Here is a 56399-nt window from a genome sequence, read left to right on the forward strand (position 1 = left end):
CGACGCCCGCCGCGTAGATCGTGCCCTCCGGGGCGAGCTGTCCGATGCGCTCGATGACCTGCTGCGGGGACAGCGAGCCGTCCTCGGGCTGGTCGTAGCCGAGCGGGTAGGTCTCGCGCCAGCGGCTGAGGTCGCTCCACCAGGCGGTGTAGTCGCCCTTGTGGCCCTCGCTGTGCTCCTTCTGCACCGCCTGGACCAGGTCGGCGATGACCTCGCGGGCGTCCCCGACGATCGGCACGTCCGCGGCGCGGTTCTTGCCGATCTCCGCCGGGTCGATGTCGGCGTGGACGATCTTGGCGTACGGGGCGAAGCTGTCCAGCTTGCCGGTGACGCGGTCGTCGAAGCGGGCGCCGAGGGCGACGATCAGGTCGGCCTTCTGCAGCGCGGTGACGGCGGCGACCGCACCGTGCATGCCCGGCATTCCCACGTGCAGCGGGTGGCTGTCGGGGAACGCGCCGAGCGCCATCAGGGTGGTGGTGACCGGCGCTCCGGTGAGTTCGGCGAGGACCTTCAGCTCGGCGGTGGCGTGCGCCTTGATGACGCCGCCGCCGACGTAGAGGACGGGCCGCCTGGCGGAGGTGATCAGCTTGGCCGCCTCGCGGATCTGCTTGGCGTGCGGCTTGGTCACCGGGCGGTAGCCGGGCAGGTCCATGGTGGGCGGCCAGGAGAAGGTGGTCTTCGCCTGGAGGGCGTCCTTGGAGATGTCGACCAGGACGGGGCCCGGGCGGCCGGTGGAGGCGATGTGGAACGCCTGCGCGATGATCCGCGGGATGTCCTCGGCCTTGGTGACCAGGAAGTTGTGCTTGGTGATCGGCATGGTGATGCCGACGATGTCCGCTTCCTGGAAGGCGTCGGTGCCGATCGCCTTGGAGGCGACCTGGCCGGTGATCGCGACCAGCGGGACGGAGTCCATGTGCGCATCGGCGATGGGCGTGACCAGGTTGGTGGCACCGGGACCGGACGTCGCCATGCAGACGCCGACCTTGCCGGTGGCCTGCGCGTAGCCGGTGGCAGCGTGGCCGGCGCCCTGCTCGTGGCGGACCAGCACATGACGGACCCGGGTGGAGTCCATCAGGGGGTCGTACGCCGGAAGGATCGCACCGCCGGGAATGCCGAATACCGTGTCCGCGCCGACCTCCTCGAGGGAGCGGATGAGGGACTGCGCACCCGTGACGTGCTCGACGGGGGCGGACTGCTGTCCTCCGGATCGGGGCCGCGGCTGCGGATGGGCCCCGGTGGCCTGCTCGGTCATCGGCATTCTCTTCTCGATGCTGAGGGTTTTTGCGAGGTTTGTACGGAGTTCAAGCGCTGCACGAGCGGCACTCGTGCAACAAAAAACCCCTCGTGCCGCAAGGCAAGCGAGGGGAGCGCGCCGGTGAGGTCGCTGGGCATTCCGGATCGTCCTCCGGTGGGTCCCAGCTCAGCCGACGCGCTGTCCAAGTACGAGAATTCGGGTGCGCATGGCACTGACCCTCCCCCCGGCACACACCACGTGTCAAGTGGGTGGGACGGGCGTCTCATTATGTGAGCGACGGGCACTGCCACCTCCCAAGACGGCGGGCACACTCCCTGTGTACACCCGCCGCGCCCTTCTGCGTGGCTCGTTCACCCACGGGGCGCGCCGCTCGGTGTCGAGGCCACGACCGTGCTGAGCCCGTCGGGCCTGCGCGCGGCCGCTCCCTCGGCCCCGACACGCGCCTGCGGCTCGCGCACGCCGCCCGCGAACGCCGGTTCGGCCGGTGCGTGGGGCACCGGATAGTGCCCGGATCCGAGCGCCCGGCGCAGCCGGTACTCGTCCAGCGGCCCCGCGAACGCCATGCCCTGCCCGTGCGTACAGCCCATCGCCCGGAGTGCCACGACCTGCTCCGGCAGGTCCACGCCCTCGGCCACGGACTGCAGCCCGAGATCGCCGGCGATCCGCAGCAGACCGCTGGTGATCTTGTGCAGCCGCGGGGACTCCACGACCCCCTCGACCAGACTGCGGTCGAGTTTCAGCACGTCCACCGGGAGCCTTCTGAGCGCCGTGATGGCGGCATGGCCACTGCCGAAGCCGTCCAGTGCGATCCGCACCCCGAGCCGGCTGAGCGCGGTCAGCCTGCGCTCCAGCTCGTCCAGGGAGATACGCGGATCGGTGTCGGTCAGCTCCAGCACCAGCGCGCCGGGCGGCAGGCCGTGCCGGGTCAGCAGCCCCTCCACCGTCCCGACCGGCATCGAGCGGTCCAGCAGCCGCCGGGCGCTCATCCGGACGGCCACCGGTACGACGAGCCCGGTCGCGGCCCGCTCGGCGGCCTGCTCGACGGCCTGCTGCAGCACCCAGCGGTCCAGCTCGGCGGTCTTGTCGCCGTCCTCGGCCACCCGCAGGAACTCGGCCGGGGTGAACAGCACCCCCTGCGAGGAGCGCCAGCGCGCCTGCGTCGAGACGGCAGTGATCCGCCCGCTCTCCAGGCACACCACCGGCTGGTGCAGCAGCGTGAACTCGCCGTCGTGCAACGCGGCACGCAGCCGGGTGGCCAGCTCCGCCTTGCGTACGACGTCCTGCTGCATCTGCGGCTTGTACAGCTCGACCCGGCCCTTGCCGGCCGCTTTCGCGCGGTACATCGCGAGGTCGGCGTTGCGCAGCAGCTCGCCCGCGCCGAGGCCCGGTTCGGCGAAGGCGACGCCGATGGAGGCGTTGACCCGCACGTCCTGGCCGTCGATCGCGTACGGCTGGGAGAGGGTCACCCTGAGACGGTCGGCGAGTTCCAGGATGTTCCGCTCCCGGGCGGCGCGGTCACGGGTGCCGTCGCCGACGATCAGGGCGGCGAACTCGTCGCCGCCCAGCCGGGACGCGGTGTCCCCGTGCCGGACCGCGTCCTGGAGCCGGCGGGCGGCCTGGACGAGCAGCTCGTCCCCGGCCTGGTGCCCGATCGTGTCGTTGACGGCCTTGAAGCCGTCCAGGTCGATGAAGAGCACCGCCGTGTTGCGCAGGGCGGTGCCCCGGTCGGTGGCCCGGCGGCCGGACAGGGCCTGCTGCACGCGCCGGGTGAACAGCGCGCGGTTGGGCAGGTCGGTCAGCGGGTCGTGCTCGGCGTTGTGCTGCAACTGCGCCTGTAGCCGTACTCTTTCGGTCACGTCCCGGCTGTTGAAGATCAGTCCGCCGTGGTGGCGGTTGACCGTCGACTCCACATTGAGCCAGCCGCCGTCGCCGGACCGGAAGCGGCACTCGATGCGGGTGGTGGGCTCCTCCAACGGGCTCGCGGCGAGGAAGCGGCGCACCTCGTGCACCACGCAGCCCAGGTCCTCCGGGTGGATGAGACCGGCCAGCTCGCTGCCCACCAGTTCCTCCGCGGGCCGGCCGTAGACACCGGCGGCGGCCGGGGAGACGTACCGCAGGATGCCGTTGGGCGCGGCGATCATGATGACGTCGCTGGAGCCCTGCACCAGGGAACGGAAGTGGTTCTCCTTCTGGGCCAGCTCCTGGGTGAGGGTGATGTTGTCCAGCAGCATGATGCCCTGCCGGATGACGAGCGCGAGCACGACGGCGCCCGCGGTGATCAGCACGACGTGGTCGGGTCGGCGGCCGTTGAGGACGTTGTACAGGATGCCCAGGGTGCACACGGCGGCGGCCAGGTACGGGGTGAGGGCGGCGATGGAGCCGGTCAGCGGGCGGCCGGCCGGATACCGGCTGTGTTCACCTCCCGGGGCGGGCACGGGCACGGCGTGGTGGACCGTGCCGCGCTGTCCGGGCACGTGCTCGTGGATCACACGTGTGTGCCCGTCCGGTACGTGCGCCTCCTGCGCGCCCTTGCGGCCGGGCGCGGCCCAGGGGGCGTAGGCGAGCAGCAGCGAACCGGCGAACCAGCCAGCGTCCAGCAGCTGTCCGGAGCGGTAACTGCTGTGCAGCAGCGGCGAGGTGAACAGCGCGTCGCACATCACGGTCACCGCGAGCGCGCCGATCGCCGTGTTCACGGCGGTGCGGTTGCCCGGGGTGCGGCGGAAGTGCAGCGCGAGCACCATGCTGACGAGCGCGATGTCGAGCAGCGGGTACGCCAGTGACAGCGCGGTGTGCGCCACGCTCGGTCCGTCGAACCGGGCCGCCTGGGCGAGCGCGAGGCTCCACGACAGCGTGAGCAGCGAGCCGCCGATCAGCCAGGCGTCCAGCGCCAGACAGATCCAGCCGGCCTTGGTCACGGGCCGTTTGGCGAGCACCAGCAGGCCCACGATGGCGGGCGGCGCGAAGCACAGGAAGAACAGGTCGGCGTAGCTGGGGCTGGGCACGGGCTGCCCGAGGACGACCTCGTACCACCCCCACACCGCGTTGCCGAGGGCCGCCATGGCCGAGGAGAGCGAGAACAGCAGCCAGGCCGAACGGAAGCGGACGCGCGGACTGCGGGCGTACAGGAAGCACGAGACGGCGGCGGCGCCGGCCGCCGCGCTCAGCCCGAAGTCGCCCATGATCAGTGCGACTTCGTCCGCGCCCCAGTCGAACGCGGCCCCGACGGCGTAGGCCGCGCAGACCAGGGCCAGGACGAGCTGCTGCATCGCGCGCGTGCCCTCGCCGGCGGCCGACCGGCGCGGCGGCGCCTGCTGCGGGCGGGGGGCACGCACCGCTGCGTCCAGGGCGGTCGTCACGGAGGGCGGCGCACTCACCGGGGCCTCCCGGTCTGCGCCGCTCCCGCGTCCCGACGGTCCCGCTGCGCTGGGTGCGCATGCCTCCGGCGCCCGTTGTGCCTGCGCTGGTGATGGCTGTGGTGGCTGGTGTGGTGGCCGCGTCTGCGCGTGGCCGTGCGCCAGGGTCGCCGTCGGCGGCTCCGCCGCGTCGGATCGTTCGTCCATAGGCCGTGCATCGCCCGTCGCCCCCCTCACGAATCTGAAATGTCCATCCCCGGCGCCGAACGGTCTGCGGCGCAGCCCCTGTCGGGACGATACACCAGGATCGTCACTCAGGGACATAGCTTCTCTACGCTCCGTGACGACCAGCGAGGATGCCGGTACGCGTCGCGTCCGAGGGGTTGCGGAGGGTGCCGGGAGCGGTGCTACGACCCCGTCGTAAGGATCACGTTCCGCAGGGGCTCGTGGTTCACGAACCGGGTCAGCTGGTCGGCGAGCAGCCGCTTCGCGCGGGGCAGGAAGGCCGAGGAGGGCCCGCCCACATGCGGGCTGATGAGCACGCCGGGGGCCTGCCAGAGCGGGTGCCCGGGCGGCAGCGGCTCGGGATCGGTGACGTCCAGGGCGGCGGTGATACGGCCGCTCTCCAGTTCCGCGAGCAGCGCCTTGGTGTCGACGACGGGGCCCCGCGCGACGTTCACGAGCAGCGCCCCGTCCTTCATCTTCGCCAGGAATTCGGCGTCGACCAGCCCTCGTGTCTCCTCGGTCAAGGGCGTGGAGAGGATCACGACATCGGCGTGTGGGAGCAGTTTCGGCAATTCGGTGAGCGGGTGCACCGGACCGCGCGCCGTGGTGCGCGGGGAGCGCGCCACGCGCGCCACCCGCGCGAGCTCGAAGGGCGCGAGCCGGTCCTCGATGGCGGTGCCGATGGCGCCGTATCCGACGATGAGGACGGATTTGTCCGCGAGCGAGGGACGGAACCCGGTCTCCCAGCGCTCCCGTTGCTGGGCGCGGACGAAGCCGGGGATGCCGCGCAGGGAGGCGAGGGTCAGGGTGAGCGCGAGCTCGGCGGTGCTCGCCTCGTGCACGCCGCGCGCGTTGCACAGCCGCACGCCCGGCCGGATGACCGACAACCGCGCGGTGACGTCGTCGACGCCGGCCGTCAGCGTCTGGATGACCTGCACGCCGGTCAGCAGCTCCAGCGGGCGCACCTTGACCGACCACCGCTTCATGTACGGCACCACGTACAGGATGCAGTCCGCCGGGTCGCCGGGAAAGGGCTGGTCACCGTCCTCGCCCCCGTCCCAGAACAGGTACCGGGGCCCCTCGGGAAGCCCCTCGATCTCCTCCGGCGCCATGGGAAGCCACACGTCAGCAGTCATGGCAGGAGGCTATGTCAGGTACGCGTGCGTGCAGAGGTTAGGTTGGGGGCCTGGCAGAGGGAGGTTCGCGAGCAGGTGGAGCGCAGGACGATCGGCGCGGGGGCGCTCGGGGTGGGGGCCGTCGGACTCGGGTGCATGCCGATGAGCTGGGCGTACAGCGGGTCGCGGCAGCGGGGCGACGAGTCGCTCAGAACCGTGCACCGGGCGCTGGACCTGGGCTCGAACCTCCTCGACACAGCCGACATGTACGGCCCGTTCACCAATGAGCTGCTGCTGGGCCGGGTGCTCAAGGAGCGGCGCGCGGACGCCTTCGTGTCCACGAAGGTGGGGCTCCTGGTGGGCGAGCAGCACATTGTGGCCAACGGCCGTCCCGGGTACGTGAGGCGGGCCTGCGACGCCTCGCTGCGGCGGCTGCAGACGGACGTGATCGACCTCTACCAGCTGCACCGTGCCGACCCCGAGGTCCCCGTCGAGGAGACCTGGGGGGCGATGGCGGACCTCGTGCGGGCGGGCAAGGTGAGGGCGCTGGGCCTGTGCGCGGTGGGGGCGCGCGGTGGCCGCCGCTCGGGGGCCGGGCTGTACGACGGGACGCTGCGCCAGCTGCAGCGGGTGCAGCAGGTGTTCCCGGTGGCCGCGGTGGAGGCGGAGCTGTCGGTGTGGTCGCCGGAGGCGCTGCAGGCGCTGCTGCCGTGGTGCGAAGCCCGGGGTGTGGGTTTCCTCGCGGCGATGCCGCTGGGCAACGGCTACCTGACCGGCACGCTGAGGCCGGGCGAGGGCTTCGAACCGGACGACCTGCGCGCTCGGCATCCCCGTTTCACGGCGGAGATGATGGCGGCCAACCAGCCGATCGTCGCGGGCCTGCGCCGCATCGCCCGCCGCCACGGCGAGCACGTCACCCCGGCCCAGGTCGCCCTGGCCTGGGTCCTGGCCCAGGGCCGCCATGTGATCGCCCTCCCGGGCACGAAACAGGAATGCTGGGCCACGCAGAACGCGGCGTCCGCCGACCTGCACCTGACCGAGCAGGACCTGTCGGAGATGTCCGGCCTGCCGGCGGCACGGGGGTCGTGGGACTGAGGGTCTGAGCGCCTGAGGGAAGCTGGGCGGTGTATGAGAGACAGCACCTGCTGTGGGACCACCGCCTCGAAGGGACCATGATCGTGCAACGTCGAGCTGTGCCGGCCGTGTTGGCCGTGACCGCCCTCCTGCTGACGGCCGGCTGCTCCTCCGACGGAGGGGGCTCACCGGGCGGCGCCGGACGGACGACACCGACGGGTACGGCATCGGGCACGCTCCCCTCCGGCCGAGCCACCGAGTCGGCCCCGCCGGCCAAGGGCTCGGTGAAGGTGCTGCGCACCGTGGCCGAGGGCCTGAAGACACCGTGGGGGCTGGCCCCGTTGCCCGACGGCGGTCTGCTGGTCTCCTCCCGCGACGACGGGACGCTCACCCGCATCGACGAGAAGACGGGCCGCAGGACCGAGCTGGGCAAGGTCTCCGGTGTCTCCCCGGCCGGCGAGGGCGGCCTGCTCGGCATCGCCCTGTCCCCCGACTACGCCTCGGACCACATGATCTACGCCTACTTCACCTCCGCCTCGGACAACCGCATCGTCCGCATGCTGTACGACGAGCGAAAGCCGGCCGGTGAGCAACTGGGCGCCCCGGACACGGTGTTCAAGGGCATTCCCAAGGGATTCATCCACAACGGCGGGCGGATCGCCTTCGGCCCGGACGGCATGCTGTACGCCGGCACCGGTGAGAGCGGCGAGCGGGGTCTGGCCCAGGACGAGAAGTCCCTGGGCGGCAAGATCCTGCGCCTGACCCCGGAGGGCGAACCGGCTCCGGGCAACCCCTTCCCCGACTCGCCGGTGTACTCGTACGGCCACCGCAACGTCCAGGGCCTGGCCTGGGACGACAAACAGCGCCTGTTCGCCTCGGAGTTCGGCCAGGACACCTGGGACGAGCTGAACGCGATCAAGCCGGGCGGGAACTACGGCTGGCCGAAGGCCGAGGGCAGGTCCTCCGATGCCGCCTTCCAGAACCCGATCGCCCAGTGGCACACCGACGACGCCTCCCCCAGCGGCATCGCGTATGTGAAGGGCGTGATCTGGATGGCCGCACTGAAGGGTCAGCGTCTGTGGCGCATCCCGCTGCGGGGCACGGAGGCCTCGGCGGCACCGCAGGCGTTCCTCACCGGGACGTACGGCCGGCTGCGGACGGTGGTCGCGGCGGGCGGCGACAAGGTGTGGCTGGTGACGAGCAACACGGACGGCCGCGGGCGGCCGAGGAAGGGGGACGACCGAGTGCTGGAGGTGGAGGTGGGCTAGCGCTCGGCACTCGCTGCACCGCTCACGCCTCTTCTTCAGGTCCTCCTTCCGGCCTCCCCTCCGGCTCCGCCGCGGCCGGCGGCGGTTCCGGGAGTCGTATGACGGCCTTCCCGGACGACAGGTCGATGGGGCCTCGGCCGGGATCGTTGTCGCCGACGTCCTCGCGGGTCAGCTCCAGCCGGTTCTGTTCGTCCCGGGTGTGTTTGCGGCCGGGTGCGAACAGTTCCTCGAAGGCGTTGAACACGGCTTCTCCCCCCGTTTTTCTCCCGCCACGGCTTTCTCCAGCGTAGGTCTCAGCCCGTCGGTCCGGCAGCGAGCGTCTCGGCCGGGAACAGGCCCAGCCGATGCGCCACCGCGGCCGCCTCCCCCCGGCCCGAGACGCCGAGCTTGCTCAGGATGTTGGAGACGTGGACGCTCGCGGTCTTCGGGGAGATGAACAGTTCCTCGGCGATCTGACGGTTGGTGCGGCCGGCCGAGACCAGGCGAAGGACGTCCCGCTCCCGGCTGGTGAGTCCGAGGGCCTCGGCCGGGTCGGCGGGGCCGAGGGCCTGCCGTGGGGCGCGGGTCAGGACGAGGCGGGCGCGCTGGGCGAGCCGGGTGACGGCGTCGGCGAGGGACCGGGCGTCGAGGTGGGCGGCGACCGCCCCGGCCAGCCGGAGCAGTTCGGCCGCGCGGTCGCGTTCGTCGTCGCCGCCGTCGGCCAGGAGGGCTCCGGCGAGGCGGTGGCGGACCCGGGCGAGTTCGTAGGGACGGTCCAGGCACTCGAAGGCGGTGACCACCGGGGACCAGTCGTCGGGGGTGTCGGCGCCCTGGGCGCGGCGGATTTCGGCGCGGGTCCACTGCTCGTAGGCCTGCCAGAGCGGGGCGTCGGTGGTGAGTGTGCGTACGGCCTCGCGGAGGCGGTCGAGGATCTCGGCACGGCGCGGCTGGGCGGCGGGCAGGGCGCGGGCCTCGGCCTCCACGGTGGCGGCGGCCCGCAGCAGCGGCCAGCCGTGGCGGTGGGTTCCGGGCGGGAAACCGTCGTCCAGGGCGCGGAGCAGTTCGGCTCGGGCGTCGTCGATGCGGCCCTCCTCGGCGGCGATGTCGAGGGCGACCTGGGCCAGGGGCAGGGAGTGCTGGGGTATGGAGTCGTGGGCACCGAAGTGGGCGCGGGCGGCGGCGAGGTGCCGGCCGGCCTCGGGCAAGTCGCCGCGGGCCAGGGCGAGGTGGGCCAGGCGCAGGGCGCCTGCGCCGGGGGGGTTGGCGCTGCGGCGGACCTCAGTCGCGTGGGTGGCGGCTTCGGCGGCCTCCGTCCAATGGCCGAGCGCATGGAGGGACGCGGACAGGTTGCCCTGCATATAGGCCTCGGAGTCCGACAGCCCGTGGGCGCGGGCGAAGGCGATGCCCTCGCGCAGGAGGGCGGCTGCCTCCCGGTCCCGGCCGATGCCCTGCAGCTTGGAGGGCAGGTTCACATAGGCACGGCCCGCGACGTCGTGCACGCCCTCCGCGAGGGTGTCCCGCAGTACCTGCCGCATCTCCGCCAGGCCGGCCTCGGGATCGCCCGCATCCGCCTTGAGGCCGCCGAGGGTGAGGCGGGCGTGCAGTTCGATGTCGCGGGAGCCGACCATGCGCGCGTACTCCACGGCCCGCTCGGCGGCGGCGAAGGCTTCGGGGCCGGGCCGGTGCAGCATGGACCAGTTGGCGGCGAGGGCCAGCACCTCGGCGTGCACCTCGGACGGAGGCAGGCCGCGCACCAGGTCCTGGGCGGTGGCCAGTTCCTGCCATCCGTCACCGCGGGCCTGGGACTGGACGAGCCGGGAGCGCTGCACCCAGAACCAGGCGGAGCGCAGGGGGTCCGGCTCCTCCTCCAGGAGGCGCAGCGCCCGTTTGGTGATCTTCAGGGCGCGTTCGCGTTCGCCGCCGAAGCGGCCGGCGACGGCGGCCTCGGCCATCAGGTCGAGATAGCGCAGCGGCGTGGTGGCGGGGTCGCAGCCGCACGGAGGGTAGACCTCGGTGTAGTCGACCGGGCGCAGGGCGGAGCGCACCTCCTCGGGGACGCCGTCCCACAGCTCCATCGCCCGTTCGAGGAGCCTGAGCTGCTCGGTGTAGGCGTGCCTGCGGCGGGCCACGACGGAGGCGTCCAGGACGGCGGGCAGGGCCTTGGCGGCGTCATGGGCGTGGTACCAGTAGCTGGCCAGGCGCATCACGCGCGCGTCGGCCGGGACGAGCGTGGGGTCGGCCTCCAGGGCTTCGGCGTAGCGGCGGTTGAGCCGGGAGCGTTCGCCGGGCAGCAGATCGTCGGCGACGGCCTCACGGACCAGGGAGTGGCGGAAGCGGTAGCCGTCGCCGGCCCGCGTGACGGCGAGGATGTTGGCGCCGACGGCGGCTCGCAGCGCCTCGATGAGATCGTCCTCGCCGAGCTGGGCGACGGCGGCGATCAGCCGGTACTCCACGGTGGAGCCGCCCTCGGCGACGACCCGGGCGACCCGCTGGGCGCTGTCGGGCAGCGTCTCGACCCGGACCAGGAGCAGGTCGCGCAGGGAGTCGGTGAGCCCGGCGCGGCAGCCGTCGCAGCCGGCGACGGCGAGTTCCTCGACGAAGAAGGCGTTGCCGTCGGAGCGTTCGAAGATCTCGTCCACCTGGGCGGGGGCGGGTTCGGCGGCGAGGATGCCGGCGATCTGGCGGCCGACCTCCTCACGGGTGAAGCGGCCGAGTTCGATGCGGCGGACGGTGCGCAGCCGGTCGAGTTCGGCGAGCAGGGGGCGCAGCGGGTGGCGGCGGTGGATGTCGTCGGAGCGGTAGCTGGCGAGGACCAGGAGCCGGCCGGCGCGCAGGGTGCGGAAGAGGTAGGCGAGGAGGTGGCGGGTGGAGGCGTCGGCCCAGTGCAGGTCTTCCAGGACGAGCACGACGGTGTGCTCGGCGGCGATCCGTTCGAGCAGCCGGGCGGTGAGTTCGAACAGGCGGGCCATGCCCTGCTCGTCGTGGCGGCCGGCGCCGGCCTCGCCGAGGTCGGGCAGGAGGCGGGCCAGTTCCTCCTCCTGGCCGCGCGCTGCGGCGGTGAACTCCTCGGGCAGGGTGTCGCGCAGGGCGCGCAGCGCGGTGGAGAAGGGTGCGAACGGCAGCCCGTCGGCGCCGATCTCCACACAGCCGCCGACGGCGACGACCGCGTGCCGGCCGGCGGCCGTGGCGAACTCCTCGACGAGGCGGGTCTTTCCGACCCCGGCCTCGCCGCCGAGCAGCAGCGCCTGTGGCTCGCCGGCGCGGGCACGGGCGAGCGCGTCGTTCAGGGTGTCCAGCTCTTCGGTGCGGCCGACGAACACGGGACTGACGGACCTGGTTTCCACGGGCCCGAGCATCGCATGAGGTCCGGACGGCACGGCACCCGTTTTCCACAGTTCCGGTGCGATCGTCGTACCGGTGGCCGGGCGGGTCGTAGGAACGGACGGGAGGGTCGTACGACTGGGGTGGGCAGTCGTACGACCCTCGTCCGTACGGTCCGGGAGGCGGCCGACCCCCGTGCGGCCACCCTCCGTCCCGGCCCGGTCCGTCGGTCCGGTGTTCACGCGGTGCGCGGAATCCGGTGCCGGCGGGGCCGGTCGGTATGGGACTCGGTGGCGGCGCCGGCGTGGCCGGCCGAGCCCTCGTGGCGGGCGGCGCGGTGCAGCCGGGCGGCCTCGCGGGCCAGGCGCTCCTGCGCGGCCTCGCGGATCAGCTGGGCGGAGCGCATCCTGTGGTACTCGAACTCGATCACGGCGTGTCCTTCGAGGAGAGTCGGTGTCGTGCGTCGCGTTCTGCGATGTCTCCACCTTCGTCTCCCAGGGGGGTGCGCCACATCGGGAGAGTTCCGCATCTTCGGGCGGCGTACGGGCCCGCACGCGCGCGTAAGGGGCCTCAGGGAGTCCTAAGGTGCGGGTGGACTCCCTAAGGCCCCCTGGGACCTGCGCCTTTCTCAGCCGGTCGAGGGCAGGGCGAGCAGGGCGTCGGAGTACTTGAGGACCGCCAGCAGCAGGCCGATGACGCCGAGCGAGACACCCGCCCAGGCGACCGACCTGATCCACGGCGCCTGCGGCCGGCCGGCGGCGCCGAAGGCGGGCCGGGCGAGCACGACCACGCCGGTGAGCAGCGCGGCCAGCGCGAACAGGCCGGCCCACAGGGCGGTGCTGTGCCAGGCGTTGCCGTAGACCGCCTTGATCTGGGTGGCGACGCTCGCGGTGGAGGATGTCCGCAGCTGGCCGATGAGCTGCTCGCGGGCGCCGGCGACGGTGCCGATCCAGCCGCCGCTGAGCGAGACGAGGCCCAGCGCGGCGGAGACGACGGCTCCGGCGCCCTGGCCGACCCCGGAGGGCGCCTTGTCCCCGGCGAGCTCTTCCTTCGCTCCGGAGGCCTCTTCCTCGACGGTCCCCTCGCCGGTGTCCCCGGCGGTGTTCTCCCCGACGGCCTCCGTCCGGGCTGCCTCCTCGCCGGTGGTGCCGGCCGAAGCCCTCGTCCGCCCCGTCTCCCTCGTCTCGTCGTCGTGGTGCGCCTCGGTGCCGGCCGGGGTGCCGGCCTCGGCGCCTTCCTCTGTCTTCGTAGCCATGCCCGGCACCGTACGGACGCTGTCTGAGAGGTCCCTTAATGATCGTTGTGCGCCGTACGCGCGCCTGCCGCACGCCACTCGGGGGCCAGCACCGACCAGATCTCGGTGCTGGTGCGCACGCCCCGGTGCGGATAGTTCTCACGGAGCACGCCCTCGCGGGTCATGCCGAGCCGCCGGGCCACGTTGATGCTCGCCTCGTTGGCGGAGGACACATGCCACTCCACTCGGTGCATGCCGCGTTCCTCGACGGCCCAGTCCAGCAGCACCCGCATGCTCCGCGTGACCAGTCCGCGCCCGGCCGCCGCCGGCTCCAGCCAGCAGCCGGCCTCGCACACCCCGCTCGGGGTGTCCCACACGCGGAACAGCACACCGCCGACCAGCCTGCCGTCCAGCCAGATGCCGTGCAGGCTGCCCGCGTCGACGGCACGCTTGTCGGCGTACGACTTCACCCAGGAACGGGCGCCCTCCACGTCGGACACCACGTCCGGCAGCCCGATGTGCCGGCCGATGAACTCCCGTCCCCGGTCGACGTTGGCGAGGACCTCCTCGGCGTGCCAGACCTCCAGGGGCCGCAGCTCGGCCCCGTCGTCACCCAGGGATATCGCGTACATCGCGCTGCTCGTCCTTCCGCAGTTCCTCGACCGAGATCTTGCCGAGCCTCTCATGCGCGGCGCGGCACTCGGGCGGTTCGATGCTGAGGCGGGGCAACAGGCGCTCCAGCCAGGCGGGCAGCCACCAGTTGGCGGTGCCGAGCAGATGCATCAGCGCGGGGACGAGCAGGGTGCGCAGCACGAAGGCGTCCAGGGCGACGGCGGAGGCCAGCGCGATGCCGAACATCGCGATCACGCGGTCGCCGCTGAGCACGAAGGCGAGGAAGACCGAGATCATGATGATCGCGGCCGAGTTGATGACCCGGCTGGTCTCGGCGAGGCCCACGCGGACGGCGCGCCGGTTGTCGCCGGTCTCCAGCCACTCCTCGTACATCCGGCTGACCAGGAAGACCTGGTAGTCCATGGAGAGTCCGAAGAGAACGGAGACCATGATCACGGGGAGGAACGGCTCGATGGGCCCGGCCCGGCCGAGACCGAGCAGTTCGCTGCCCCAGCCCCACTGGAAGACCACGACGACGACACCGAACGCGGCGGCCACGGCGGCGACGTTCATCACGGCGGCCTTCAGCGGAACGCCGAGCGACCGGAACGCCACGAGCAGCAGCAGACAGCCGAGCCCGATCACCGCGCCGATGAACAGCGGCAGTTTGCCGATGATCACATCCGCGAAGTCGTCGTAGCCGGCGGTGACCCCGCCGACCTGGATGTCGAGGGAGGTGCCGGTCTCCGCTCGGGGCAGCACCCGGGTGCGCAGCCGGTCCACGAGGTCGCTGGTGTCCTGCGACTGCGGTGCGGACTCGGGGACCACGGTGAGGTAGGCGGTGGTGCCGCCGGCGGCGTAGATGACCGGGGTGACGGAGGCGACGCCCCGGGTGGCGCGCAGGGTGGTGTCCAGGGTGTCCAGGGCCAGCTTGTCGTCGGCGCCGTCGACCCGGGTGACCAGGGTGAGCGGTCCGTTCACGCCGGGTCCGAAGCCGTCGGCGAGCAGGTCGTAGGCCTTGCGGGTGGTGGAGGTGCGGGGGTCGTTGCCCTGGTCGGAGGTGCCGAGGTGGAGGGAGAGGGTCGGCACGGCGAGCAGCGCGACGACGGCGACGGCAAGGGAACCGAGCAGCTTGGGGCGGCGTTCGACGAGCGCCGACCAGCGGGCGGCGAGTCCGGTGGGCAGCTCCGGGCGCGGCCCGCGCCGGGCGAGCCGGCCCCGCTCGCGGCGGCTGAGGGCCCGGGGGCCGATGTACGCCAGCAGGGCGGGCAGCAGGGTGACCGAGGCCGCGACGGTGAGCACCACCGTCAACGAGGCGGCCACGGCGACCCCGTTGAGGAAACTCAGCCGCAGGGTCAGCATCCCCAGCAGGGCTATGCACACTGTCGCACCCGCGAAGACGACCGCGCGCCCCGTGGTGGCCACGGCGTTCACGGCGGCCTCGGTGACGCTCAGGCCGCGTTTCAGGCCGCGCCGGTGCCGGGTCACGATGAACAGCGCGTAGTCGATCCCGACGCCGAGGCCGATCAGCATGCCGAGCATGGGAGCGAAGTCGGCGACGGTCATGGCGTGACCGAGCAGCCCGATACCGGAGTAGGCGGTGCCGACACCGACCAGCGCGGTGGCGATGGGCAGCGCCGAGGCGGCGAGCGAACCGAAGGCGAGGAACAGCACGACGGCCGCGACGAGCACGCCGACCAGCTCGGCGGTGTGCTCGCGCGGGGACGCGGTGAGCCCGATCGCGCTGCCGCCCAGCTCCACCCGGAGTCCGTCGCCCTGGGCGGCCTTGGCGGTGCGCACCACGGCCCGCGCCTGGGACGCGCCGATGTGGTCGGCCGGCTGGGTGAAGGTGACGGTGGCGTAGGCGGTGTGGCCGTCGGCGCTGATCCGGTGCGCGCCCCGGCTGCCGTACGGGCCGGTCACCGAGGCGACCGCGGGGAGCGCGGCGATCCGGCCCAGGGTGCGGGTCATGGTCCGCTTGACGTCGGCGGCGCGGACGGTGCCGGTGGCGGTGTGCCAGACAACGGTGTCGCTGTCCCCGCCCAGGCCGGGGAAACCGTCCTGGAGCAGCTGCGCCGCGCGGCCGGACTCGGTGCCGGGGACCTCGTAGTCGTTCGAGTACGCCGAACCGGCCACGGCGGCGGCCGCGGTGACCCCGCCGAAGGCGAGGAGCCACAGCAGCACGGCGATCAGCCGGTGCCGGACACACCAACGGGCGAGGTCTGCCACGGACGTGCTCCCAGATGATGACGTGTGGATCTTTGACCGGGAACGATCGTCCATGAGGTGAACAGCCCGCAAAGAACGCATGAGAAAGCGCATGACACTCTTGCAGGCGAAAGTGATCGTTTGCCGCGATCATGGGCTTATTCACAAGAGTGCGAGGCACATCACAGGACATGCGTACGGCCCCGGAGGCCGTGCCTCCGGGGCCGTACCGTGCGCGCAGCCGGGGCTCAGCCCTCGCTCACGCCCAGCTTCTGAAGGATCAGTTCCTTGACGCGGGCCGCGTCGGCCTGACCCCGGGTCGCCTTCATGACCGCGCCGACCAGGGCGCCGGCCGCGGCCACCTTGCCGCCACGGATCTTGTCCGCGACGCCCGGGTTGCCGGCGATGGCCTCCTCGACGGCGGCGGTCAGCGCGCCCTCGTCGGAGACGACCTTCAGACCGCGCTTGTCGACGACCTCGTCCGGGGTGCCCTCGCCGGCCAGGACGCCCTCGATGACCTGGCGGGCCAGCTTGTCGTTCAGGTCCCCCTTCGCGACCAGCTCGGTGACCCGGGCCACCTGCTGCGGAGTGATCGCCAGCTCGTCCAGCGCCTTGCCGGACTCGTTGGCGCTGCGCGCCAGCTCGCCCATCCACCACTTGCGGGCGGAGGCGGCGTCGGCGCCGGCGTCGATCGTGGCGACGATCAGGTCCAGCGCACCGGCGTTGAGGATCGCCTGCATGTCGGTGGCGGAGATGCCCCACTCGGCGAGCAGCCGGGTGCGACGGGCCAGCGGCAGTTCGGGCAGGGCCGCGCGGATCTCCTCGACCCACTCGCGCGAGGGCGCGACCGGCACCAGGTCGGGCTCCGGGAAGTACCGGTAGTCCTCGGCCTCTTCCTTCACCCGGCCCGAGGTCGTGGACCCCGTGTCCTCGTGGAAGTGGCGGGTCTCCTGGACGATCGTGCCGCCGCCGGAGAGGACGGCCGCGTGGCGCATCACCTCGAAGCGGACCGCACGCTCCACCGAACGCAGCGAGTTGACGTTCTTCGTCTCGCTCCGCGTGCCGAACTTGTCGGCGCCCTTGGGCATCAGCGACAGGTTGACGTCGCAGCGCATCTGGCCCATCTCCATGCGGGCCTCGGACACGCCGAGGGCACGGATGAGTTCGCGCAGCTCACGGACGTACGCCTTCGCCACCTCGGGGGCGCGCTCGCCGGCGCCGACGATCGGCTTGGTGACGATCTCGATCAGCGGGATGCCCGCGCGGTTGTAGTCCAGCAGGGAGTGGGACGCGCCGTGGATACGGCCGGTGGCGCCGCCGACGTGCGTCGACTTGCCGGTGTCCTCCTCCATGTGGGCGCGCTCGATCTCCACGCGGAAGGTTTCGCCGTCCTCCAGCTGCACGTCGAGGTAGCCGTTGAAGGCGATCGGCTCGTCGTACTGGGAGGTCTGGAAGTTCTTCGGCATGTCCGGATAGAAGTAGTTCTTCCGGGCGAAGCGGCACCACTCGGCGATCTCGCAGTTCAGTGCGAGACCGATCTTGACGGCGGACTCGACGCCGGTCGCGTTGACGACCGGGAGCGCGCCGGGCAGGCCGAGGCAGACGGGGCAGGTCTGGGTGTTCGGCTCGGCGCCGAGCGCCGTCGAACAGCCGCAGAACATCTTGGTCTTGGTGCCGAGTTCGACATGGACCTCAAGGCCCATGACGGGGTCGTACGACGCCAGCGCGTCCTCGTACGACACCAGGTCGGTCGTGGTGGTCACGGTGAAAACTTCCCTCTCAGCCCAGCAGGACGTCGTCGTCGCCCAGCCGCTTCAGCTCGCGGTAGAGGATCGCGAGGCCGGTCACGATCGCCACGGCGGAGACCGTGGCGTCGATCAGCCGCAGCGTGTCGTGCTCGGCGCGGGCCTTCTTGATCTGCTTGGCGACACCGAACGCGCCGAACGCGGTGGTGGCCATCGACAGGTACGTACCGGACTTGGACTTCTTGAAGTCCTTGGCCTTGGACAGCTTGCTCACAGCGACGGAGCCTCCTCCAGCAGCGGGTGTCCCCACTTTTCCACGAAGGCGGCCTCGACGGCGGCGCCCACCTTGTACAGGCGGTCGTCCTGCATCGCCGGGGCGATGATCTGCAGGCCCACCGGGAGGTTGTCCTCCGGGGCGAGACCGCAGGGCAGGGACATGGCCGCGTTGCCCGCCAGGTTGGTCGGGATGGTGCACAGGTCCGCGAGGTACATCGCCATCGGGTCGTCGACGCGCTCGCCGATCGCGAAGGCGGTGGTCGGCGTGGTCGGCGAGACGATGACGTCGACCTGCTCGAAGGCCTTCTCGAAGTCGCGCGTGATGAGCGTGCGGACCTTCTGCGCGGAGCCGTAGTACGCGTCGTAGTAGCCGCTCGACAGGGCGTACGTGCCGAGCATGATGCGCCGCTTGACCTCGGGGCCGAAGCCGGCCTCGCGGGTCAGGGAGGTGACCTCCTCGGCCGAGTGGCCGCCGTCGTCGCCGGTCCGCAGGCCGTAGCGCAGGCCGTCGAAGCGGGCGAGGTTGGAGGAGCACTCGGACGGCGCGATCAGGTAGTACGCCGACAGGGCGAGGTCGAAGGACGGGCAGTCCAGCTCGACGATCTCGGCGCCCAGCTCCTTCAGCAGCTCGACGGACTCGTCGAAGCGCTGGATGACACCGGCCTGGTAGCCCTCGCCGCGGAACTGCTTGACCACGCCGACGCGCATGCCCTGCACGCTGCCGTTTCGGGCGGCCTCGACGACCGGCGGGACCGGGGCGTCGATGGACGTCGAGTCCAGCGGGTCGTGCCCGGCGATGACCTCGTGCAGGAGGGCCGCGTCGAGGACCGTACGGGCGCAGGGTCCGCCCTGGTCGAGGCTGCTGCTGAACGCCACCATGCCGAAGCGGGAGACCCCGCCGTACGTCGGCTTCACGCCGACCGTGCCGGTGACGGCGGCCGGCTGGCGGATGGAACCGCCGGTGTCGGTGCCGATGGCGAGCGGGGCCTGGAAGGAGGCGAGCGCGGCGGAGGAACCGCCACCGGAGCCACCGGGGATCTTGGTGAGGTCCCAGGGGTTGCCGGTCGGCCCGTAGGCGCTGTTCTCGGTGCTGGACCCCATGGCGAACTCGTCCATGTTGGTCTTGCCGAGGATGACGACGCCGGCGGCCTTCAGCTTCTTGGTGACCGTCGCGTCGTACGGCGGGATCCAGCCCTCGAGGATCTTCGAGCCGACGGTCGTGGGCACGCCCTCGGTGGTGAAGATGTCCTTGAGCGCGAGCGGGACGCCGGCCAGCGGGCCGAGCTTCTCGCCGCGGGCCCGCTTCTCGTCCACGGCGCGGGCCTGGGCGAGGGCGCCCTCACGGTCGACGTACAGGAAGGCGTGCACCTTCTCGTCGACGGCCTCGATGCGGGCGAGGTGGGCCTCGGTGACCTCGACGGCCGTCAGCTCGCCGGAGGCGATCTTCTCGGCGGTCTGTGCGGCCGTGAGCTTGATGATGTTGCTGTCCGTCATGGTGGTCACTCCTCCCCCAGGATCTGCGGCACCTTGAAACGCTGCTGCTCCTGGGCCGGGGCGCCGGAGAGCGCCTGCTCGGGGGTGAGCGAGGGACGGACCTCGTCCGGCCGCATGACGTTCGTCAGCGGGAGCGGGTGCGAGGTCGGCGGTACGTCTTGGTCGGCGACCTCGCTGACGCGGGCGACCGCGCCGATGATGTCGTCCAGCTGTCCCGCGAAGTGGTCGAGTTCTTCGGGCTTCAGCTCCAGACGCGCCAGCCGGGCGAGGTGGGCGACCTCCTCGCGCGTGATGCCAGGCATGCAGCGATCCTCTGGGGTGAGTGTGTGTGGTTTGGAGCCAATCCTATGGGGCGGGGCCCCGTGCCCGTGAAACGGTTGACCGGGGCCCGTGCTCACTGGTGCCTTCGCTCCCAGACCTCGCTCCTGAGGAAGTGGTTGTCGTACCGCTCCTGCACCTCCAGGATGCTCTCCGGGGCGGCCTCGCCGAGGCGGATCCGCTGGAGGTGGCGGAAGTACTCGAAGCGCTCGATGCCCGGGGCGAAGACGATCAGGATGTCGGCAGGGCTGCCGGGGTCGGCGGCGAAGGCGTGCGGCCGGTCCGGCGGGACGACGACCAGGTCGCCGCGCCGGACGGTGACCACGTCGTCGCCGGACAGCAGCTCGGCCTCGCCGTCGAGCAGGAAGAACATCTCGGCCGAGTGGTGGTGCAGGTGCGGACGGGCTCCGTCGGCGCCCTCCGTCAGGGTGACGCGCACGGTGGACAGCGCACCCCCGCTGGCGCTGTTGTCGGCGAGCAGCTTGACGGTGACGGGCGCCTGACCGACCACCTCGGCCTCCGCGTCCCGGACCAGCACGGTCTCGTCGAACTTCGGCACGAACAGCGACATGATGCGCCTCCCCTTGTGGGATGCGGAAAGACTGACGCAGCGCTATCGACGGGTCCACGAGCGGTACGAGTGCCACACAGACCATGAACCACGCCTCGGCACGAGCACCGGCGGCGGCCGGCAGGACCAGGTCCGGCAGCCGCGCCCGGCGCCGGCCCGCCCGCTACGACGCGAGGGCGGAGACGTTCTGGGCGGGGTCGCACGGATGGGTGACGCCGTTGAGGAGCGGGCGAGTGGAGAACTACTCGCCGGCCGGCAGCGCGGCACGCGGCCTCTGCCACCCCCGGGACCCCCGCGCCCGCAACCACGCCGTGGTCTCCTCGGGCGGCATCGCCGCAGCGACCAGCCACCCCTGCACGGCATCACACCCCAGATCCCGCAACCGCTCCCACGTCTCGTCGTCCTCCACACCCTCGGCCACAACCAGCAGCCCCAGAGAATGAGCGAGATCGACGGTGCACCGCACGATCTCCGCATCCTCCGCATCGACAGCCAGCCGCGCCACGAACGACCGGTCGATCTTCAGCTCGCTCACCGGCAGTCGCCGCAGATGCACCAGCGACGAATATCCCGTGCCGAAGTCGTCCAGCGACATCTTCACGCCGTGCCCGGTCAGACCCGCCAGGGTGTCCGCGGCCCGCTGCGGATCCTCCAGCAGCACATGCTCGGTTATCTCCAGCTGCAAGGCCCCCGCAGGCACCCCGTGCCGGGCCAGCCGCGCGGCGACCGACCCCGCGAACCCGGGCGTGTGGACGTCACGTGGGGAGACGTTGACGGCGACCGGGACCCGCAGCCCCTGCGCGCGCCACTTGGCGACCTGGCCGAGCGCGGTTTCGAGGACGTACTCCGTCAGATGGGGCATCAGGCCGGAGGACTCGGCGATCGCTATGAACTCGTCCGGCGGTACCTTGCCCCGCTCGGGATGCACCCAGCGGACCAGCGCCTCCAGGCCGGCGACCTGACCGTCGAAGCGGACCTTGGGCTGGTAGTGCAGCTGCACCTCGTGCGCGTCCAGCGCCCGGCGCAGATCGCCCAGCAGACCGAGCCGGTCCGGGGTGTTGGAGTCCCGCTTGGACTCGTACACCTCCACGCCCGTACGGTCCCTTTTCGCCTGGTACATCGCCACGTCCGCCCGCCGCAGCAGCCCTTCCGCGTCCAGGGCGTGGTCGGGGAAGACGGCGACGCCGGCGCTGGCCTCCAGGACGAGGGTGAGCCCGTCGAGGTCCAGCGGGGAGCTGAGCGCGACGACCAGGCCGCGGGCCACGCGCGTGGCCGATGTGGTGGAGTCGGCGACGGGCAGTAACACGGCGAACTCGTCACCGCCGAGCCGCGCGGCCTCCGCTCCGCGCGGCAGGGCGAGCCGCAGCCGGTCGGCGATCTGCAGCAGCAGCCGGTCACCGGCGAGATGACCGAGGGTGTCGTTCACCGACCGGAAACGGTCGAGGTCGATCAGCATGAGAGCGGAACGGGCGCCGATGCGTTCGGCGTCGTCGAGGGCCGTCCAGATCCGCTCCAGCAGCCACTGCCGGTTGGGCAGGCCGGTCAGCGGGTCGCGCAGTTGCTCCTCGGCACGCGCGCGGGCCATCCACAGGCTGGAGTCGAGGGCGATCAGGGGGATGGCGAACAGCGGCAGCAGGATCGGCTGGGCCTCGGCGACGACGCACAGCAAAGGTGCGATGCCGAGCAGCGCGACGGCGACCAGACCCTGTCTGACCAGGGCGGTGCGGGCCACGGTGGGCACCTTGCCGTTGCGCGGGGCGTACAGGTACCACTGCAGGCCACGGCTGACCGCGAGGTAGGCGACCGCGACGAGCACGACCTCGGGGGCGGTGGCGATGCTCCAGGTGTCCGGCCGCCAGGGCGTCTCGACGCTCGGGACCCGGCCGAACGCGCCGAGCAGCAGTGCGCCCGCGGCGATGCTGAGGAGGTCCACCGCGCCGTGCAGCACGCCCTGCCGCCAGCGGTGACGCCGGGCGATGCCGACCAGGACGACGACGGTGAGGCTGACCATGCCGGCGGGCACCCAGCCGTAGAGCAGCAGGACGGCGAGGGTGAGGGCGGCGCCGGAGCCGGTGCCGCCCCACCAGCGGGCGCGGCCCAGCATGACGAGGTGGCCGACGATGACGCCGGTGAGCAGGGCCAGCGACCAGCCGAGCGTGCCGCACGGGAAGAGGGCGTGGTGGCCGCTGAAGGCGCGGTAGAAGCCGGCGCCGAGGACGAACGCGGCGGCGGCCACGACGGCCGCGGGCAGCGCGGGCCAGGACAGGTGCCGTTCGGTGTCGGTGTCGCTGCCTGTGCCGGTCAGGCCGGGGGCGGGCTCGATGGCCAGGGGTATCGGCGGGTGGGCGTCGGTGGCGGCGCCCGGTCCGGCCGCGCGGGCCTGACCGCCCGAACGCCCGTGGCCCCGCCCCGTCCACCGGGTCCCCCGCCAGGTGCCCACGCGACGGCGCAGGCGCAGCCGTGAGTCGGGGGCGACGCTCTCGGTCGGTTCCATTCCCGTCCCTCTCACAGCCGGCGGTGCCCACGCCACGCGGCCCGATGTCCGACACCCATCAGCAGCTCCGCGTTGAAGAAACCTTCCCCGCGCCCTGAGAGCGCACGGGGATGCCCCAACCGCAGCTGGGCACGGCAGGTGCACACCTCAACAGTAGGCCGCGGAAGGCTTCCACGGGCACCGGTCGTCGACGGTTGCCCGAATGCGCCCGGGCCACCCGTATGCAACTGATATGCGCCGAACGGGTGGCCTTCAACCGCTACTCCCCGGTCGGAAGCGCGACTTCGGCCGCCGCGTCCGGACCCTGCTCCAAGAGGACCCCGAAACCGTCCTCGTTCAGAACCGGAACCTTCAGTTGCATGGCCTTGTCGTACTTCGACCCCGGGTTGTCCCCCACGACGACGAACGAGGTCTTCTTCGACACCGATCCGGTCACCTTCGCGCCCCGGCTCTGCAACGCCTCCTTGGCACCGTCCCGGGTGAAGTTCTCCAGCGTGCCGGTGACGACGACGGTGAGCCCCTCCAGCGGGCGCGGGCCCTCGTCCTCGCCGGTCGAGGCGTCCTCCAGCGGGACTCCGGCGGCCTTCCACTTGCGGACGATCTCGCGGTGCCAGTCCTCGGCGAACCACTCCTTGAGCGCGGCGGCGATGGTCGGGCCGACGCCGTCGGTGGTCGCCAGCTCCAGCTCGGTGGCCTGTTCGATGCGGTCGATGGAGCGGAACTCGCGGGCGAGGGCCTGAGCGGCGACCGGTCCGACATGCCGGATGGACAGGCCGTTCAGGAAGCGGGCCAGCGGGCGGGACTTGGCCGCCTCGATGTTCTCCAGCAGCGCCAGGGTGTTCTTCTTGGGCTCGCCCTTCTGGTTGGCGAAGACCGTGACGACCTTCTCCTCGCCCGTCCTGGGGTCCCGCTTGGGCAGACCGCTGTCGGGGTCGAGGACATAGGCCTTGATGGGCAGCAGCTTCTCCACCGTCAGGTCGAACAGGTCGCCCTCGTCCACCAGCGGCGGGTCGGCCGGCTCCAGCGGGCGGGTGAGCGCGGCGGCGGCCACCGCGCCGAAGTGCTCGATGTCCAGGCACTCGCGGCCCGCGAGATAGGAGACACGCTCGCGCAACTGGGCCGGGCAGGTACGGCCGTTGGGGCAGCGCAGGTCGACGTCGCCCTCCTTCATGGGCCTCAGCGGTGTGCCGCACTCGGGGCACTCGCTCGGCATCACGAACTCCCGCTCGCTGCCGTCCCTGAGGTCGACCACCGGGCCGAGGATCTCCGGGATGACGTCACCGGCCTTGCGCAGCACGACCGTGTCCCCGATGAGGACGCCCTTGGCCTTGACGACCTCCTGGTTGTGCAGGGTGGCGAACTCCACCTCGCTGCCGGCGACCGTGACCGGCTCGACCTGGGCGTACGGCGTGACACGGCCGGTGCGGCCGACGCCCACCTTGATGTCGACGAGCTTGGTGTTGACCTCTTCCGGCGCGTACTTGTAGGCGATCGCCCAGCGCGGCGCCCGCGCGGTGGAGCCGAGGCGGCCCTGCAGCCGGATCTCGTCCAGCTTGACGACGACACCGTCGATCTCATGCTCCACGGAGTGGCGGTTCTCGCCGTAGTGGGCGATGAACTCGCGTACGCCGTCGAGGCCGTCGACCACGCGGTTGTGCGGGGAGGTGGGCAGGCCCCAGGTCTTGAGCAGGTCGTAGGCCTGGGAGAGACGGGTCATGCCCGTGAAGCCCTCCAGGGCGCCGATGCCGTGGACGACCATGTGCAGCGGGCGGGTGGCGGTGACCCGCGGGTCCTTCTGGCGCAGGGAACCGGCGGCGGCGTTGCGGGGGTTGGCGAACGGCTTGTCACCGGCCGCGACCAGGCGTTCGTTCAGTTCGAGGAACTTCTCCATCGGGAAGTAGACCTCGCCGCGGATCTCCACGAGGTCCGGGATGTCGTCGCCCTTGAGACGGTCCGGGATCTCCGCGATCGTGCGGACGTTCGGCGTGATGTCCTCGCCGGTGCGGCCGTCGCCGCGGGTCGCCGCGCGCGTGAGCCGGCCGTTCTCGTACGTCAGGTTGACCGCGAGGCCGTCCACCTTCAGCTCGCACAGGAAGTGGTAGTCCTGGTCGCCGAGTTCGCGCGCGATGCGCTCGGCCCAGGCGGCCAGCTCGTCGTCGTTGAAGGTGTTGTCGAGCGACAGCATCCGCTGGCGGTGCTCGACCGCGGTGAACTCCGTCGCGTACGACCCCGCGACCTTCTGGGTCGGCGAGTCCGGGGTACGCAGCTCCGGGTACTCCTCCTCCAGGGCCTCCAGAGTCTTCAGGAGCTTGTCGAACTCCGCGTCGCTGATGACGGGAGCGTCCTTCACGTAGTACCGGAAGCGGTGCTCCTCGATCTGCTCAGCGAGCTGCGCGTGCTTGTCACGTGCCTCGGCGGGCACTGCCGTCTCCGCCTGCTGCTTGTCGCCGGCCACCGTGTCGTCCTCCCGTTACTCTGGGTTGTCCGCGAGGGATCTCGCCGCCCGGACGCAGTGGGCGAGCGCCTGCCGTGCGTAGGCGGGGGCAGCCCCCGCCAGACCGCACGCCGGGGTGACCGTGACGGCCTCCGCGAGCAGCCCCGGGTGCAGACCCAGCCTGCGCCACAGCGTCCTGACACCCATGACGCTACCGGCAGGGTCTGACAATGGCCCTTGAGTCCCGCTCACGACACCGGTGAACAGCCGGGTGCCGCCCTCGACGGCTTCGCCGATCGCGTCGTCGTCACGTTCGGTGAGCAGGGTGAAGTCGAAGGAGACCGCTGCGGCGCCGGCTCGCCGCAGCAGTGCGAACGGCACGTCGGGGGCGCAGGAGTGCACGACCACGGGCCCGCCGTCATGGGCCCCGACGACGTCGCGCAGGGTGGCCTCCACGACCTGCCGGTCCACGGCCCGGTGCGTGCGGTAGCCGCTGGCGGTGCGGACCTGTCCGCGCAGGACGGCGGTGAGGGAGGGTTCGTCGAGCTGGAGGACGAGGCGGGCGCCCGGTACGCGGCGTTGCACCTCGGCGAGGTGGAGGCGCAGCCCCTCGGTGAGGGAGGCGGCGAGGTCCCGGCAGGCACCGGCGTCGGAGAGGACGGCCTCGCCGTTCTTCAGTTCCAGCGCGGCGGCCAGCGTCCAGGGGCCGACCGCCTGCACCTTCAGGTCTCCCTCGTAGCCCTGGGTGAACTCCTCCAGGGCGTCCAGGTCCTCCCCCAGCCACGAGCGCGCCCGCTTGGTGTCCCGGCCCGGCCGGTCCCCGATCCGCCAGCCGCTGGGCTCCACGCGCGCGTACAGCTCGACGAGCATCCCTGCGGTACGGCCGATCATGTCGGCACCGGGTCCGCGCGCGGGCAGCTCGGGCAGGAAGGGAAAGTCCTCGAAGCTGCCGGTGACGGTCTTGGCGGCCTCGCGGGCGTCGTCACCGGGCATGGACCCGACACCGGTGGCCCCGGCGAACCTGAACTGGCTGTTTTCGCTCACCAGGGAAGCCTACGGAACCCTGCGGCCGGGGTCAGCGTCCCGGTCGCACCGTCAGGTCGTTGACCTCCGCGTCCCTCGGGAGATCGAGGGCCATGAGGATCGCCGTGGCGACCGACTCGGGGTCGATCCACCGGGAGGCGTCGTACTCCTTGCCCTCCTGCTGGTGGACCTTGGCCTGCATGGGGCTGGCCGTGCGGCCGGGGTAGACCGAGGTGACCCGGACGCCGTTCGCGTGCTCCTCCTGGCGCAGGGAGTCGGCGAGGGCCTTCAGGCCGTGCTTGGAGGCGGCGTACGCGGACCAGCCGGCGTGGGCGTTGAGTCCGGCGCCGGAGTTGACGAAGATCACATGGCCGCGGGCGGCGCGCAGCTGGGGCAGGAAGTGCCGGGTCAGCTCGGCGGGGGCGATGAGGTTGACGTTGAGCTGGTGGCGCCAGGACTTGGGGGTCAGGTCGCCGACCTCGCCCAGGTCGACGACCCCGGCGATGTGCAGCAAGGAGTCCACGCGGTCGGGGAGCGTCTGGTGGGAGAACGCCCAGGACAGCTTGTCCGGGTCCGCGAGGTCGCCGACGAGGGTGCGGGCGCCGGGGAACTCGGCCGCCAGTTCCTTCGCGCGGCCGGCGTCGCGCGCGTGCAGGACGAGTTCGTCCCCGCGCGCGTGCAGGCGGCGGGCGACGGCCGCGCCGATGCCGGACCCGGCACCGGTGATCACATGAGTAGCCATGCCCGCCATGCTCGCATCAGCCGTTGCCCAGTGACTCCTCCAGGTAGGCCAGCGCGCCGACCGGCTCCTCGGCGAAGAAGACCAGCTCGGACAGCGGGCGGGGCAGGAAACCCTCGGCCTCCATGCGGCGGAACTGCTGCTTCAGACCGTCGTAGAAGCCCTCGGTGTTCAGCAGCACGACCGGCTTCTCGGTGCGGCCGTGCTTCTTCAGCTCCAGGATCTCGGTGGCCTCGTCCAGCGTGCCGGTACCGCCCACCATGATCACCACCGCGTCGGCCTTCTCCAGCAGCAGCTTCTTGCGTTCGGCGAGGTCGGCGGCGACGATCATCTCGTCGGCGCCGGGCCGCGCCTTGTTCGCGAGGAACTCCACGGACACGCCCAGCAGCCTGCCGCCCGCCTCGTGCACCCCGTCGGCGACGACCTTCATCAGTCCGACGTCGGAGCCGCCCCACACCAGGGTGTGACCGGCCTTGCCGATCAGTTCCGCGAACTCGCGGGCGGGGCGCGTGTACCGCGCGTCGAGGTCGGCGGCGGACAGGAAGACGCAGATGTTCATGGCCCCTACCGTACGGCCCCAGCCGTACCGCCCCTGCCCCGTGATCTCCGTCCCGCGGTTTCCGTCGTGCACGGGAAGAAGCACGGACCCGCCGGTGCTGTCCCGGTATGAGCCAAGGACACACGATCACCATCGAACAGGGCGAGCAGCACGTGCGCGTGGTACACGGCGACCAGGTGCTCGCGGAGACCGACCGGCCGCTGGTGCTGCGCGAGACGGGCTGTCCCGTGCGGTACTACATCCCCGCCGAGGACGTACGCGTCGATCTGCTGACCGCCTCCGACACGCACACCGTGTGCCCCTTCAAGGGCACGGCGTCCTACTGGTCGCTGCCGGACGCGCCCGATCTGGTCTGGGCGTACCCGGACCCGAAGCCGGACGTCGCCGCGATCAAGGATCACTTCTGCTTCTACGAAACCGACGTGTCGTGACCGATGAGCCGATGCCGGTGCGGCAGTCTGCACGGGCATGGACAAGAAGACGACTTCCCGCGACGGCACGTCCCTCGCGTACGAAGTGATCGGCCAGGGGCCCACGGTGATCCTGGTGAGCGGCGCCATGTCCACCGGGGGCACAGTGGCACCCCTGGCCCAGCGGCTCGCGGGCCGCTGCACGGCCGTCGTCTACGACCGCCGGGGCCGCGGCGAGAGCGGTGACACCAAGCCGTACGCCGTCGAGCGTGAAATCGAGGACCTGGCCGCACTGATCGACGCCGTGGGCGGCGAGGCGGCGCTCTTCGGGGTCTCCTCGGGCGGCGCGCTGGTGCTGGAGGCGCTGGCGAGCGGGCTGCCGGCCGCCCGGGCCGCCGTGTACGAGGTGCCGTACGCCGACTTCCTGCCGGGTGGCGCCGAGCGGGAGGCCACGTACAAGGATCAGCTGAACAAGGCGCTCGCGGAGGGCCGGCGCGGGGACGCGGTGGAGCTGTTCCTGCGGCTGACGGGCCTCGGCGAGGAGGTCATCCGGGGCGCCCGGCAGTCGCCGATGTGGGCTGGTATGGAGGCCGTCGCGCCGAGCCTCGCGTACGACGACGCGGTCATGGGCGACGGCCTGCTCCCCCGGGACCGGATCGCCGCGATCTCCGTGCCCGTGCTGGTGGTCGCGGGCGGGGCGAGCCCGGACTGGATGCGCGAGGCGGCCCAGGAGGTCTCCAGAGCGGTGCCCGAGGGTGCGTACTGCGAGCTGGAGGGCCAGACCCACATGGTGGAGCCGGATGTGCTCGGACCGGTGCTGGCCGATTTCCTGACGCAGTAGCGACGGCTACACCGCTGCGGCCGTCGCGCGCGTGGTCGTCGCGATCGTCGCCGAACCCACCACGCGCGTGCCGTCGTACAGGACGATCGCCTGGCCGGGGGCCACGCCGCGGACCGGCTCGGTGAAGGTCACGCGCAGCTCGCCGTCGACCGGTTCCGCGGTGACCTCGCTCTCGCCGCCGTGGGCGCGCAGCTGGGCGGTGTAGACGCCGGTGCCGGTGGGGGCGGTGCCGCACCAGCGGGGCTTGATCGCGGTGAGGGCGACGACGTCCAGGGCGGCGGCGGGGCCGACCGTGACGGTGTTGGTGACCGGGGAGATGTCGAGGACGTAGCGGGGCTTGCCGTCGGGGGCCGGAGTGCCGATGCGCAGGCCCTTGCGCTGGCCGATGGTGAAGCCGTACGCACCCTCGTGCGTGCCCAGCTTGGCGCCGGACTCGTCGACGATGTCGCCCTCCGCCTTGCCCAGCCGGTTCGCGAGGAAGCCCTGGGTGTCGCCGTCGGCGATGAAGCAGATGTCGTGCGAGTCGGGCTTCTTGGCCACCGCGAGGCCCCGGCGCTCGGCCTCCGCGCGGATCTCCTCCTTGGTGGTGACCGTGTCGCCGAGCGGGAACATCGCGTGGGCGAGCTGCTTCTCGTCCAGCACGCCGAGGACGTACGACTGGTCCTTCGCCATGTCGGAGGCGCGGTGCAGTTCACGGGAGCCGTCCTCGCGGACGACGACCTGGGCGTAGTGGCCGGTGCAGACCGCGTCGAAGCCGAGGGCGAGGGCCTTGTCCAGCAGCGCGGCGAACTTGATCTTCTCGTTGCAGCGCAGGCAGGGGTTGGGGGTGCGGCCGGCCTCGTACTCGGCGATGAAGTCCTCGACCACGTCCTCGCGGAAGCGGTCGGCGAGGTCCCAGACGTAGAAGGGGATGCCGATGACGTCGGCCGCGCGGCGGGCGTCCCGCGAGTCCTCGATGGTGCAACAGCCCCGCGCGCCGGTCCGGAAGGACTGCGGGTTCGCGGAGAGCGCGAGGTGGACGCCGGTGACGTCATGGCCGGCTTCCGCGGCACGCGCGGCGGCTACGGCGGAGTCGACTCCACCGGACATGGCGGCGAGGACGCGGAGGGGGCGCTGCGGGGTCTCAGTCATAGCCCTTCCAGGGTACGGGGCGGCGGGAACCGGGGCCGCCGGACATCCGTTGACGATCACAGGGGGCGTACCGGGGTGCGAGCCGGGGTGTGGAACGGGTGCGGTACGGAGGCGGAAGGGGAGGGCATGAGCGACGCGGATCGGCGGCTGGGGCGGCGGGCGCTGCTCGTCGGCGGTGCGGCGGCCGCGGTGGGCACGGCCGTGCTGGCCCGCGAGGAGCTGTCGCACCTGTGGTGGCGGCTGCCGGGGGTCGAGAAGCCCCGGGTGGCGGGTGCCGTGGACTTCCGGGGCGCGCGCTGGGTGCCGGCGTCCCCGGCCAACTACCGGCGGGCGGACCGGCCGGACGACTATTCCGTGGACCGGGTCGTCATCCATGTCACGCAGGGCGACTACGCGAGCGCGGTGAAGGTCTTCCAGGACCCGGCGCACGGTGCGGCGGCGCACTACATCGTGCGCAGGGACGGCCGGATCACCCAGCTGATTCGGGAGCTGGACGTGGCCTTCCACGCGGGCAACCGGGCGTACAACGAGCGCAGTGTCGGCATCGAGCACGAGGGCTTCGTGGACGACGCCTCCTCCTTCACGGACGCCATGTACGCGTCCTCGGCGCGGCTGACGGCGGCGATATGCGGGCGGTACGGCATACCGGTGGACCGCGAGCACGTCATCGGGCACGTGGAGGTGCCGGGGACGGACCACACCGATCCGGGGCCGCACTGGGACTGGGAGAGATACCTGAAAAAAATCAAGGCCTAGGCCCTTTTTTGTCCGGTAGGTGCGGTTCTATCCTGAATGTCAGACCTACGGGACGAGTGAGGGAGTTCAAGCGGAGTAGCCGACGTCAGCGAGAGATACATGATCTCTTCAACGAGAGGTACACCGTCTCCGCTGGTGCCGACATCGACGCTCGGGCTGAGAGGCCAGAAGGTCGCAAGGACTGGACCCGACGGCGACCCCCATCACCTGATCCGGACAATGCCGGCGAAGGGAACCCGCCTCGTAGGTCGCTTTCGCGTCCCGGGCGTTCGATCACGTGCCGGACATCCCGACGTCAGCTGAGACCGGCCGCGCGCGCCCGCTCCACCGCCGGGCCGATCGCCTTCGCGACCGCCTCGACGTCCGCCTCCGTGGAGGTGTGACCGAGGGAGAAACGCAGGGTGCCGCGGGCCAGGTCCGGGTCGGTGCCGGTGGCGAGCAGCACATGACTGGGCTGGGCGACGCCCGCGGTGCAGGCGGACCCGGTCGAGCACTCGATGCCCTGGGCGTCCAGCAGGAGCAGCAGGGAGTCCCCCTCGCAGCCGGGGAAGGTGAAGTGCGCGTTGGCCGGCAGGCGGCCCTCGGGGGCCGGGTCGCCGCCGAGGATCGCGTCCGGCACGGCCGTACGCACGGCGTCGATCAGCTGGTCCCGCAGGGCGCCGATCTCGCGGGCGAACCACGCGCGGCGCTCGGTGGCGAGCCGGCCGGCGACGGCGAAGGAGGCGACGGCGGGGACGTCGAGGGTGCCGGAGCGGACGTGCCGTTCCTGGCCGCCGCCGTGCAGGACGGGTACGGGGGTGTGGTCACGGCCGAGCAGCAGCGCGCCGATGCCGTACGGGCCGCCGATCTTGTGCCCGGAGACGGTCATCGCGGCGAGGCCGGAGGCGGCGAAGTCGACCGGGACCTGACCGAGGGCCTGCACGGCGTCGGCATGCATCGGGATGCCGAACTCGGCGGCCACTTCGGCGAGTTCACGGACCGGCAGGATGGTGCCGATCTCGTTGTTGGCCCACATCACGGTGACCAGGGCGACGTCGTGGGGGTTGCGGGCGACGGCCTCGCGCAGGGCCTCGGGGTGGACACGGCCGTAGGTGTCGACGGGGAGGTACTCGACCGTCGCACCCTCGTGTTCGCCGAGCCAGTGGACGGCGTCGAGTACGGCGTGGTGTTCGACGGGGCTGGCCAGGACGCGGGTGCGGGCCGGGTCGGCGGCGCGGCGGGACCAGTACAGGCCTTTGACGGCGAGGTTGTCCGCCTCGGTGCCGCCCGAGGTGAAGACGACCTCGCTGGGGCGGGCGCCGAGCGCTTCCGCGAGGGTTTCGCGGGACTCCTCGACCGTGCGGCGTGCCTGGCGGCCGGATGCGTGGAGGGACGAGGCGTTGCCCGTGATGCTCAACTGGGCGGTCAGGGCCTCTGCCGCCTCCGGGAGCATGGGGGTTGTCGCGGCGTGGTCGAGGTAAGCCATGGTGCCCTGATTCTACGGCCCCCTTGCCGCTCGCCTCGGCCGCGAGGCCGCCCCGTACTGGAGCGTCTTGCGTCGGCTGCACCGGGGCTTGGTGACGAGATGCCCGGCACAGTCGGCCGTGCCCACCCGTTCCGCCGTGCGGAACGACTGCCCACGGCAGGACGGCGTGGGGAGCGCGGCGGCCGGCTGCGACCCGGTGCGGGCGGCGGAACGACGCCCGTCGCCTGCGGCGGTCAGGCGTTGGCGGACGGGGTCACAGGCTCCACGAGAGCGTGTGGGACAGCTGCACCGCGATCACCAGGACCGCCAGGTCGGCTACGCCCAGGGCGAGGCCCAGCCAGGCTCGGCCGCGGCGGGTCGTGCCGCGCCAGAGGGACACCGCGGCCAGGGCGATGGCGATCGGGCCGAGGAAGATGTTGAGGACGAGCAGACCGAGAAGGCCGAGGATGAAGGACGCCACGGCCATGCCGTCGGCATCACGGGCGGCCGGCCGGGTGTCGTCGCGGCTCGTGACCGGTGCGGTGAGTTGCATGGTGCTCAGCTCCTGGAAGTCGTGGTGGACGGTCCGTGGAGGACGGTCAGTTGGCCGGCGTACGGCGCCGGCGGCCGACGCGCTCGCGGATCGCGAAGACGGCGAGCCAGACGGCGATGACCGCGGCGACGGCGGCGGTGACGGTCAGCGGCGCGTGGGCGACGGTGCCCAGCACGACACCGAGCAGCATGAGTGCGGCGACGAGGAACAGCATGGGATCGGATCCCCCCTCCTAGATACCTCGTACAGGGCCGGTGTGAAGTTTCGGTGAACAGTTGTAGTAACAGTTGTTCACTGACTTCTACTCTAGCGCGTTCCACGGCTTTCCAATTCCGGAGAACAGTTGTTAACTGGATGACATGAGTCACACCCTCGGCATCCGGCAGGCCCAGAAACAGAAGACCCGGCAGGCGTTCCTCGACGCGGCGCTCGCGCTGCTGGAGGAGCAGAGCCTGAGCAGCCTGGGCCTGCGCGAGGTCACCCGGGCCGTCGGCGTTGCCCCGACCGCCTTCTACCGGCACTTCCGCTCGACCGCCGACCTGGGCGTGGCGCTGGTCGACGAGGCACTGGGCAGCCTGCACCCGATGGTGCGGACGACGGTGTCCACGACGGGCGACAGCGAGGAACGCATCACGCGCGCCATCGAGTTGATCGCCCGCCATGTAGACGCGTACCCCGCACATGTCCGGTTTATCGCCCGGGAACGACATGGCGGGGTACAGCCGGTGCGGGAGGCGATCCGGGCCCAACTGGTCAGGTTCGCCGAGGAGGTGAAGGCCGAGCTGGCCAAGGACACCGAGGCCGCGGGCTGGAAGGACGACGACCTGCTGATGCTCGCGCATCTCTACGTCGACCAGATGCTCATCACCGCCTCCCTGTTCCTGGAAGCACTGGAATCCCCGGCGGAGGAGCGGGAGCGCGTCGCGCAGCTCGCCACCCGGCAGCTGCGGCTCATCAGCATCGGCCGCAGCCACTGGACGGACTGAGAGGCGGTGCATTCCTGTCCGTCGGCGGTCAATTCCGGGCCCCGCCCTCCTCGTACAGGGCCGTGACGGAACGAGCCGCCGCCAGCAGTTCGGCGCGGGCCTCGGGCGGGTCCAGCAGCTCCACCTGGTCGGAGAACCCGAGGAGTTGGCGGACCGCGCGCAGCACCGGGTAGGTCAGCCGGGCGGTGACCCACTCGCTCTCGCCGTCGTCGTCCGGCACCGCCGTCAGCTGGGCGGCGGCCACCCGCTGGAACATGTCGAGCCGCTCGCGCCGGACCCGTACGGTGACCTCGATCCCGCCCTGCCCCTCCTCCACCTGACGCCGCAACGCCTCCCAGGCGTCGGCGAGTTCGACCCCGGGCCGGCGCCGTACCGGCTCGTCCAGCGGGCGGGCGGAGCGGATCCGGTCGGCCCGGAACAGCCGCGGCTCCCCGCGCCGGTCGGCGACCAGGTACCAGACCCCGGCCTTGGCGACCAGACCGTACGGGTCCACGGTGTACGTCCGCGGCTCCCGCGCCCCGCTGTGCCGGTAGTGCAGCTTCAGGCGCCGGTCGGAGAACACCGCGTCCTGGAGCACCTCCAGGTCGACGGACTGCTGGGGGCCGCTCATCCAGCGGGTGGCGTCGACCAGGATGCGGCGGCTGGTCACCTCGGCGGCGGGCCGGTGCGGCGCCGGGAGCGCGGCCATCACCTTGCGCAGGGCGGAGCCGAGGGCCGCGTCGAGCCCGAGCGCGGCGTGCGCGCCCTGGGCGGCCAGGATGAACAGGGCGCGGGACTCGTCGGCGGTCAGTCCGGTGACGTCGGTGCGGAAACCGGCGAGGAGTTCGATGCCGCCGTGCCGGCCGCGCTCGGCGTACACCGGGACGCCGGAGGCCGACAGGGCCTCGACGTCCCGGTAGATGGTGCGGACCGACACCTCCAGCCGGTCGGCGAGTTCGTGCGCGGGAACACGGCCCCGGGTCTGCAGGAGCAACAGGATCGACAAGAGCCGGTCGGACTTCACGGGCCCAGAATCCCGCCCGGACGGATTCCCGCGCAAATGTTGACGGCGGGTGTCAGGTTATCGCGCCATTCTCGGCGCACCGACCTACCGAGAGGCACACCATGACCACCAGCACGAGCAGCGAGTTCATCGACCCGCGCCCCTTCTACGCCCGCGCCACCGACCAGGCGGCGGCCCTGATCAGGACCGTACGGCCGGACCAGCTCGACGGTCCCACGCCGTGTACCGAGTTCGACGTACGGGCCCTGCTGAGCCACATCGTCGGCGGCACCCGGCGGATCGCCGTGGTCGGCGAGGGCGGCGACGGACTCGCCGTGCAGCCCGTCGCCGACGGTGTCGAGGACGACGGCTGGGCGGCGGCCTACGACGAGGTGCGCGTCCGGGTGCTGAAGGCCTGGGAGAGTGACGAGCGGATGACGGCCCCGGTGCGGGTGCCGTGGGGTGAGGTACCGGGCCACGCGGCGCTCTCGGGCTATGTGATGGAGATCGTGACGCACACCTGGGACCTCGCCGAGGCTCTCGGGCACCCGCACCGGCTCGACCCGGAACTGGCCCGGTTCGCGCTCACCACCGCCCGCCAGGTGCTGCCCGACTCCCGCCCCCGCGACGAGGACACCCCCTTCGACACCCGCCGCCCCACACCCGAGGGCGCCGATCTCTACGAGCAGCTGGCCGCCTGGCTCGGCCGCGCCCCGCTCAGCCGCGCCTGACGCCCGCCACCACAGCGGGCCGGACCCACAACCGCCCCGACCGCCCGCACCGCAGGCTTTTCTCCGGCCGGGCCCCACCGGGCCATTCAGCCGAGCCCTGACCGCAGCACCCCCTCGGACCGGAGGCCACCGCTCGGCCGAACCCGGACCACAGCCGTCCCGCCGGCCGGAGGCCTCCGCTCAGCCGAGCCCGACCCGGGCCAGCTGGCGGGACTGGGCGACCAGGTTGCCCTCGCTGTCCCAGACCTCGGCGTCCTCCTCCAGGAAGCCGCCGGCCAGGTTGCGGGTGGTGATGGACACCCGCAGCGGGCCGGGGGCGGGACGGCGGCGGACGTGGACGGTGAGTTCGACCGTGGGCACCCAGCCCTTCAGGCCGAGCTCGAAGGCCGTGGGCGGCAGGGCGTCCACCGCCAGCAGCAGCGACAGCGGGTCGGCGTCACGGCCGTCGGCCAGCCCGAACCAGGCGCGCATCTCCCCCTTGCCGGAGGGCGCGCCCAGCGCCCAGCCCAGGGTCGAGGGGTCCAGCTTGAGCATCAGGCGGTCGGCGATCGACGAGCCGCCCTCGATCGGCGTCCCACCCGACGGCAGTCGGACGTCGGAGGGAGCGTCCTCCGGGCCGAAGCACTGGTCGAGGGGCGGGATCGCGGGCGGGGCGGCGGTCGTGCGGACGTCGTCGGGGAGGGTGGCGAGGTCGCCGTAGGAGGCGAGGACGCGGATGCGTTCGACCTCGTTGCCCTCGTCGTCGTACTGGAGGAGGGAGGCCTGGCCCGTGGAGAGGGTGCGGCCCGTGCGGACCGTTTGCGTGCGGACGACCGCCGGGCCGGGCCGGGAGGCGGTCAGGTAGTACGCGGAGACGGTGAAGGGGTCCGGGTGCGGAAGGGTGTCCGAGAGGGCCCGGCCGAGCACAGCCAGCAGGTAGCCGCCGTTCACGGCGTCGAAGATCGTCCAGCCGGCCGAGAGGTCGATGTCATAGACACCGGGCTCGCGTCGGGTGACCGCCGTGTCGCGGTCGAACTCGCTGTCGCCGATCACGGCCTGTGCGGCGGGGGCGGAAGCTGCTTCTGACATGGATGAACGGTACAATAGGAAACTACTAAGCGGTAGCTTTTCGAGTCACCGATCAGGGCACCCGAGGGCCCCGGATCCGTCTGCCGGGTGAGGTTCCGGCAATTTCTCGGTAAGTGTGCCGACTCGTCCACAACCTTGGAGGCCTGATTTCCATCTATGGGGGCATGAGCCTCACCGGGACTCCGTTCCTCTACACGACCATTGTGCTGGCCGTGGTTGCACTGATACTGCCGCTCGTGCTGTGGTCGCGAGTGCGCGGGCCCAAGCCCCTGCGTGCCGCCGCCCGCGTGCTGATGCTGCTGTTCGCCCAAGGCACCGCCGTCGCACTGATCTTCGTTCTGGTCAACAACCAGAACAACCTGTACGACAACTGGGCCGATCTGCTCGGCACCGGCAACCACGTCCAGCAGGCCCGGGACCTGGGCCGGGACGGCACCGGCGGCATAGCGGTGAAACGGTTGCCCAAGGTCAAGCAGACCTTCACCGCAGCCTCCGGACCCGGGATGAGTGCGGCCGGCGGGGTGCGCATCACCCAGCTCAAGGGCCGGGTCTCGGGTGTGAACGCCGAGGTCTACGTCTGGCTGCCGCCGCAGTACAACGACCCCGCCTACCGCCACAAGAAGTTCCCGGTGGTGGAGGTGCTGCCGGGCTACCCCGGTTCGGCGAAGGCCTGGTTCGGTTCCATGAGGGCGCACGAGCAGCTGCTGCCGATGATGCAGAGCGGCCAGGTGGCGCCCTTCATCATGGTCGCCCCGCGCACCAACCTGCTGGCCGGCGTGGACACCGGCTGCGCGAACATCCCCGGTCAGGTCAACGCCGACACCTGGCTCAGCATCGACGTGCCGAAGATGGTCATGGACAACTTCCGTGCCCAGCCGGCGCCGCAGGGCTGGGCCGTGGCCGGTTACTCCGCAGGCGCCCACTGCGCGGTCAAGCTGGCCGTGGCGCACCCGGACCGGTACCGGGCCGGGGTGAGCCTGTCCGGCTACAACGACCCGATCGGCGAGCGCAACTCCCTCGCGGCGCAGAACCCCACCCTGCGGGCCCAGAACAACCCCTATCTGATCCTGAAGAAGGCGGCCGTGCCGCCCCGGATCGCGCTCTACGTCTCCGGCGAGTCCCGCGACGGCTACGAGGCGGGCTTGGCGCTGGAGTCCGTCGCCAAGGCACCGACGACCGTGCACGTGGTATTCCTGCCGCGCAGCGCGGGCGGCCACAACATGGCGCTGTGGCGGCCCCAGGTCGGCGCGGTGTTCCGCTGGCTGACCCTGCAGATGGGCCAGAACCACGCCAAGGGGCAGGACCGCTCTCTCGGTGGGACCACGGGTTCTCCCACCGGGAACGCCGCCGGAACCACCGGCACTACTCCTCAGTCACCGTCGAACGGCGGTTCCACGCGCGCGGAGCTCGCCAGTGGAACCGCATCGCGAGCAGGCGCAGCACAAAAGCGGTGACGGCCGCGAGCCCACTGGTGAGGGGGGTCAGGGCGTCATAGCGCAGGCACAGCACCACCATGGTGGAGCCCACGATCGCTGGGACCGCGTACAGATCGCGGTCCCAGCGCAGTAGTGAGGGCACCTCGTTGGCGAGCACATCGCGCAGCACACCGCCGCCGACCGCGGTGGCGAGACCCAGGGTCGCCGACGCGGTCAGGTTGAGGCCGTAGCTGTACGCCTTGGTCGTCCCGCTGACGCAGAACAGGCCGAGGCCGGCCGCGTCGAAGACCAGCACCGCCGCCTGGATGCGTTCCACGTGCGGATGCAGGAAGAAGACGACCAGCGCGGCGAACAGCGGGGTGAGGAAGTACCCGAGGTCGGTGAAGGCTGCCGGGGGCACGGCGCCGATGACCAGGTCGCGGAACAGCCCTCCGCCCAGCGCGGTGACCTCGGCGAGCACGGCGATGCCGAACACGTCGAAGTTCTTCCGGACGGCCAGCAGGGCGCCGGAGATCGCGAACACGAAGATGCCGATGACATCGAGCGTGTGCTGGACGGAGGGACTGAAGAGTTGCTGGAGCTGCACCCCGGTATTCTCACCTGCCGAAGGGCGTGAACCTTACAAAGCCAGGCTCACAAGGCCGGTCTCCCTGTGGTGAACAGCCAGGTGTCGAACAGGTCGTCCAGCTTCTGCCCGCTGACGCGCTCGGCGAGGCGGATGAAGCCGGCGGTGTCCGCGTCGCCGTACCGGTGGAGCCTGGTCCAGGCGGGCAGCAGCCTGAAGAAGGCCTTGTCGCCGATGCGTTCGCGCAGTGCCTGGAGCGTCATCGCGCCGCGCTGGTAGACGGCGGAGGAGAACATCGTGTCGCGCTGCGGGTCGGCGACCTCGATCTGCCAGAAGCCGGAGTCCGCCGGACGGGCGTTGTAGGCGGCGAGGAAGGAGTCGTGGGCCGAGCGCGTGCCCTGGTGCTCCGCCCACAGCCACTGGGCGTAGCTGGCGAAGCCCTCGTTGAGCCAGATGTCCTTCCACCGGGCCACGCTCACCGAGTCGCCGAACCACTGGTGGGCCAACTCGTGCACGATGGTCGTCTCGCTGCGCACGGCCGAGTAGGCGGGCTTGCTCTGCACCTCCAGCGAGAACCCGGCCTCGGGCATGTCGTCGACGATCGCACCGGTCTCCTCGAACGGGTACGGCCCGAAGACGTGCGACCAGTAGTCGGTCGCGGCGGCGGTCACGGCGTACACGTCGACGCTGCTGCTGTTCTTCAGGACGGGATCGATCGCGACGTAGACCGGGATGCCGCCCGGGGTGCGGCCGGTGCGCACGTCGAACCTGCCGATGGTGGCGGTGGCGAGGTAGGTCGCCATCGGCTTCGACTCGCGCCAGTGGGTGTACGTCGAGCCGCCCTTGTCGTACGTCGACACGAGCCGGCCGTTGGAGACGCCGGTCAGGCCCTTCGGCGCCTTGATCCGGATGTCGTAGGTGGCCTTGTCGGAGGGGTGGTCGCTGGACGGGAACCAGGTGGAGGCGGCGTTGGGCTCACAGGCGACGAAGACACCGTCGGCGGTCTTCATCCAGCCGTACTTGGAGCCGAACACGATGGGCCCGCTGAGGGGCTGGGGTGTGCCGCCGTAGGTGACGGTGACCGTGAAGGTACGCCCGCGCGCCAGGCTTCGGCGGGGTGTGACCGTCACCTCGTCGCCGTCCCGCGTGAACTCGGCCCGTCTGCCGTTCACTTCGACCCTGGTGATCTGCAACTGCTGCAGGTCCAGGTCGAACGACGACAGGTTCTGCGTGGCGCGGGCGGTGAGGGTGGTACGGCCGTCCAGGCGGCCGGTGTCCGGGGCGTAGGCGATGTCGAGGCCGTAGTGCAGGGCGTCGAATCCGCCGTTGCCGAGGCGGGGGAAGTAGGGGTCACCGATGCCGGGGGCGCCCGGAGTGGGGGCGGGGGAAGCGCCGATGACGAGGAAGGAGGCCGCCGCGGTCGCGACGGCCCCCAGGCGTGCCGAACGGGAGAGTGCCATGGTCGTCCCTTTCGAGCGTGTACCGATCAGTGGTCGGACACGGACGACTCTGCACTCTCCCGTTCAGGCATGTGCATGACTTTGCCGGACTGTCATGCGCTACTTGTCGGTTGACTCCTGGGACTCGGTCCCGGAACCCGCGGCCGGCTCCTCGGAAGCCTCCGCAGAGGCCTCTTCGGCATCTGCCTCCTCGGCACCGGCCTCGGCGGACTCCTCGCCGCTTCCCTCGGCCAGCTCCGCCGCCACTGCCGCCGACGTCTCCGCCGACTCCGCGAGGACCTCGTCGGCGACCAGTTCCGCCGCCTCCTTCGCGGCGGTCAGCAGCACCGTGTCCTGCGGGGCCTGGTCCTCGAAGTTCTCCGGGTGGTGGCAGGCCACCCGCTGACCGGGCTGCAGCTCCAGCAGCGCCGGCTCGGTGGTCCGGCAGATCTCCGTCGCCTTCCAGCACCGGGTGTGGAACCGGCAGCCCGAGGGCGGCGCGATCGGCGAGGGCACGTCACCCTTGAGCAGGATGCGCTCGCTCTTCGCGTTCTTGCGCGCCGGGTCCGGGATCGGCACCGCCGACATCAGCGCCTTGGTGTACGGGTGCATCGGCGCCTTGTACAGCGAGTCCCGGTCGGCCAGTTCGACGATCTTGCCGAGGTACATCACCGCGATGCGGTCCGAGACGTGCCGGACGACCGAGAGGTCGTGCGCGATGATCACGTACGTCAGGCCGAGTTCCTCCTGGAGGTCGTCCATGAGGTTCACGACCTGCGCCTGGATCGACACGTCCAGCGCGGAGACCGGCTCGTCCGCGACGACGAGCTTCGGCTTCAGGGCGAGCGCGCGGGCGATGCCGATGCGCTGGCGCTGACCGCCGGAGAACTCGTGCGGATAGCGGTTGTAGTGCTCGGGGTTGAGACCGACCACCGACAGCAGCCGCTGCACTTCCTTCTTGATGCCGCCCTCGGGCTCGACGCCCTGGAGCCGGAAGGGGGCCCCGACGATCGTGCCGATGGTGTGGCGCGGGTTCAGCGACGAGTACGGGTCCTGGAAGATCATCTGCACGTCGCGGCGCAAGGGACGCATCCCGGTCACGCCGAGGTGCGTGATGTCCTTGCCCTCGAACTCGATGGTGCCGGCGGTCGGTTCGAGCAGCCGGGTGATCAGCCGGCCCATCGTCGACTTGCCGCAGCCCGACTCGCCCACGACACCGAGGGTCTCACCGGAGCGCACCTCGAAGTCGATCCCGTCGACCGCGCGCACGGCGCCGACCTGCCGCTGGAGCAGGCCCTTCTTGATGGGGAAGTGCTTCTGCAGCCCGGTCACCTTGAGCAGGATCTCGCCGGGAGCGGCGTCCTTCGTGAGCGTGGCCATACCGGCGGACTTCTCTTCCGCGCCGTCGCCCTGTGCGGGGATGCCCCCTGCTTTGTCCTCTGCGTTCTCACTCACAGCTTCGGCGCAATCTCTTCGGTCCAGATCCGTTCCCGCTGCTCCTGCGACATGTGGCAGGCGGCCCAGTGCTTGTCGCCGACCTCGGTCAGCTCGGGGCGGACCGTGCGGGTCAGGTTGTCCTTCGGGAGGTCCGCGTACGGGCAGCGCGGGTTGAAGGCGCAGCCGGACGGGATGTTGATCAGCGAGGGCGGGGAGCCCTTGACCGGGATCAGGCGCTCCTGCTGGTCGCGGTCCAGGCGCGGCATCGAGCCGAGCAGACCCCAGGTGTAGGGGTGGCGGGGCTCGTAGAACACCTTCTCGGCGGGACCGCGCTCGACGCAGCGGCCGCCGTACATCACCAGGATGTCGTCGGCGAGTTCAGCGACGACGCCCAGGTCGTGGGTGATGATGATGACCGCGGAGCCGAACTCCTTCTGCAGGTCGCGGATCAGGTCCAGGATCTGCGCCTGGACCGTCACGTCGAGCGCGGTGGTCGGCTCGTCCGCGATGAGCAGCTCGGGGTTGTTCACCAGGGACATGGCGATCATGGCGCGCTGGCGCATACCGCCGGAGAACTCGTGCGGGTAGTTGTCCACCCGCTTGTCCGGCTGCGGGATGCCCACGCGGTCGAGCATCTCGACCGCACGACGCTTGGCGGTCTTCTTGTCGACGTCGTGGTGGATCCGGTAGGCCTCCACGATCTGCGCGCCGATCGTGTAGTACGGGTGCAGCGCCGACAGCGGATCCTGGAAGATCATCGCCATCTCGCGGCCACGCATCTTGCGCACGTGGTCGGGGTCGGCGGACAGCAGCTCGGTGCCGTTCAGCCAGATCTCACCGGAGATCTGCGCCTTGCGCTTGCCGTACTGGCCGGCGGTGTGCAGGCCCATGATGCCGAGCGAGGTCACGGACTTGCCGGAACCCGACTCGCCCACGATGCCGAGGGTCTTGCCCTTCTCCAGCTTGAAGCTGAGCCCGTCGACGGACTTCACGAGGCCGTCGTCGGTCGGGAAGTGCACCTTCAGGTCGCGCACTTCGAGGAAGGAACTCGGCGCGGGCGAGGAGCTGGTGGGCTCGCCCACGGCCGCTCCGGTCTTGCTGAGTTCGGTCATGCGAGCCTCACTCGGGGGTCGATCACGGCGTACAGGATGTCCACCGCGAGGTTGGCGATGAGCACCGCGAGGGAGGTGATCAGGGTCACGCCCAGGATGATGGGCAGGTCCTGGTTCTTGATGGCGGTCAGCACCGCCTGGCCGAGGCCGGGGATGCTGAACGTGGTCTCGGTGAGGATCGCGCCGCCGATGAGGGCGCCGAGGTCCATGCCGAGCATGGTCAGGATCGGGGTCATCGTGGACCGCATGGCGTGCTTGCCGATGACGACCGGCTCCGTGAGGCCCTTGGCGCGGGCGGTACGGATGTAGTCCTCGCCGAGGATCTCCAGCATGGTGGCGCGGGTGATACGGGCGTACATCGCCGCGTACAGGAAGGCGAGGGTGACCCAGGGCAGGATCATGCTTCCGAAGTAGCCCGAGACGCTGTCGCCGAGCGGGATGTACTTGGGGCCGAACCAGTTCAGTCCGAAGACGAAGATCGCCGAGGCGAGCATGCCCGTGAAGTAGATCGGCAGGGACACGCCGCTGAGGGCGACGACCATCGCGCCGCGGTCCCAGATGCTGCCCCGCTTGAGGGCGGAGAGCACACCCGCCGCGACACCGAAGACCAGCCACAGCACGGCGGCACCGAGCGCGAGCCCCAGGGTCACCGGGAAGCGGTCGGTCAGCACCGGCCAGACGGCCTGCTCGCTGCGGAAGGAGTAGCCGAAGCACGGCGCGGCGCAGTGGGTGACGTCACCGCCGGCCGAGAAGGTGCGGCCGACGAAGATGCCCTTGAAGAAGTGCCAGACCTGGACGTAGATCGGGTCGCCCAGACCCAGCTTCTCGCGCACCGCCTCGACGGCGTGCGGGTCTGCCTGCTTGCCCACGAAGCTCGTGGCGATGTCCACGCCCGCCCACTTGGGGACGAGGAAGAAGATGCTGAAGACCACCAGGATGATGACCACCAGCATCACTGCGGCGGCGAACAGCCGCCTGATGAGGTAAGCGAGCACAGCTAACGGCCCGCCGCGGACCGCGGGCCCCCGGAGATCTTCCGGTGGGCCCGCGGCTCGCCGCGCCGGCCTTCACCTGCCTTTCGTGCCGTACGGCGGGTGTGCCGGGTTTACTTCGTGGACTTCAGGCCGAGGTTGACGAAGTCGTAGTAACCGCTGTACGCGTTCGTCGTGTACACGTTGGCCAGACGCGAGGAGCGGATGTTGAGCAGCCGCTCGAAGGTGAAGGGCAGGTAGTACGCGCCCTCCGAGACCTTGTGGTTGATCTCCGTGGCGAGCTGGGTCTTCTTCGAGTTGTCCAGCGTGGTGGTGTACTGGTCGAAGAGACCGTCGATCGTCTTGTCCTTGATCAGGGCGTAGTTGTTGTTACCGCTCTGCAGGATGTACTTGCTGCTCCACAGCGGGATGCCGTAGCCCTGGACGGTCGGGAAGTCCGGACCCCAGCCCATGATGATGATGCCGAGCTTCTTCTTCGCCACGTTCGAGGGCGAGCCGATGATGCCCGGGGACTGCGAGCCGTCGTACTGGTAGATGTCGGCGTTGATGCCGACCTTCTTCAGCGCGGCCTGCAGGGACTCGGCGGTGGCCACTTCCTGCGACTTGTTGTTGCGGACCGCGATGGTGGTGGAGAAGCCGTCCGCCTTGCCGCAGGCCTTCAGCTCCTGCTTGGCCAGGTCGGCGTTGCCGTTCTTGTTCTTGGTCGCGATCTGGTACGGGTCGTACTTCTGGCCCTCGCCACCGGCGACCGACGGCGGGAGCATGTTGGTGCCGATGTCACCACCGGCGATGGGGCCACCGCGGGCGGTCTGCAGCGACACGTGGTCGGCGGCGTAGATCACGGCCTTGCGGCAGTGGATGTTGTCGAACGGCTTGACGCTCTGCGGGAAGACCGCGTAGCGGATGAAGCCGGAGACCGGGTTGTCCAGGTTGTCCTTGTGCTGCTTCAGGGCGATCTGACGGCCCTGCGGGCCCAGGCCGGTCTGGCTGGCGTCCACGTCGTAGTCGCCGTTGAGCAGCTGCTGGTCGGAGTTGACCTGGTTGGTGGAGATGTCCAGGGTGATCTTGTCCGGGTACGCCTTGCGGACCGGGTCGGAGGACGCCTGCCACTTGTCGTTGCGGACCAGGACCAGGTTCTTGCCCGGGGCGTACGACTCGAACTTGTACGGACCCGAGGAGAACGGGTGCAGGCCGTACTTGGACTTGGTGTCCTTGTCCTGGCGGACCGGGGAGCCCGTGGTCATCGCCAGCGTCTGGAGGAAGTCCGAGTTGGGCGCAGGCAGGTGGAAGACGATCGTCTTCGCGTCCGGCGTCGAGATCGCCTTCAGGCCCAGGTGGTCCTTGGCGCTGTCCTTGTACGGACCCTTGTAGGTGTTCTTCGGGTCCAGCATCTGCTGGAGGTAGATCGGACCGCCGGACAGGACGTCCTGCGCCCAGACGCGCTCGATGCCGTACTTGACGTCCTGGGAGGTGATCGGCTTGCCGTCCTCCCAGGTGACGCCGTCACGCAGCGTGAAGGTGTAGGTCTTGCCGCCGTCCGAGACCTTGCCCATGTCGGTGGCGAGGTCCGGGGTGAGCGTGGCGCCCTCGGCACCGGGCGCGGTCTTGTAGGTGACCAGCTGGCGGCTGTAGTAGCGCGAGAAGTCCCACATGAACCCGTAGTAGCCGCGCGTGGTGTCCCACGAGTCGGCGTCCTGCGTGCTCACGAACTTCAGCGTGCCGCCCTTCTTGACCTGGTCGGCCTGGGCAACCTTGTTGACCGCCGCGTTGAAGCCGGCCGCGCCGTCCTTCGAGCCGCCGCCGTTGCCTCCGCCGCACGCCGCCGTGGTCAGCAGCCCGGCGACCACTGCGGCAGCGGCAAGGGCCTGCTTGCGCCGCCCTGAGGTGCGTTGGGTGTTCACGATCTCGGATCCTCCGGATTTGATGAGAGACCCCGTGGGAGAGCTCACGGGACGCTTGGGGTACGGCACTTCAGCGGGAGGCCTTCGGGTCGAGCGCGTCCCGCACGCCGTCGCCGAAGAGGTTGAAGGCCAGAACCGTGATGAAGATCGCCACGCCCGGGATCACCATGTACATGGGGTCCGAGTCGTAGTAGTCGATCGCGCTCGAGAGCATCTGTCCCCAGGAGGAGGTGGGCGGCTTGACGCCCACACCCAGGAAGCTGAGCGCCGCTTCGGTCAGGATGTTCGTGGGGATCATCATCGTCGTGTACACGATGATGGGCGCGACGAGGTTGGGCAGCAGCTCCTTGAAGAGGATGTAGAGCTGCCCGGCGCCGAGCGAGCGGGCCGCCTCGACGTACTCGCGTTCGCGCAGCGAGAGCGTCTGGCCGCGCACCACGCGGCCGATGTACGGCCAGCCGAAGAAGCCGATGACCAGGATCATCACGAACACACGCACGCCCGTGCCGGTGAGCCCCAGCATCTGGTTGGGCATGACGGAGACCAGCGCGATGATGAACAGCAGCTGCGGGAAGGCGAGGAGGCCGTCCATGACCCGGCTGATGACCGAGTCCACCCAGCCGCCGAAGAAGCCCGCCAGGATGCCGAGGATGGTGCCCAGGATGACGGCGACCACGGCGGACAGGAAGCCGACGAGCAGCGAGATCCGGGCGCCGTAGAGGATGCGGGCGAAGATGTCGCGGCCGTTGACCGGTTCGACACCGAGCAGGTGGTCGCCGCTGATGCCGCCCATCGAGCCCTTGGGGGTGCTGAACAGCGGGTCGATCAGGCCCTGGTGGTAGAGGTCCGGGTCCTGACCGACGAGACTCGTGATCACCGGTGCGAGCAGTGCGACCACGATGAGGAGGAGCACGACTACGCCGCCCGTGAGCGCCAGTTTGTCCCGCTTGAGGCGTTCCCAGGCGATCCGGCCCAGGGACCGGCCCTGAACGGCCTTCGCGTCGGTGGCCGCGACCGCCGCTTCCTCTGCCGCACCCGGGGCCGCTTCCGCGGTCGGCTCGTGCAATGGTGCCGTCATCAGGCTGGGACCCCTCTCAACCGGCGGTAGCCGGCCCGCACTTGCCGCTGGTAGCGGCATCAAACAGTCCGTCGTACACAGGGGCGAACCCCTTGAAGGGGGAGTCTTCAACGCTTGCGCGATCAGCCGCCAGCCTTGACGAGGAATGGATGCGCAACCGTGATGCAAGCAGGCGTTTCCTGTTATGCGGACAGGAAGTTACGGCGACCGGACGGGAGCCGGCCGGACAACTGCGTGGGCAAAACGGGACATACGGACGATGATCCCAGGTCAGTAGCTGCCGTGCACCGGTGGATAGCCGTATCCGGCGACGGGCGCCTGCTGCTGGGGAGAGGCCTGGAGCTGGGGCTGTGGCGCGGCGTGGGCGTCACGGTCGTAGAACGGGCGGGCATTGGCCCGCATCCACATCACGACCGGGTCGTACTCGTCGGTCATCGCGACCGTCGACACCGGCAGGCCCTCCGGGACCGCGCCGACGGACTGCTGCATCATCGCGCGCACCGAGTCGACCGCGGCCGGCGAGGTGTCGTACACGTCCAGGCCGATGGCGAGATACGGGGCGCCGAGCGCGGGCTGCACCCAGGCGCGGCGCAGCGAGCGCAGGGCCGGTGTGCGATGGGCGTTCTGCGCGAGCAGGGCGTAGAACTGCGGAATCTCGATGCCGGGTTCGGTCAGCCGGAGAGGGCCGGCGGGCTGGCGGTCCAGGCCCGTGGCGATGCGGCGCAGGTCCAGCCAGGGGATGCCGACGCCGCCGCCCGGGGCGTGCGGGTTGAGCCAGAGACCGTAGTGGTCCGGGTAGAGGGTGCGGGCCACGTCGAGCCCCTCGACGACCTCGTAGGACCGGTTCCAGCCGCTGGCCGAGAGTTCCTGGGCGGAGGTGACGCAGGGGGCGTACTGGAAGCCGTCGACCTCCATGTTTCCGTACTGGGCGTCCGGGGAGCCGGCCTGGCCGTGCCACAGGAGCATCCAGATCTGGCCGGCGGACGGGGTGGCGAGGGCACGCAGCAGGGCCTCGTAGGCGTCGTAGCGTCCGGGCGTGACCTGGCGCAGCATGTGCTCGACGCTGCCGCTGTGGCTCGCGCTCACCTGTCGTGCCCTTCTCTTTTTCGTGCCCCGCGTTTGGAGACAGCTTAAGCGCCCAGTGGCTCCGGGCCTTCTGTGCGTGCGCGGGTGCGGGTGTGTGGGGGGCTCGTCGCGCGGTTCCCCGCGCCCCTGGGCCGGCTGCCCCCGCGTCGTACCCGGTCGCCGTACTTCTAGTGACCGTATTGATAGAAGGGGCGGACGTTCGCCTTGAGCCATGCGGCCACCGGGTCGTCCGTCACGTCGAGGAGGACCAGGTTCATCGGCCACTTGACCGGGACTTTGCCCAGGGCGCGGCCCAGGGCCTGCATGGGGAGCGTGCGCAGGTCGCCCTCCCACTGGGAGAGTTCCACGCCGACGAACATCACCGGGTCGTCGGTCTCTATGGCGGCCAGGCAGCGGCGGGCGGTGAGGACCACGCCGGTCTCGGCGAACTCGGCGGACGCGGCGGAGAGGAAGTCGACCGGGTCGTCCTGCCAGTCGGGTTCGAAGAGGCGGACCCGGCCGCCGGTGCCGGGGCCGTCGAGCGGGGTGCGGCCGGCCCGGCACAGCTCGGCCACCGCCTCGGGCGGGAGCGGGATGCCGACCAGAGCGTCGGGGTTCACGGCGATGCCGACCTGCGGGGGCAGACCGCGGGCGAACTCCACGGCGGGAGCGATGGTGTACGCCATGTGGGAGCCGGCCGCCTGGCGCAGCTGTTCCTCGGAGCTGAACACCGGGACGTACGCCTGGCCGGCGATGTCCAGCGTGGGCAGGTCCAGAGCGCCGCTGTCGGGGCCGCCCCCGCTCGGCAGCGGGATCCACAGCAGACTGCGGCCCAGGACCTCGATGATCCGGCCGGCCGCGGCGGGTATGCCGAGGGAGGCCGAGAGCACCTCCTCCAGCTCGTTGCCGGGCCAGCCGCCGTGCGGCTGGGGGTGCGCCTGTGCCGGGAAGTCCGCGGGAATGTCCGCCGGGAAGTCCATCTGCCTACCGCCTGCTGGAAATCTCTGCTGTGACCAAGAAGGCTAGCGGGTGGCTGTGACAGTCCCTGCCCCTGCGCATATCGTCCCCCTCACCCTGGTGCTCATCGCCCCCCTCAGCCCTGTGCCCCCTCATCCGGTGAATGCGATCCGCCGCAGGGTGTCCGCCGCCGCGCGGTCCAGCAGCACGGCGGAGCCGCAGCCCGCGGGCGGCTCGCCCCGCCCGACCGCGGCGAGCAGCCGGGCGGTTGTACGGCGGTGGCGGCGGAAGGCGTAGCGGGAGACGGCCCGGCCGCGGGTCCGCTGGCCCTCGCGGGCCGTGTCCGGCGTGACGTCGAGCAGGAGCAGATGGAGGGTGCCGCCGCGGCGGCGGGCCGCGCGGGCGAGCCAGGCGCGCACCCAGGACTGGGTGCCGCAGTCGTGGACGACGACGCCCTCGCCGGTGCGCAGGGCGCGGCGCAGGACGGCGTAGTGGGCGAGGCGGACCAGCGGGCGGTAGAGGGCGTACGGGAGCGCGCGGGGCAGGCGGGCCGCGAAGCGGTCGCGCATGTCCTGGGAGTCGATGCGGCGCCCGGCGACCGCGCGCCGCATCAGGGTGGACTTGCCGCTGCCGGGCAGGCCGGCGATCACCACCAGGTCCTCGGGGCCGAAGAGCAGGGCGTGCGGGCTGCGGCCGGCGCGGTCGCGCAGGTCGCGGACGACGGGGGAAGGGGCGGTGCGCTGCCCGGGCACGGCGATGCCGGTGGTGACGGTGGCGTACACCGGGGTGCTGTTCATCGTGATCTTCCTCCCCTGTCGGCCCGGTAATCTTCCTGCCCGCTACGCGTAAAGAGAAGGTAATGAACGAGGGTGGCGAAGGGGTCCGCGTCCTGCCACAGGTCGGTTACAAAAGCCGGCCCGCCGTGCAATGATGTGGCCGCCAACTGCATACCGGCCGCTTGAATCCGCGCGGGAGAGTTCCTGGCAGCACTGCTGCCGGGACGCCGAAGGAGCAAGTCCCTCCCTTGAATCTCTCAGGCCCCGTTACCGCGCGGGCGAGGCACATCTGAAAAGCGGGCCGCTGCGACAGTGGCTCCACCCAAGGTGCAAGCCGTGATCGTCCCTGTGGCGGTCCTGGCGAACCTCTCAGGTTCCGATGACAGATGGGGAGGAACGTTCCTCGCCTGTCCTGCTTTCCTGGGAGACGACCGTCCGATGAGCAGTACCGAACCCCTTGAGCTGCGTCATACCGCGCTGGACGCGCTGCATCGCTCGCTCGGTGCGACGATGACCGACTTCGCCGGCTGGGACATGCCCCTGCGCTACGGCTCCGAGCGCGACGAGCACATCGCCGTGCGTACGAAGGCGGGCCTGTTCGACCTCTCCCACATGGGCGAGATCACCGTCACCGGCCCGCAGGCCGCCGCCCTCCTCAACTACGCCCTGGTCGGCAACATCGCCTCCGTCGGCGTCGGCCGCGCTCGCTACACCATGATCTGCCAGGCCGACGGCGGCATCCTGGACGACCTGATCGTCTACCGGCTCGCCGAGACCGAGTACATGGTCGTCGCCAACGCCTCCAACGCCCAGGTGGTGCTGGACGCGCTGACCGAGCGCGCCGCCGGCTTCGACGCCGAGGTCCGTGACGACCGGGACGCGTACGCGCTGATCGCCGTGCAGGGGCCGGAGTCCCCCGGCATCCTGAGGTCACTCACGGACGCCGACCTCGACGGCCTCAAGTACTACGCCGGCCTGCCCGGCACCGTCGCCGGCGTCCCGGCGCTGATCGCCCGCACCGGCTACACCGGCGAGGACGGCTTCGAGCTGTTCGTGAAGCCGGAGCACGCCGTGGAGCTGTGGCAGGCGCTGACCAAGGCCGGCGAGGGCGTCGGTCTGGTCCCCTGCGGCCTGTCCTGCCGGGACACCCTGCGCCTGGAGGCGGGCATGCCGCTGTACGGGCACGAGCTGACCACCGCGCTCACCCCCTTCGACGCCGGGCTCGGCCGGGTGGTGAAGTTCGAGAAGGAGGGCGACTTCGTCGGGCGCGAGGCGCTCACCGAGGCCGCCGCCCGGGCTCAGGAGAACCCGCCGCGGGTCCTCGTCGGGCTGATCGCCGAGGGCCGGCGTGTGCCGCGTGCCGGGTACGCCGTCGTCGCGGGCGGCCAGGTGATCGGCGAGGTCACCTCCGGCGCCCCCTCCCCCACCCTGGGCAAGCCGATCGCCATGGCCTACGTCGACGCGGCACACGCGGCGCCCGGCACCCCTGGCGTCGGCGTGGACATCCGGGGCAGCCACGAGCCGTACGAGGTCGTGGCGCTGCCGTTCTACAAGCGCCAGAAGTAGACACTGGGCGCGGTCATTGTGTGACCCCGCGCACGTTTCCGCTGCTCACCAGCGGTTTCCACCGTCCCCCTTCATCAGCACTCCCGCGCGTACAGGAGAATTCAGGCCATGAGCAACCCCCAGCAGCTGCGCTACAGCAAGGAGCACGAGTGGCTGTCGGCCGCCGAGGACGGCGTCTCGACGGTCGGCATCACCGAGTTCGCGGCCAACGCGCTCGGCGATGTGGTCTACGCCCAGCTCCCCGAGGTCGGCTCCACGGTGACCGCGGGCGAGACCTGCGGCGAGCTGGAGTCGACCAAGTCCGTCTCGGACCTGTACTCGCCGGTCACCGGTGAGGTCACCGAGGTCAACGAGGACGTCGTCAACGACCCGTCGCTGGTGAACTCGGCCCCCTTCGAGGGCGGCTGGCTGTTCAAGGTGCGCGTCACGGAGGAGCCGGCCGACCTGCTCTCCGCCGACGAGTACACCGCCCAGAACGCCGGCTGAGGAGTCGTAGCCGTATGACCTCCCTGAACACGCCCCTGCACGAGCTTGACCCGGAGATCGCCGCCGCGGTCGACGCCGAGCTCGGCCGCCAGCAGTCCACGCTGGAGATGATCGCCTCCGAGAACTTCGCGCCGCTCGCGGTGATGGAGGCGCAGGGCTCGGTGCTGACCAACAAGTACGCCGAGGGCTACCCGGGCCGCCGCTACTACGGCGGCTGCGAGCACGTCGACGTCGCCGAGCAGATCGCCATCGACCGGATCAAGGAGCTGTTCGGCGCCGAGTACGCCAACGTCCAGCCCCACTCCGGCGCCTCCGCGAACCAGGCGGCCCTGTTCGCGCTGGCCCAGCCCGGGGACACCATCCTCGGCCTGGACCTCGCCCACGGCGGCCACCTGACCCACGGCATGCGCCTGAACTTCTCCGGCAAGCAGTTCAACGTGGTCGCCTACCACGTGGACGCCGCCACCGGCCTGGTCGACATGGCCGAGGTCGAGCGGCTGGCCAAGGAGCACCGCCCGAAGGTGATCATCGCGGGCTGGTCGGCATACCCCCGTGAGCTGGACTTCGCCGAGTTCCGCCGGATCGCCGACGAGGCCGGCGCCCACCTGTGGGTCGACATGGCGCACTTCGCCGGACTGGTCGCTGCGGGGCTGCACGCGAACCCGGTGCCGTACGCCGACGTGGTCACCTCCACCACGCACAAGACGCTGGGCGGTCCGCGCGGCGGCATCATCCTCGCCCGCAGCAAGGACTTCGCGAAGAAGCTGAACTCGTCCGTCTTCCCGGGCTTCCAGGGCGGTCCCCTGGAGCACGTGATCGCGGCGAAGGCCGTCTCCTTCAAGGTCGCGGCCTCGGAGGAGTTCAAGGAGCGCCAGCGTCGTACCGTGGAGGGTGCCCGGATCCTCGCCGAGCGCCTGACGGCGGCGGACGCCCGTGAGGCCGGGGTGAACGTCCTGTCCGGCGGCACGGACGTGCACCTGATCCTCGTCGACCTGCGCGAGTCGGAGCTGGACGGGCAGCAGGCCGAGGACCGACTCCATGAGGTCGGTATCACGGTCAACCGCAACGCGGTCCCGAACGACCCGCGGCCCCCGATGGTGACGTCGGGCCTGCGGATCGGTACGCCGGCCCTGGCGACCCGCGGCTTCACGGCCGAGGACTTCGCCGAGGTCGCGGACGTGATCGCCGAGGCGCTGAAGCCGTCGTACGACGCCGAGGCCCTCAAGGCGCGCGTGAAGGCGCTCGCCGACAAGCACCCGCTGTACCCGGGCCTGAAGAAGTAAGCCCGGACCAGGCAAGTCCCCGGTGGGGCACTCGCAGGAGAGTGTCCGAGGGTGCCCCACCACCCCTGTTCTGCTTTTTTGAGGAGTGACCGTGGCCATCTCGGTCTTCGACCTGTTCTCGATCGGCATCGGCCCGTCCAGCTCCCACACGGTCGGCCCGATGCGCGCGGCGCGCATGTTCGCCCGTCGCCTGCGCAACGAAGGCCTGCTGGACCCGGTGGCCTCCCTGCGGTGCGAGCTGTACGGATCCCTCGGCGCCACCGGCCACGGTCACGGCACCCCGAAGGCGGTCCTGCTCGGCCTGGAGGGCGCCTCGCCCCGCACGGTGGACGTGGAGACGGCGGACGAGCGGGTCGAGCGCATCAGGACCGGGGGCCGTATCTCGCTCCTCGGCGAGCACGAGATCCCCTTCTCGTTCGACGACGACCTGATCCTGCACCGCCGCAAGGCCCTGCCGTACCACGCCAACGGCATGACGATATGGGCGTACGACGCCTCGGGCGCGGAGCTGCTCTCCAAGACGTACTACTCGGTCGGCGGCGGCTTCGTCGTGGACGAGGACGCGGTCGGAGCGGACCGCATCGTGCTGGACGACACGGTCCTGAAGTACCCGTTCCGCACCGGCGACGAACTGCTGCGCCTGACCAAGGACACGGGCCTGTCGATCTCCTCCCTGATGCTGGAGAACGAGCGCGCCTGGCGCACCGAGGAGGAGATCCGGGCGGGCCTGCTGGAGATCTGGCGGGTGATGCGCGAGTGCGTGCAGCGCGGCATGTCCCGTGAGGGCATCCTGCCCGGCGGTCTGAAGGTCCGCCGCCGCGCCGCCGTCTCGGCCCGCCAACTGCGTGCCGAGGGCGACGCGTTGGCGCACGCGATGGAGTGGATCACGCTCTATGCGATGGCGGTGAACGAGGAGAACGCGGCGGGCGGCCGCGTGGTGACGGCCCCCACGAACGGCGCGGCCGGCATCATTCCGGCGGTCCTGCACTACTACATCAACTTCGTCCCCGGCGCGGACGAGGACGGCGTCGTCCGCTTCCTTCTGGCCGCCGGCGCGATCGGCATGCTCTTCAAGGAGAACGCCTCCATCTCCGGCGCCGAGGTCGGCTGCCAGGGCGAGGTCGGCTCCGCCTGCTCCATGGCGGCGGGCGCCCTCGCCGAGGTCCTCGGCGGCTCCCCCGAGCAGGTGGAGAACGCCGCCGAGATCGGCATGGAGCACAACCTCGGCCTGACCTGCGACCCGGTCGGCGGCCTGGTCCAGATCCCGTGCATCGAACGCAACGGCATGGCCGCGGTGAAGGCGGTCACCGCCGCCAAGATGGCCATGCGCGGCGACGGCTCCCACAAGGTGTCCCTGGACAAGGTCATCAAGACCATGAAGGACACCGGCGCGGACATGTCCGTGAAGTACAAGGAGACGGCCCGGGGCGGGCTGGCGGTGAACATCATCGAGTGCTAGGCGACGGGCCGGCGGTGCCGGGGGACGGTGCGGTTGCGCCTGCAGCCGGCCAGACCCCCGGCGAGACGGACCCGCTGTGCCGAGCGTCGTGCAATGGGGGGTCCGTCAGGTCCGGGCCAGCAGCAGGTCCTCCCCGGTCGACGGGCGCAGGCCGTCGGTGCGGTCGGCGAAGTAGCGCTCGGCGTGCGAGGCGCCGGAGACGTGCCGGACGTCCGTGAAACCGGCCTCCCGGGCCAGGTCCAGCATCTCGCGCGGGGTGTAGAAGCTGAGGAACGGGGTGCCGGACGCCCGGGCGCCCGCCTCGCTCGCCCTGAGGCCGGCGCGGTCGCGCTCGTCCACGAGCTCTTCCGGCAGCAGGAAGGTCATGGCGAGGGTCGTACCGGGTGCCAGCCCGGCGATCCGGCGCAGGGTGGCGGCGGTGGCCTCCTTGGTGAGGTACATGGTGACGCCGGTGGAGGCGATGACCGACGGGCGACCCGGGTCGAAGCCCGCCGCGGTGAGGTGCGCCGGCCAGGAGCCGCCGCTCGCCTCGAAGTCCACCGGCACCAGGTGCAGGCGGTCCGGGACGGCGAGACCCAGTTCGGCCAGACGGCGGCGCTTCCAGGCCTGCGGGCCCGGCTGGTCGATCTCGAAGATGCGCAGGCGGGAGGCGGCCTCCGGGGCGCGCTGGGCGAAGGTGTCCAGGCCGGCGCCCAGGATGACGTACTGGTCGACGCCGCGGCCGGCCTGCTCGGCGACCAGGTCCTCGATGAAACGGGCGCGGGCCACCATGGCCGCGCGGAACGCCCTGGTGGCGCTCGGGTCCATGTCCGGGCGACTGCGCCAGTTCGGGCCGGGGTCGGCGAGGCGCAGGCCGATCTCGTCCTCGAACACGTGCGGCGGCGGGTCGGTCCGGACATGCATCGCCCGCCACAGGGCGCACCGCACCGCGGTGTTGTCCGGCGCCTCGGTCCGCCCGCCGCTCACGGCTGGTCCTTCCGGGGGGCCTGGAGACTCCACAGCCGGCCGTCGGGGTCGCGGACCGTCATCATCCGCGTCCCGAAGTGGGTGTCCTCGAACGGTGTGACCACCTCGACGTCGGGGTCGGCGCGGAACGCGTCCGCGTCCGGCACCTTCAGCACGATCTGCGTCTGCGGCTCCCGGTCCTCGGGGATCTCGGCGATGAAGACGGAGGGGCCTTCGCCGTTGCGGAACTGGCCGGAGTTGTGGTCGGTCTCGAACTCCAGGTCGTAGCCCAGGGCTTGGAAGAACCTGGCCGCCCTGCCCCAGTTGTGGGTCTCCAGGAACACGGCTTCGATGCCTTCGGTCGCCATCTCAGGTCTCCTTCTCGGTCGGGGGCTGTTCCTGCCGTCGGGCGTCGTCGAGGTAGGCGCGCAGCGCGTCTGCGACCAGCGCCGACAAGGACATGCCCGACTCGATGGCGCGGTACTTGACCTGCTTGATCAGTCCGATCGGCAGGTACACGTTGAACTGCTTGACTTCCTCATCACCCACGATCCCGAGGCTAGCATGCTAGCAATCTAGCCGCCAGGGTGACGCATCGCTCCCTGCCCGGAAGCGGCTGATGTTCCTTCAGGGGCTACCGCGCAGTAATCACTCACTCATACGCTGCCGCCAACTCGACAAACGCGAAGGGGAGTTGGCAATGGGCGCAGTGAGACGGGTCGCGGCACTCGCGGGGGCGGCGGCGCTGCTGGTGGTGGGACCGGGCAACGCCCGCGCGGCGGCGCCGAAGTTCTCCGAGACGACGGCCATCGGCACGCACAACGCCTACGACAAGGCCAAGTACACCTACTTCGCCCAGGCCTTGGACTCCGGCGCCTCGCTGCTGGAGCTGGACGTGTACGTGGACACCCTCAGCCACCGCTGGCGGGTCAGCCACAGCAACCCGCTCGGCAACAACAACAACTGCGAGGCCGCCAAGGCCCCCGGCGAGCTCTACAGCAAGAGCCGCAACCAGGACCTGGGCAGCTGCCTGGACAACATGGCCGCCTGGAACCAGCTCCACCCCGACCACCCGCCGATCGTCATCAAGGTCGAGATGAAGGTCGGCTTCAACAACAACGCCGGCATGGGACCGGACGAGTTCGACACGCTCGTCTCCCAGAAGCTCGGCAGCAGCGTCTACAAGCCGGCCGACCTGCTCGGCGGGACGTACCCCTCCCTCGACGCGGCCGCCAAGGCGAACGCCTGGCCCTCCCGCGACTCACTCAAGGGCAAGTTCCTCTTCGAACTGATCCCGGGCACGGTGGAGCAGTCCAACCCGTTCGACCACTACTGGACGGACCAGGAGTACGGCGACCATCTGCACGAGCTGTACGCGGCCGGGCAGATCGGCCGGGCGCAGGCGTTCCCCGCGGTGCTGGGCGCCGAGAACGGGGACCCGCGCGTCAGCCGCTACGACGCCTCGATCCGGCCCTGGTTCGTGTTCTTCGACGGTGACGCGGCCACGTACGTCAACAAGGGCTACAGCACCTCGTTCTACTCCACGAACCATTACGTCTCGATCATGACCGACGCCGCCGGCGTCTCACCGGCCATCTCCTCCACCAACCCGACGGACGCCGAAGTCGCCGCCCGGCTGGCCCTGTTGGCCAAGAACCACGCGAGCCTCATCACCTCCGACTGGTCGGCGAAGCCGGCGTCGG

Annotated in this window: 51 protein-coding genes and 2 riboswitches (2 of these 53 running past the window's edge); of the genes, 13 read left to right on the forward strand and 38 right to left on the reverse strand. The window is 71.0% G+C overall.

The window, feature by feature from the left end; genetic code table 11:
* The 3 genes from ACZ41I_RS25585 to ACZ41I_RS25595 form a co-directional block, all read right to left on the reverse strand.
* Positions 1–1252, reverse strand: partial view of an acetolactate synthase large subunit gene (locus ACZ41I_RS25585; protein ID WP_468326340.1) — the 5' portion only. The gene continues 596 nt to the left of window position 1, outside the view; 1252 of the gene's 1848 nt are visible here — the first part of the coding sequence; its start codon is at positions 1250–1252; its stop codon lies beyond the left edge, outside the window.
* Positions 1253–1605: 353 nt separating this feature from the next.
* The gene (locus tag ACZ41I_RS25590; protein ID WP_468515123.1) at positions 1606–4629 is read right to left on the reverse strand and encodes a putative bifunctional diguanylate cyclase/phosphodiesterase; all 3024 of its coding nucleotides are present in this window, start codon (positions 4627–4629) and stop codon (positions 1606–1608) included.
* A gap of 386 nt (positions 4630–5015) precedes the next feature.
* A complete protein-coding gene (locus ACZ41I_RS25595; RefSeq protein ID WP_468515124.1) occupies positions 5016–5969 on the reverse strand; it encodes a 2-hydroxyacid dehydrogenase in 954 nt (317 codons plus the stop codon).
* A gap of 75 nt (positions 5970–6044) precedes the next feature.
* Between ACZ41I_RS25595 and ACZ41I_RS25600 the strand changes: the two genes are divergently transcribed.
* On the forward strand, positions 6045–7043 hold the full coding sequence (locus tag ACZ41I_RS25600; RefSeq protein WP_399770629.1) for an aldo/keto reductase: 999 nt from the start codon (positions 6045–6047) through the stop codon (positions 7041–7043).
* 98 nt (positions 7044–7141) lie between these two features.
* Positions 7142–8290: a PQQ-dependent sugar dehydrogenase gene (locus ACZ41I_RS25605; protein ID WP_468326346.1), complete on the forward strand. Its 1149-nt coding sequence runs from the start codon at positions 7142–7144 to the stop codon at positions 8288–8290.
* A 22-nt stretch (positions 8291–8312) separates the two neighbouring features.
* On the opposite strand, the gene ACZ41I_RS25610 is transcribed toward ACZ41I_RS25605, so the two are convergent.
* From ACZ41I_RS25610 to ACZ41I_RS25685, 16 genes are all read right to left on the reverse strand, one after another.
* Complete coding sequence (locus ACZ41I_RS25610) at positions 8313–8534, reverse strand: DUF6191 domain-containing protein (RefSeq protein WP_399770624.1); 222 nt, start codon at positions 8532–8534, stop codon at positions 8313–8315.
* Positions 8535–8583: 49 nt separating this feature from the next.
* Entirely contained in the window at positions 8584–11625 is a 3042-nt protein-coding gene (locus ACZ41I_RS25615) for a helix-turn-helix transcriptional regulator (RefSeq protein ID WP_399771070.1), read from the reverse strand.
* 203 nt (positions 11626–11828) lie between these two features.
* Positions 11829–12020 (reverse strand): hypothetical protein, encoded by a 192-nt coding sequence (locus ACZ41I_RS25620; protein WP_399770621.1) that lies wholly within the window; start codon positions 12018–12020, stop codon positions 11829–11831.
* A gap of 198 nt (positions 12021–12218) precedes the next feature.
* A complete protein-coding gene (locus ACZ41I_RS25625) occupies positions 12219–12845 on the reverse strand; it encodes a hypothetical protein (protein ID WP_468515125.1) in 627 nt (208 codons plus the stop codon).
* A 35-nt stretch (positions 12846–12880) separates the two neighbouring features.
* Positions 12881–13456, reverse strand: coding sequence for a GNAT family N-acetyltransferase (locus ACZ41I_RS25630; RefSeq protein ID WP_468515126.1), 576 nt, complete (start codon positions 13454–13456; stop codon positions 12881–12883).
* Positions 13434–15665, reverse strand: a complete 2232-nt coding sequence (locus ACZ41I_RS25635) for an MMPL family transporter (protein WP_468515127.1) — start codon at positions 15663–15665, stop codon at positions 13434–13436. The genes ACZ41I_RS25630 and ACZ41I_RS25635 overlap by 23 nt, the downstream gene beginning before the upstream one ends.
* Positions 15666–15892: 227 nt before the next feature.
* Positions 15893–17407 carry an Asp-tRNA(Asn)/Glu-tRNA(Gln) amidotransferase subunit GatB gene (gene gatB / locus ACZ41I_RS25640; protein ID WP_399770612.1) on the reverse strand — a complete coding sequence of 505 codons (1515 nt, stop codon included), beginning with the start codon at positions 17405–17407 and terminating at the stop codon, positions 15893–15895.
* 16 nt (positions 17408–17423) lie between these two features.
* On the reverse strand, positions 17424–17663 hold the full coding sequence (locus tag ACZ41I_RS25645; RefSeq protein WP_351240077.1) for a hypothetical protein: 240 nt from the start codon (positions 17661–17663) through the stop codon (positions 17424–17426).
* Positions 17660–19159 carry an Asp-tRNA(Asn)/Glu-tRNA(Gln) amidotransferase subunit GatA gene (gene gatA, locus ACZ41I_RS25650; RefSeq protein ID WP_363214597.1) on the reverse strand — a complete coding sequence of 500 codons (1500 nt, stop codon included), beginning with the start codon at positions 19157–19159 and terminating at the stop codon, positions 17660–17662. Before gatA ends, ACZ41I_RS25645 begins: the two co-directional genes overlap by 4 nt.
* A 5-nt stretch (positions 19160–19164) precedes the next feature.
* Positions 19165–19461, reverse strand: coding sequence for an Asp-tRNA(Asn)/Glu-tRNA(Gln) amidotransferase subunit GatC (gatC, locus tag ACZ41I_RS25655; protein WP_004925108.1), 297 nt, complete (start codon positions 19459–19461; stop codon positions 19165–19167).
* Between the two features lie 92 nt (positions 19462–19553).
* Complete coding sequence (locus ACZ41I_RS25660; RefSeq protein ID WP_468326350.1) at positions 19554–20048, reverse strand: cupin domain-containing protein; 495 nt, start codon at positions 20046–20048, stop codon at positions 19554–19556.
* Between the two features lie 241 nt (positions 20049–20289).
* Complete coding sequence (locus tag ACZ41I_RS25665) at positions 20290–22542, reverse strand: putative bifunctional diguanylate cyclase/phosphodiesterase (RefSeq protein ID WP_468515128.1); 2253 nt, start codon at positions 22540–22542, stop codon at positions 20290–20292.
* Positions 22543–22801: 259 nt separating this feature from the next.
* Positions 22802–24997: an NAD-dependent DNA ligase LigA gene (gene ligA, locus ACZ41I_RS25670; protein ID WP_363214600.1), complete on the reverse strand. Its 2196-nt coding sequence runs from the start codon at positions 24995–24997 to the stop codon at positions 22802–22804.
* A 15-nt stretch (positions 24998–25012) separates the two neighbouring features.
* On the reverse strand, positions 25013–26020 hold the full coding sequence (locus tag ACZ41I_RS25675; protein WP_399770599.1) for a methionine synthase: 1008 nt from the start codon (positions 26018–26020) through the stop codon (positions 25013–25015).
* A gap of 31 nt (positions 26021–26051) precedes the next feature.
* Entirely contained in the window at positions 26052–26750 is a 699-nt protein-coding gene (locus tag ACZ41I_RS25680; protein ID WP_363214602.1) for an SDR family oxidoreductase, read from the reverse strand.
* A gap of 7 nt (positions 26751–26757) precedes the next feature.
* Positions 26758–27297 carry an LOG family protein gene (locus ACZ41I_RS25685; RefSeq protein WP_399770596.1) on the reverse strand — a complete coding sequence of 180 codons (540 nt, stop codon included), beginning with the start codon at positions 27295–27297 and terminating at the stop codon, positions 26758–26760.
* Positions 27298–27404: 107 nt separating this feature from the next.
* Between ACZ41I_RS25685 and ACZ41I_RS25690 the strand changes: the two genes are divergently transcribed.
* Both ACZ41I_RS25690 and ACZ41I_RS25695 read left to right on the forward strand, forming a co-directional pair.
* On the forward strand, positions 27405–27728 hold the full coding sequence (locus ACZ41I_RS25690; RefSeq protein WP_363214605.1) for a DUF427 domain-containing protein: 324 nt from the start codon (positions 27405–27407) through the stop codon (positions 27726–27728).
* A 37-nt stretch (positions 27729–27765) separates the two neighbouring features.
* On the forward strand, positions 27766–28548 hold the full coding sequence (locus ACZ41I_RS25695; protein ID WP_468515129.1) for an alpha/beta fold hydrolase: 783 nt from the start codon (positions 27766–27768) through the stop codon (positions 28546–28548).
* 6 nt (positions 28549–28554) lie between these two features.
* Here the strand turns inward: ACZ41I_RS25695 and mnmA are convergent, their stop codons facing one another.
* Complete coding sequence (mnmA, locus tag ACZ41I_RS25700) at positions 28555–29679, reverse strand: tRNA 2-thiouridine(34) synthase MnmA (RefSeq protein WP_468515130.1); 1125 nt, start codon at positions 29677–29679, stop codon at positions 28555–28557.
* Between the two features lie 126 nt (positions 29680–29805).
* On the opposite strand from mnmA, the gene ACZ41I_RS25705 reads away from it, so the two are divergent.
* Positions 29806–30435, forward strand: a complete 630-nt coding sequence (locus ACZ41I_RS25705; protein WP_363214608.1) for an N-acetylmuramoyl-L-alanine amidase — start codon at positions 29806–29808, stop codon at positions 30433–30435.
* A gap of 295 nt (positions 30436–30730) precedes the next feature.
* On the opposite strand, the gene ACZ41I_RS25710 is transcribed toward ACZ41I_RS25705, so the two are convergent.
* From ACZ41I_RS25710 to ACZ41I_RS25720, 3 genes are all read right to left on the reverse strand, one after another.
* On the reverse strand, positions 30731–31900 hold the full coding sequence (locus ACZ41I_RS25710; RefSeq protein ID WP_468515131.1) for a cysteine desulfurase family protein: 1170 nt from the start codon (positions 31898–31900) through the stop codon (positions 30731–30733).
* Between the two features lie 253 nt (positions 31901–32153).
* On the reverse strand, positions 32154–32432 hold the full coding sequence (locus tag ACZ41I_RS25715; protein ID WP_468515132.1) for a DUF4190 domain-containing protein: 279 nt from the start codon (positions 32430–32432) through the stop codon (positions 32154–32156).
* A 46-nt stretch (positions 32433–32478) separates the two neighbouring features.
* Positions 32479–32646, reverse strand: a complete 168-nt coding sequence (locus ACZ41I_RS25720) for a hypothetical protein (RefSeq protein ID WP_363214611.1) — start codon at positions 32644–32646, stop codon at positions 32479–32481.
* A 145-nt stretch (positions 32647–32791) separates the two neighbouring features.
* Between ACZ41I_RS25720 and ACZ41I_RS25725 the strand changes: the two genes are divergently transcribed.
* Positions 32792–33418 carry a TetR family transcriptional regulator gene (locus ACZ41I_RS25725; RefSeq protein ID WP_363214612.1) on the forward strand — a complete coding sequence of 209 codons (627 nt, stop codon included), beginning with the start codon at positions 32792–32794 and terminating at the stop codon, positions 33416–33418.
* Between the two features lie 28 nt (positions 33419–33446).
* Here the strand turns inward: ACZ41I_RS25725 and ACZ41I_RS25730 are convergent, their stop codons facing one another.
* Positions 33447–34421: a helix-turn-helix transcriptional regulator gene (locus ACZ41I_RS25730; RefSeq protein WP_399770581.1), complete on the reverse strand. Its 975-nt coding sequence runs from the start codon at positions 34419–34421 to the stop codon at positions 33447–33449.
* Between the two features lie 101 nt (positions 34422–34522).
* Between ACZ41I_RS25730 and ACZ41I_RS25735 the strand changes: the two genes are divergently transcribed.
* Positions 34523–35131: a TIGR03086 family metal-binding protein gene (locus tag ACZ41I_RS25735; protein ID WP_399770578.1), complete on the forward strand. Its 609-nt coding sequence runs from the start codon at positions 34523–34525 to the stop codon at positions 35129–35131.
* 180 nt (positions 35132–35311) lie between these two features.
* On the opposite strand, the gene ACZ41I_RS25740 is transcribed toward ACZ41I_RS25735, so the two are convergent.
* Positions 35312–36199 carry a thioesterase family protein gene (locus ACZ41I_RS25740; protein ID WP_399770575.1) on the reverse strand — a complete coding sequence of 296 codons (888 nt, stop codon included), beginning with the start codon at positions 36197–36199 and terminating at the stop codon, positions 35312–35314.
* A gap of 164 nt (positions 36200–36363) precedes the next feature.
* On the opposite strand from ACZ41I_RS25740, the gene ACZ41I_RS25745 reads away from it, so the two are divergent.
* Positions 36364–37653 carry an alpha/beta hydrolase gene (locus ACZ41I_RS25745; RefSeq protein WP_363214616.1) on the forward strand — a complete coding sequence of 430 codons (1290 nt, stop codon included), beginning with the start codon at positions 36364–36366 and terminating at the stop codon, positions 37651–37653.
* Here ACZ41I_RS25745 and ACZ41I_RS25750 read toward each other — a convergent pair.
* From ACZ41I_RS25750 to ACZ41I_RS25795, 10 genes are all read right to left on the reverse strand, one after another.
* On the reverse strand, positions 37562–38221 hold the full coding sequence (locus ACZ41I_RS25750; RefSeq protein WP_363214617.1) for a trimeric intracellular cation channel family protein: 660 nt from the start codon (positions 38219–38221) through the stop codon (positions 37562–37564). The two genes, ACZ41I_RS25745 and ACZ41I_RS25750, sit on opposite strands and share 92 nt — an antisense overlap.
* A 47-nt stretch (positions 38222–38268) precedes the next feature.
* The gene (locus ACZ41I_RS25755; RefSeq protein ID WP_399770570.1) at positions 38269–39660 is read right to left on the reverse strand and encodes a M1 family metallopeptidase; all 1392 of its coding nucleotides are present in this window, start codon (positions 39658–39660) and stop codon (positions 38269–38271) included.
* Between the two features lie 99 nt (positions 39661–39759).
* Positions 39760–41019 carry an ABC transporter ATP-binding protein gene (locus tag ACZ41I_RS25760; protein WP_468515152.1) on the reverse strand — a complete coding sequence of 420 codons (1260 nt, stop codon included), beginning with the start codon at positions 41017–41019 and terminating at the stop codon, positions 39760–39762.
* A 71-nt stretch (positions 41020–41090) separates the two neighbouring features.
* A complete protein-coding gene (locus ACZ41I_RS25765; RefSeq protein WP_363214619.1) occupies positions 41091–42188 on the reverse strand; it encodes an ABC transporter ATP-binding protein in 1098 nt (365 codons plus the stop codon).
* Positions 42185–43183 (reverse strand): ABC transporter permease, encoded by a 999-nt coding sequence (locus ACZ41I_RS25770; RefSeq protein WP_363214620.1) that lies wholly within the window; start codon positions 43181–43183, stop codon positions 42185–42187. Before ACZ41I_RS25770 ends, ACZ41I_RS25765 begins: the two co-directional genes overlap by 4 nt.
* 110 nt (positions 43184–43293) lie before the next feature.
* The gene (locus ACZ41I_RS25775) at positions 43294–45081 is read right to left on the reverse strand and encodes an ABC transporter substrate-binding protein (RefSeq protein WP_399770563.1); all 1788 of its coding nucleotides are present in this window, start codon (positions 45079–45081) and stop codon (positions 43294–43296) included.
* A 70-nt stretch (positions 45082–45151) separates the two neighbouring features.
* Positions 45152–46159 (reverse strand): ABC transporter permease, encoded by a 1008-nt coding sequence (locus tag ACZ41I_RS25780; RefSeq protein WP_363214622.1) that lies wholly within the window; start codon positions 46157–46159, stop codon positions 45152–45154.
* 270 nt (positions 46160–46429) lie between these two features.
* Entirely contained in the window at positions 46430–47212 is a 783-nt protein-coding gene (locus ACZ41I_RS25785) for an enhanced serine sensitivity protein SseB C-terminal domain-containing protein (RefSeq protein WP_399771067.1), read from the reverse strand.
* Between the two features lie 200 nt (positions 47213–47412).
* A complete protein-coding gene (locus tag ACZ41I_RS25790; protein WP_363214624.1) occupies positions 47413–48204 on the reverse strand; it encodes an enhanced serine sensitivity protein SseB in 792 nt (263 codons plus the stop codon).
* A gap of 129 nt (positions 48205–48333) precedes the next feature.
* A complete protein-coding gene (locus ACZ41I_RS25795) occupies positions 48334–48978 on the reverse strand; it encodes an AAA family ATPase (protein ID WP_363214625.1) in 645 nt (214 codons plus the stop codon).
* Between the two features lie 162 nt (positions 48979–49140).
* Positions 49141–49240, forward strand: a riboswitch (glycine riboswitch).
* A riboswitch (glycine riboswitch) is annotated at positions 49241–49353 on the forward strand.
* A 42-nt stretch (positions 49354–49395) separates the two neighbouring features.
* On the opposite strand from ACZ41I_RS25795, the gene gcvT reads away from it, so the two are divergent.
* From gcvT to ACZ41I_RS25815, 4 genes are all read left to right on the forward strand, one after another.
* Entirely contained in the window at positions 49396–50523 is a 1128-nt protein-coding gene (gcvT, locus tag ACZ41I_RS25800) for a glycine cleavage system aminomethyltransferase GcvT (protein WP_468515133.1), read from the forward strand.
* A gap of 108 nt (positions 50524–50631) precedes the next feature.
* Positions 50632–51009: a glycine cleavage system protein GcvH gene (gcvH, locus tag ACZ41I_RS25805; RefSeq protein WP_399770556.1), complete on the forward strand. Its 378-nt coding sequence runs from the start codon at positions 50632–50634 to the stop codon at positions 51007–51009.
* A gap of 14 nt (positions 51010–51023) precedes the next feature.
* The gene (gene glyA, locus ACZ41I_RS25810; RefSeq protein ID WP_363214628.1) at positions 51024–52292 is read left to right on the forward strand and encodes a serine hydroxymethyltransferase; all 1269 of its coding nucleotides are present in this window, start codon (positions 51024–51026) and stop codon (positions 52290–52292) included.
* Between the two features lie 91 nt (positions 52293–52383).
* Positions 52384–53751, forward strand: coding sequence for an L-serine ammonia-lyase (locus tag ACZ41I_RS25815; RefSeq protein ID WP_363214629.1), 1368 nt, complete (start codon positions 52384–52386; stop codon positions 53749–53751).
* A gap of 105 nt (positions 53752–53856) precedes the next feature.
* Here the strand turns inward: ACZ41I_RS25815 and ACZ41I_RS25820 are convergent, their stop codons facing one another.
* From ACZ41I_RS25820 to ACZ41I_RS25830, 3 genes are read right to left on the reverse strand one after another with little or no spacing between them, the layout of a single operon-like run.
* Complete coding sequence (locus tag ACZ41I_RS25820) at positions 53857–54717, reverse strand: class I SAM-dependent methyltransferase (RefSeq protein WP_468515134.1); 861 nt, start codon at positions 54715–54717, stop codon at positions 53857–53859.
* Positions 54714–55064, reverse strand: coding sequence for a VOC family protein (locus ACZ41I_RS25825; protein WP_399770548.1), 351 nt, complete (start codon positions 55062–55064; stop codon positions 54714–54716). Before ACZ41I_RS25825 ends, ACZ41I_RS25820 begins: the two co-directional genes overlap by 4 nt.
* Position 55065: 1 nt before the next feature.
* Entirely contained in the window at positions 55066–55245 is a 180-nt protein-coding gene (locus ACZ41I_RS25830) for a ribbon-helix-helix domain-containing protein (protein ID WP_363214632.1), read from the reverse strand.
* Positions 55246–55396: 151 nt separating this feature from the next.
* Between ACZ41I_RS25830 and ACZ41I_RS25835 the strand changes: the two genes are divergently transcribed.
* Positions 55397–56399: the 5' portion of a phosphatidylinositol-specific phospholipase C domain-containing protein gene (locus ACZ41I_RS25835; protein WP_363214633.1), read on the forward strand. The gene runs 29 nt beyond the window's last position; the window shows 1003 of its 1032 coding nt (coding positions 1–1003); its start codon is at positions 55397–55399; its stop codon lies off the right edge, out of view.

The organism is Streptomyces sp. NPDC030799 (genome assembly GCF_055572255.1).

Excerpts from the sequence above, each read along its gene's own strand:
- gatC (WP_004925108.1), bottom strand. The coding sequence starts at position 19,461 with ATGCCTGGCATCACGCGCGAGGAGGTCGCCCACCTCGCCCGGCTGGCG.
- ACZ41I_RS25825 (WP_399770548.1), bottom strand. The coding sequence starts at position 55,064 with ATGGCGACCGAAGGCATCGAAGCCGTGTTCCTGGAGACCCACAACTGG.
- ACZ41I_RS25625 (WP_468515125.1), bottom strand. The coding sequence starts at position 12,845 with ATGGCTACGAAGACAGAGGAAGGCGCCGAGGCCGGCACCCCGGCCGGC.
- ACZ41I_RS25630 (WP_468515126.1), bottom strand. The coding sequence starts at position 13,456 with ATGTACGCGATATCCCTGGGTGACGACGGGGCCGAGCTGCGGCCCCTG.
- ACZ41I_RS25695 (WP_468515129.1), top strand. The coding sequence starts at position 27,766 with ATGGACAAGAAGACGACTTCCCGCGACGGCACGTCCCTCGCGTACGAA.
- ACZ41I_RS25595 (WP_468515124.1), bottom strand. The coding sequence starts at position 5,969 with ATGACTGCTGACGTGTGGCTTCCCATGGCGCCGGAGGAGATCGAGGGG.
- ACZ41I_RS25745 (WP_363214616.1), top strand. The coding sequence starts at position 36,364 with ATGAGCCTCACCGGGACTCCGTTCCTCTACACGACCATTGTGCTGGCC.
- ACZ41I_RS25765 (WP_363214619.1), bottom strand. The coding sequence starts at position 42,188 with ATGACCGAACTCAGCAAGACCGGAGCGGCCGTGGGCGAGCCCACCAGC.
- ACZ41I_RS25720 (WP_363214611.1), bottom strand. The coding sequence starts at position 32,646 with ATGCTGTTCCTCGTCGCCGCACTCATGCTGCTCGGTGTCGTGCTGGGC.
- ACZ41I_RS25740 (WP_399770575.1), bottom strand. The coding sequence starts at position 36,199 with ATGTCAGAAGCAGCTTCCGCCCCCGCCGCACAGGCCGTGATCGGCGAC.
- gatA (WP_363214597.1), bottom strand. The coding sequence starts at position 19,159 with ATGACGGACAGCAACATCATCAAGCTCACGGCCGCACAGACCGCCGAG.
- ACZ41I_RS25690 (WP_363214605.1), top strand. The coding sequence starts at position 27,405 with ATGAGCCAAGGACACACGATCACCATCGAACAGGGCGAGCAGCACGTG.
- ACZ41I_RS25755 (WP_399770570.1), bottom strand. The coding sequence starts at position 39,660 with ATGGCACTCTCCCGTTCGGCACGCCTGGGGGCCGTCGCGACCGCGGCG.
- ACZ41I_RS25710 (WP_468515131.1), bottom strand. The coding sequence starts at position 31,900 with ATGGCTTACCTCGACCACGCCGCGACAACCCCCATGCTCCCGGAGGCG.
- ACZ41I_RS25735 (WP_399770578.1), top strand. The coding sequence starts at position 34,523 with ATGACCACCAGCACGAGCAGCGAGTTCATCGACCCGCGCCCCTTCTAC.
- ACZ41I_RS25795 (WP_363214625.1), bottom strand. The coding sequence starts at position 48,978 with ATGAACAGCACCCCGGTGTACGCCACCGTCACCACCGGCATCGCCGTG.
- ACZ41I_RS25705 (WP_363214608.1), top strand. The coding sequence starts at position 29,806 with ATGAGCGACGCGGATCGGCGGCTGGGGCGGCGGGCGCTGCTCGTCGGC.
- glyA (WP_363214628.1), top strand. The coding sequence starts at position 51,024 with ATGACCTCCCTGAACACGCCCCTGCACGAGCTTGACCCGGAGATCGCC.
- ACZ41I_RS25680 (WP_363214602.1), bottom strand. The coding sequence starts at position 26,750 with ATGGCGGGCATGGCTACTCATGTGATCACCGGTGCCGGGTCCGGCATC.
- gcvT (WP_468515133.1), top strand. The coding sequence starts at position 49,396 with ATGAGCAGTACCGAACCCCTTGAGCTGCGTCATACCGCGCTGGACGCG.
- ACZ41I_RS25665 (WP_468515128.1), bottom strand. The coding sequence starts at position 22,542 with ATGGAACCGACCGAGAGCGTCGCCCCCGACTCACGGCTGCGCCTGCGC.
- ACZ41I_RS25660 (WP_468326350.1), bottom strand. The coding sequence starts at position 20,048 with ATGTCGCTGTTCGTGCCGAAGTTCGACGAGACCGTGCTGGTCCGGGAC.
- gcvH (WP_399770556.1), top strand. The coding sequence starts at position 50,632 with ATGAGCAACCCCCAGCAGCTGCGCTACAGCAAGGAGCACGAGTGGCTG.
- mnmA (WP_468515130.1), bottom strand. The coding sequence starts at position 29,679 with ATGACTGAGACCCCGCAGCGCCCCCTCCGCGTCCTCGCCGCCATGTCC.
- ACZ41I_RS25685 (WP_399770596.1), bottom strand. The coding sequence starts at position 27,297 with ATGAACATCTGCGTCTTCCTGTCCGCCGCCGACCTCGACGCGCGGTAC.
- ACZ41I_RS25615 (WP_399771070.1), bottom strand. The coding sequence starts at position 11,625 with ATGCTCGGGCCCGTGGAAACCAGGTCCGTCAGTCCCGTGTTCGTCGGC.
- ACZ41I_RS25715 (WP_468515132.1), bottom strand. The coding sequence starts at position 32,432 with ATGCAACTCACCGCACCGGTCACGAGCCGCGACGACACCCGGCCGGCC.
- ACZ41I_RS25725 (WP_363214612.1), top strand. The coding sequence starts at position 32,792 with ATGAGTCACACCCTCGGCATCCGGCAGGCCCAGAAACAGAAGACCCGG.
- ACZ41I_RS25780 (WP_363214622.1), bottom strand. The coding sequence starts at position 46,159 with ATGACGGCACCATTGCACGAGCCGACCGCGGAAGCGGCCCCGGGTGCG.
- ACZ41I_RS25760 (WP_468515152.1), bottom strand. The coding sequence starts at position 41,019 with ATGGCCACGCTCACGAAGGACGCCGCTCCCGGCGAGATCCTGCTCAAG.
- ACZ41I_RS25790 (WP_363214624.1), bottom strand. The coding sequence starts at position 48,204 with ATGGACTTCCCGGCGGACATTCCCGCGGACTTCCCGGCACAGGCGCAC.
- ACZ41I_RS25785 (WP_399771067.1), bottom strand. The coding sequence starts at position 47,212 with ATGCTGCGCCAGGTCACGCCCGGACGCTACGACGCCTACGAGGCCCTG.